Below are 57,671 nucleotides of genomic sequence, written 5' to 3'. Positions count from 1 at the left end.
TGTAATAACCGCTTCCAAGTTCGCCAGCCAATTCATTTACTTCTCCACCTGTTAAAACTTCTGCACCTTCTTCTTTACCTAACTTAATGTACTGAGCTATTTTTTCAAATTGGATCTTCGAGGCCTGGGCACCCATCATTACTGTCCTGTCCAGAGGGCTTCCAACCTTAATCGCTTCTGTTCTTGCAACAACCTTGGCAATGAATTTATCATAGATGTCTTCTTGTACTAACAACCGCGAAGGACAAGTGCAGATTTCTCCCTGGTTCAATGCAAACATTACAGCACCTTCTACTGCTTTATCTAAAAAGGCATCGTCTTCATTCATTACAGAACTAAAGAAAATATTTGGAGATTTTCCACCTAATTCCAATGTAACCGGGATAATATTTTCAGTTGCATACTGCATAACCAATCTTCCGGTAGGTGTAGAGCCTGTAAAAGCGGCTTTCGAAATTTTAGGATTGGTAACTAATGCACGTCCAAGTTCTGCACCAAAACCGTTCACTATGTTTACAACCCCAGGTGGCAATAAATCGCCGATTAATTCCATTAATATCATAATGGAAACAGGTGTGCTTTCAGCGGGCTTTAAAACCACGCAGTTACCCGCTGCCAGGGCAGGAGCCAGTTTCCAAATGCCCATTAATAGTGGAAAATTCCAGGGAATAATTTGTGCGACAACACCAATTGGCTCGTGTACGATCAAGGACACTGTGTTCGAATCCAGTTCAGAAAGCGAACCTTCCTCTGCCCTGATCACGCCCGCAAAATACCTGAAATGGTCAATTCCAAGGGGTAAATCTGCAGCCAGGGTTTCTCTGACAGCTTTTCCGTTATCAATGGTTTCAACAGTTGCAAGATACTCTAAATGATCTTCCATGCGTTGTGCAATCTTGTTTAAAATGACGCTCCTTTCTGTTGATGAAGTTTTACTCCAGGTTTTGAAGGCTTCGTGTGCAGCATCTACAGCGAGTTCTAAATCTTCTTTAGTGGAATGTGCTGCCTTTGTAAATACTTTTCCATCAATTGGTGATATATTATCGAAATAGTTTCCTTTTACGGGCGGTACAAACTTTCCTCCGATATAATTATCATAATGTGGTTTGAATGATGGTTTTTCTATTAAATTTCCCATAATTATTATTGATTTTTAAGGTTTAAAAACATCATGAGCTTTAAGATGGTATCTTGGAATTGCTCATCATGATTTTAAGTAATAAGATTTGGTTACTACAAACCTAATGGCAAAGTTGCTTGAACAGATAGGATAATTGCCTCAAATGGTAGCATTATTGTTTCAGCGTATGTAACCTTATCGAAATACTTTTATATTTGATTATCAGTAATTCTCTCTAACCAAAATCTTTATTGTTATGACACATACATTGGACCAGGTGAGTTTAAGTAAAGCGAAAAACCTGCAAACGCTAGTAGAAAACAGAACTTCGTATACTTTGGAGCGTTGTGAATTAAATGTTTTTGAAACCTATACTGAATCTTATAAAGTTCCACTTACTTTTAATGATTTTGTCATTACCAGTATGTTACGTGGCAAAAAAGTAATGCATCTTTTCGATAAAAAAGGGTTTGATTATTTTCCCGGCCAAAGTGTTATTGTTCCTCCTTCTGTTACCATGAAAATTGATTTCCCCGAGGCTACAAATGTTAACCCAACACAGTGTATTGCATTGGCGATTGATCAGGAACAAATCAAAAAAACAATTGCTTATTTGAATGAATTTTTTCCAAAAGAAGGAAGTAACGAAAAATGGTTGCTTAATTATGATGAATACCATTTTTACAATAATGAAGAAATTGCTTATCTGATCAATAAAGTAATCAGAATTTGTTCAGAAAGATCAAAAGAAAAGGATGTACTGGCAGATTTAACTTTAAAAGAACTTTTGGTTAGAATTATGCAGACGCAAAATCTAAAAACAATTACAGATGATGCTTATAACCTTAATCAAAATCCTCTGGCTTTTGTGTTGAATTATATTAAAACAAATTTAAATGAGAAAATTAACATCAATAGTTTGAGTGATAAAGCCTGCATGAGCAAGGCTACTTTTTACCGGTTGTTTAAACGGGAACTGGGGATCAGCCCTAATGATTTTATCTTAACTGAAAAAATAAACAAAGCTAAAATACTGCTTTCGCAACCAAGCGTCAAAGTTGCGTCAATCAGCTATGAACTGGGCTTTAGTGATGCCAATTATTTCATCAGAACTTTTAAGAAAATTGTTGGCATAACGCCTGGGGCTTATCAAATGCAGGTTTTAAGAAATCTGATTCACTAGTTAATTAATTTTTATAATTTTCGAGGTATCTTTTTGAATAACTGATTCCCATTAAATCATATCGTTTAAATTGTGCTTTCAACCGGTTTTGAAAATCGATATAGTTGCGTTTTTCTTTCTGACTCCATAAAATTTCGCTCAAGGCATCTAATCTTGGAAATAGCATATATTCAACCTTGGCGGGGTTTGTGATATATTCACTCCATAAACAACCTTGTCCACCCCAAATATATTTTGCTTGTTCAGCATTCAATTCTGCAGGAATTGGTTCATAGTTGTATACATCAAGAAGGGTAGATGGTTTGCCCGCAGTCAAGCTGTCTTCTTTAACAAATTGAGCATGATTAAAATAAACTTTATCTTCAGGAGTCATAATGGCCATATGGTTTTGTTTTGCAGCTTCAATGCCTCCTTTTTCTCCCTGCCAACTCATTACAACTGCATTTGGGGCCAAACCTCCTTGTAAAATTTCGTTCCAGCCGATGATGGTTTTGCCTTTGCTGTTTACAAATTTCTCAATCCTTCTGATAAAATAACTTTGCAGTTCACTTTCAGTTTTAATTCCGTTGGCTTTCATGATTTGCTGAGAAACGGGAGATTGTTTCCACCAAACTTTTGCGGCTTCATCGCCTCCAATATGAATATATTTTGATGGAAATAAAGCCATCACTTCGGTTAAAACATCTTCCAGGAATCTGAAAGTAGTATCAGTAGGCTGAAGTACGTTGTTGAATTTATTGAATATTCCCCAACTTTGTGCCACCTGGTATTTTTTGTTAGGTTCGGTTCCAAACTCGGGATAAGCTGCAAGTGCTGCCATGCTGTGTGCTGGCATTTCAATTTCAGGAATGATGGTGATGTAGCGCTGGGCAGCATAATCAACCACTTCTTTAATTTGTTCTTGTGTATAATAGCCGCCGTAGCGAATGCCATCGGTTTTAATCACTGCATCTTTTGGAGTGATCTTTATTTCTGTAGGTAAAACCTGGTAACGGATATTTTCATTGCCTTGGCCAGGAAAAAGGCCAATAATGCTTCCATCACGCCAGGAGCCTATTTCAGTAAGTTTCGGGTATTTTTTGATTTCTATTCTCCATCCATGATCATCGGTTAAATGCCAATGGAAATAATTCATTTTATGAAGTGCCAGATAGTCAATGTATTGCTTTATAAAGGCTACATCAAAAAAATGGCGGCTTACATCCAGGTGCATTCCGCGGTAATTGAAACGAGGGTAATCGATGATATTAACGGCAGGTATTGCTAAGGAACTTGTTTTAGATGAAGGAAATAGTTGAACTAATGTTTGAATGCCGTAAAAGATTCCTGGCCTGGAAGTGCCGATAATTGAAATACCATTCTCTAAAGTTGTCAGGGTATATGCGTTATCAAACTCACTAACTCTTGTGTTTAAAATTAGACTAATAAAATTTTTAGGTTGAGCAATGGTTGTTATGTTGAGCTTTAAATCAAAATACTTCTGAAGGTAATCGTTCAAAAAACTGGCTGAGTTTCTCAGGGAATCGTTTTCAATTACAATCTGTGTGTTAGCATCAATTGTAAATGGTTTTTTGGTGCTTTCCACCTTTAAGTATGCTGGCTGAGGAATGATACTCACTTCCTGTGCAAATAGATTGAGGGTTATGAAAGTTAGAAACAAAAAGATAACATTTCTCATGAAGGGCAGGGTTTTGATTTATTCAAAAGTAGTAAAAAAAACCTCTCCCTATGAAAGTTGGTGCTTAGGCTGATTGCTGCTAATCCCTCTCCTTGAAGAGAGGGAAGTGAAAGAACTGTGGTTTGAAATCAGGGTTTAACTGAACATACCGTCATTTGCGGGTATTTGGGGACTTAAAACAATGGCACTTACGGGTTCAGCTTATGTGGAAATACGGATCACGTAGACTGAGGTGCTCTTAAGTGTCTTCAGGTGGTTTATTTCTTTGGTACGTAGACAATGAAAAGGCAGGGGGATTTATTCAAAAGTAGTAAAAAAAACCTCTCCCTATGAAAGTTGGTGCTTAGGCCAATTGCTGCTAATCCCTCTCCTTGAAGAGAGGGAAGTGAAAGAACTGTGGTTTGAAATCAGGGTTTAACTTGACATGCCGTCATTTGCGGGTGTGTGAGAACTTAAAACAATGGCACTTACGGGTTCAGCTTATGTGGAAATACGGATCACGTAGACTGAGGTGTTCTTAAGTGTCTCAGGTGGTTTATTGCTTTGGTACGTCGGCAATGAAAAGGAGGCAGGGTTTTAATTTATTCAAAAGTAGTAAAAACCTCTCCCTATGAAAGTTGGTGCTTAGGCTGATTGCTGCTAATCCCTCTCCTTGAAGAGAGGGACGTGAAAGAACTGTGGTTTGAAATCAGGGTTTAACTGAACATACCGTCATTTGCGGGTATTTGGGGGCTTAAAACATGGTATTTACCGGTTCAGCGTTGAAGTTTTGCCATGTGGAAATATAGATCAGCTGAAGTGTTCTTAAGTGTCCTTAAAGTAATTATTACTTTTTTGGTTAAGCGTACTTTCTGAATCTCTCTCTTCGAGGAGAGGAATGCACTGAAATGACAAAAACTTCTAACTTTAACAGGGAGAGGTTCCATAAAAAAAGCTCCCGATGAAAATCGGGAGCTTTAAAATTTATCAGTTAAAAAGAACTAGCCTTTTTTAGCTTTGCTTTCTTCGCCTTCTAATTGCGATTTCAATTGAGCCAATACATCTAAGTCTCCTAAAGTAGATTTCTCTACAGAATCTTTAACTTTTTTAACCGCAGTTACAGCAGCTTTAGCTTCTTTTTTCTTAGTTGCTCTTTCTTCAGCAACAGCTTCAGCTTTAACCTCTTCCCAAATGCGGGCGTGAGATACTACGATACGTTTAGCTTCTTTGTTGAATTCAATGATTTTGAAATCATTGGTTTCTTCAGCTTTAAGCGTAGAACCATCTTCTTTAACCATGTGTTTAGTTGGTACGAAACCTTCTACACCGTATGGTAAAGCAATAACAGCACCTTTATCAGTTACTTTAACAACAGTACCTTGGTGAACTGAATCTAAAGTGAAGATCGTTTCAAAAGTATCCCAAGGGTTTTCTTCTAATTGTTTGTGACCTAAGCTTAATTTGCGGTTATCAACATCAAGTTCTAAAACAACTACATCTAATACATCACCAACTTTAGTAAATTCATTAGGGTGGTTGATTTTTTTAGACCATGATAAGTCTGAAATGTGGATTAAACCATCAATACCTTCTTCGATTTCAACAAATACACCGAAATTAGTCATGTTTTTAACCGTTGCTTTATGCTTGCTTCCTACCGGAAATTTAGCAGCAACTTCTTGCCATGGGTCGTTAGATAATTGTTTAATACCTAAGCTCATTTTGCGCTCGTCTCTATCTAAAGTTAAAACTTCAGCCTCGATCTCATCACCAACTTTTAAGAATTCTTGTGGGTTTCTTAAGTTTTGTGACCAGCTCATTTCAGAAACGTGGATTAAACCTTCAACACCTGGAATGATTTCTAAGAAAGCACCATAATCTGCAACAGTTACGATTTTTCCTTTTACTTTAGAACCAACCTGGATGTCAGCACTTAAATTCTCCCAAGGGTGTGGAGTTAATTGTTTTAAACCTAAAGCGATACGTTTTTTCTCATCATCGAAATCTAAAACAACTACGTTGATTTTTTCATCTAATGATAATACTTCTTTTGGATGCTCTATGCGGCCCCAAGAAATATCAGTAATGTGAAGTAAACCATCAACACCACCTAAATCGATGAACACACCGAAATCAGTAATATTTTTAACAGTACCTTCCAATACCTGACCTTTTTCTAATTTAGAAACGATCTCTACTTTTTGGCTTTCTAAATCATCTTCAATTAACACTTTATGAGAAACTACAACGTTTTTAAACTCATGGTTAATTTTAACAACTTTGAATTCCATTGTTTTACCCACGTATACATCGTAATCGCGGATAGGTTTGATATCAATTTGAGATCCTGGTAAGAAAGCTTCAACGCCCATGATATCAACAATTAAACCACCTTTAGTACGGCTCTTAACGAAACCGTTGATGATTCTATCATTTTCAAGAGCCTCGTTAATAGCTTCCCATGATCTTTGGGTTTTAGCTCTTTTGCGAGAAAGGATCAATTGACCGTTAGCATCTTCTGGTGCTTCAACGAAAACGTCAACTGAATCGCCAACTTTAAGATCTGGTGTATCACGGAATTCTGAAGTAGAAACTAAACCGTCTGATTTGAAACCTACGTTTAATACTACATCTTTGTTGTTAATTGAAACAACAGTACCGCTGATAATCTCACCTTTAGTGATCTGGTTAAATGTTCCGGCATACATATCTTCAAACTTTTTACGGTCTGCATCATTGTAATTACCGAAAACTTTTTCATCTGCATCCCAATCGAAATCTTCCGTTGGTGTTGCTAATGATGACTTGATCGATTCGATCGAAACTGAATCAGCTTCTGATTCAATAGTTTCTTTTTCAGTCAGGCGTCCGCCTTCTCCCTGAAGTTCAGCTGTTTTTGCTGCTAATTCTTTTTCTGCTACTTGTTTTTTAGCCATTAATTAATTGTCTCCTTTTTTCCCTATTTAGGGACTGCAAAGGTAAAACTTTTTTTAATTATAGAAAAGATTTTTTTAATAAATGTTGCTGATTTTTAGCTTATTAAGATTTTATCCTTCATCATGCTAAATTTATTTCAACATCTAAATCTTAAATCGAAAATCATTGGAGTAGGTTTTCCTAATGATTTGAAAATGAGCGTTCAGTATTTCTTTGGATAGATCAGTCCCGTTATCCGCTATAGCCCCGATGAAAAATCGGGGGCTGCCGCTGCTCCCGGGTTTAGAATGAATGGGTCTATGCACAAAACCCACCAAACTATTTAACACGATCGACATGCTGACCTGTAGCGAAGCGGAAAGCTACGAAGTAAATGCATTTTACAAGTTTAAACCCATCAAACGTTCCTACGGAACGAAACACAAACGAACGTTTATTTTTCTGCCCATGATCCGTCCCGATGGGACGAAACCGATAAGGAGATTTATAAATTGTTTTGTAGGGTGTGTATAGAACTTATTAAGATTAGCGACTTCTAATGGTCATTTATATGATCGTCCTGTTTAACACGGTCATCATGCTGACCTGTAGCGAAGCGGAAAGCCACCAAGTAAATGCATTTTACAAGTAGGGTTAATGTTTTCAACAGTCTTGTAGCTACTTCGTGGTCAGCATCTTTTTTGTTGGTTTAGAAGATGATTTGTTTAAACCCATCAAACGTTCCTACGGAACGAAACGCAAATGAACGTTTATTTTTCTGCCCATGATCCGTCCCGATGGGACGAAACCGATAAGGAGATTTATAAATTGTTTTGTAGGATGTGTATAGAACTTATTAAGATTAGCGACTTCTAATGGTCATTTATATGATCGTCCTGTTTAACACGGTCATTATGCTGACCTGTAGCGAAGCGGAAAGCCACCAAGTAAATGCATTTTACAAGTAGGGTTAATGTTTTCAACAGTCTTGTAGCTACTTCGTGGTCAGCATCTTTTTTGCTTGGGTTTAATGAATGGTTATTCCGTTTAAACCCATCAAACGTTCCTACGGAACGAAACATAAACGAACGTTTATTTTTCTACCCATGATCCGTCCCGATGGGACGAAACCGATAAGGAGATTTATAAATTGTTTTGTAGGGTGGGTATAGAACTTATTAAGATTAGCGACTTCTAATGGTCATTTATATGATCGTCCTGTTTAACACGGTAATCATGCTGACCTGTAGCGAAGCGGAAAGCCACCAAGTAAATGCATTTTACAAGTAGGGTTAATGTTTTCAACAGTCTTGTAGCTACTTCGTGGTCAGCATCTTTTTTGCTTGGGTTTAATGAACGGTTATTCCGTTTAAACCCATCAAACGTTCTTACGGAACGAAACACAAACGAACGTTTATTTTTCTACCCATGATCCGTCCCGATGGGACGAAACCAATAATAAATTTAAATCGTTCCGTAGGAACGAATCATGGGTAGAAAAAAATGATTGTTATTTCGTTCCGTAGGAACGTTTGGTGTCTGGTTAAGATGTGCCTTTATTTTTTTGTAAAAACACCTCTGGTAAATCCTTCTCCAACCAGCGTATTCTCATCCCTAATTAATAATAAGATCATATTTTGCTGATCATACAGTTTAATCATATCGCCTTCGATAACATATTTGGCAGTAAAAGTAGAATCGGTATAAGTGTCTTTTACAATAACTGAGTCGTTGGTGCCAAAATCAAAAGTTTGATATTGCGTTTCACTATCACTTACAAAAGTTCCAGAAACCGTTTTTTTCTGAATAAAAGTAATGAAGCAAAAATAAATCACAATCAATACGATGATGGCTGAAATGCCAATTAAAATCTTGTTTTGATTAGAATATTTAAAAATGAAATAAAGAATGGTACCCATTACCAAAGCAACTACTGCAAAAAAGATAATATTTGAATAATCTTTTGAAATTTTTGGAACCTCTACCGAAACAGCAGACTTTTGTTGAACAGGTTTTGTGACCGAAGCAATTTTAACAAGGAAATCCTTACTTACCCATCCTTCGCCATTGGTAACCTTAACTTTGAAGTATTTTGCATTTGTAGAATCAAGAACTGCAACATTTTCATTCTGTGGAATAAAACCAATAATCTTACTCTTTGGGTCGCTGGTTTCTCTTACTCTTAATTTATCGGCAGTTACACGATATAAGTCTTGTGCACTCAAATGTTTAGAGAAAATAAAAAGAGCAATTAGTAAGAAGAAAATTCTAGCCATAATTTTGGGATTCTGCAAGTGATTTAATATAGGGTTGCAACAACGCTAGGAGCAAACATCGTGCTAAGAGCTCCAAAATTATAAAATACTTTTAAATACAATTGAGCAAGATTGAAAAAAGAGCCCCGATGTGATTCAATGCATTCTCAAATCTGGCTCAACAATATTGGTATAAGGATACAGCTCCCAAATGTAAAAGAATCCATTTTTTGTATTGATATTGTTTTTTCAATGTGTTCTTAAACAAAATTTCTTATTTCCGTTTCAATTCTGTTTTAGTGTCATCTGTATCAACTTTCTCAACATTTAACCAGAAGCTACTACTACCAAAATAAGTAACTTAATGAAGAGTAAAATGATAAATGATATTAATTTATAATTGCGTTTACATCATCTATAGTAAAAGGGGTTGAGATTATTCTTTAAGGATTTTATCTAATACCTTATTCAGCTTTGTCTGGTCTTTTGTGTAAGGCGCTAAATCGAAAAGTTTAACGGTTTTAAATTCAATCGGATGGCTTTCACTTTGTAAAGAAATATAGCCGGATTTCAGGGGGGTGCCATCAATCTTAACCTTTGGGTCGTAATTGGATACACTTCCACCGCCAATTTGTGGTTTAGTATATTCTAAAACCACTTCTCCGGCAATAATGTGTTTAATCACAGAATCGCCAAGCACTAAAAACTCTGCTGTTACCCATTGATCGCCAGCATAAGTTTTCGATTTCGAATCCAAGCAGTGCGGTGTAAATAGTTTTCCATTATAGTTAATCAACGTTCCAGGTGTGCAAACGTTGCTGGTGTGACGTTCATGTTCACCATCTCCACCGAGAATTTGTGCCTCTACAGAAATTGGAAAATCCTGGTTTTTCAACATCGTAGCAGGATCCTGACAATGTAACATTGCTCCACTATTTCTGGTTGCCCAACCTTCGCCACCTTTTGCCTGCTCGCCAACAAAACGATAGGTAACTTTTAATAAATAAGAAGAGAAGGGCTTTTTGTAAAAGATGTGGCCATATTGTTGATCAAATTCCTGGTAGCCATCATAACTTACCTTCATTACACCGTTTTCTACTCTAAAAGTATTGGCATAATTATCTTTATAATCGTGTTTGGATATTTTTACATTCCAATCTTTTAAATCTTTTCCATTGAAAAGGTTAATCCAGCCTTTTTGAGCGCAGGCATTAAAGGAAACAAACGCAGTGAATAAAAGCAGTAGGGCAATAGGTTTTAATTTCATAATCGCTTAATGGTTAGCAGCTAAAAATATGAAATTAAAATCAACTGAATAAATTAAATATTATTGAGGAAGCAATGGTTCCACTTTTTCCATTGCAAAATCCAATTGCTCTTTCTGGGTTAAATCGGTATTATCTAAAATAATGGCATCTTCGGCTCTAATCAGCGGACTTTCTTTTCTCGTGGTGTCAGCATAGTCACGGTGCGCCAGATTTTCGAAAACCTCTTCTAACGTAATTTCATTATTGCCTTTAGATTCCAATTCCTTAAATCTACGTTCAGCCCTAATTTTAGGATCTGCGGTCATAAAAAATTTTAAAGGAGCATCAGGAAAAACTGTTGTGCCAATATCACGACCATCCATTACAATGTTTTTCGATTTACCCATGCGTTGCTGTTGTTTAACCATTTCGTGGCGCACAATTTTATGGGCAGAAACCTCACTTACATTTTCAGAAACTGGCATCAGGCGAATTTCATCTGATACTTCTTCGCCGTTTAATGTGATGTGAGATTCATAATCGCGGGAATGAAAATTTAATTCGATATCCTGTAATGCATTAGTAACTTTTTCATCATTGGAAATGTCAACGTGATTTCTTAAAAAATAAAGTGTAACGGCCCGGTACATTGCCCCGCTATCAACGTAAATAAAACCTAATTTTTTAGCTAATGCTTTTGCTAAAGTGCTTTTTCCGCAGGATGAATAGCCATCAATAGCTATAACCAAGTTCTTTCTCATTCTGCTACAAAGGTAAAAAAAGCGAATCGACTTGCTAACTTTTTTTAAACTACTATTCTTTATACTTTTGTGACATGTTACCCACCAGAGAAGAAATTTTAAAATCAGTTACTTTCAAAACTTCCAGAAGTGGAGGGAAGGGTGGACAGAATGTAAATAAGGTTTCAAGCAAAGTGGAGTTGATTTTTGATTTGGAAAATGCTTTGTTTTTTAAGGATGATGAGAAAAGCCTGTTAAGATCAAAACTCGAGAACCGCTTAGACTCAGAAGGATTACTACATATTGTATCTCAGGAGGACCGTAGCCAAATTTTAAATAAAGAAAAGACCATTGCTAAACTTATTGATTTATTAAAACGATCTCTTCATGTTCAAAAAAAACGGAAGCCAACTAAAGTGCCAAAAGCGGTTATCGAGAAGAGGTTAAAAAATAAATCGGTTCTTTCAGAACGGAAAGAATTCCGTAGGAAACCAAGTTTGGAATAAGAACCAGCGTTCGTTTTTAAAATTGACAAACCCCCAAAAGCCCATTAGAAATAAATCAATGATAAATTGTAAAGCTTGCAGCACAGAAGTAACTTCAAAATATTGTCCTAACTGTGGACAACCATCTTTACTTAAAAGAATCGACGGACATTACATCGCTCACGAAATTGAACACGTATTGCATTTTGATAAGGGCATTCTGTACACCATCAGAGAGCTATTAATCAGGCCTGGGAGCAATATCAGGCGTTTTATTTTAGAAGATAGAAGTAGGTTAGTTAAACCTGTGATTTTTATTATTGTAACCTCATTGATTTATACAATTGTATCTCATTTTTTCCATATAGATAGCATAGTAACTTACGATTTGCCTCATCAATCAACATCTGGCAAAATTTATAAATGGACAGAAGACCATCTTGGTTATTCAAATATGATCATGGGCGCTTTTATAGCATTATGGATCAAACTATTCTTTCGGAAAAATAAGTATAACTATTTTGAAATTATAATATTATTATGTTTCGTTATGGGAATGGGAATGCTGATATTTACGCTATTTGCAATTCTTGAGGGTGTTACACATTTTGACTTTAAGAAAATTTCAGCAATAGTTTCAATAGGGTATTGTGTTTGGGGTATCGGTCAATTTTTCGATAGCAAAAAATTCATGAGTTATGTAAAAGCATTTTTTTCTTACATTATTGGAATGACAACATACTCTGTTTTGGCTCTTGCAATCGGAAGTTTAATCGATTTAATATTTAGAAACTGAAAATAAGGTAATCATGATTGCAATAAGTGTTCATCTATTTGCCTGTAATCATCTTAGCAATTAGACAATTTACTTTACAAACCGATAGTACAAACTCAAACCGCCATAATTCTGTGGTTTTGCTACGCTTTTAATCTCTTTAGTTTTGAAAATGATGTTAAAATCTATCGTAAACCTTTTTGAACTATAATTAACCCCAAATTGCTGTTCGAAAACAATTGGTTTTACTCCGAATGTGACCGGACTTTCATCATTAAACAAGCTCCCCTGTATTGTCGCATCATAGGCAACAATGTTTAATTGTGGTTTTGCATAAAAGAAAAATTCTGAATTATTTAAAACAGCCGTTTTAGAATCGCCAATAACTGCGTTATGATAAGCAGTATTAAACAATTGATTTAATCTACCTGCCCTAAATAAAACCGATGTACCCAAACCTGAAAATGTTGTACCCAGATTAGCATAGCCCTGGCCAGAGAAATCAACAACATGATCATCTGTCCGATATAAAAGTTTGCTATAATTTGCGGCTAAATTTACGGTCAGTTCATTTTTAATCTGGTAATCCCATCCAGCTGGAGGATAAAAACCCACTGTTTTATGAAGAAAACGCTGTGCATCCTTAGCTAAAGAATTTGGTCCGACAGTACCAATTTCTGCACTGGTTTTTAAAACACTTTCGTTTTTATAAAAAATGGAATAAGCACCGCCAGCATATAAATAACCTGCAAAAGGCCTGTCCTGATCTTCTTTTTTAGCTACCTGACCCCAGTAAGATGTGTAAATTTTCTGTCCGACCGAAATCTCGTAGGTTTTCTTTTCTATTTTATCAGAAAATTTAGCCGGATCTATCGCCCTACGGAAATAAATAAACAATCCATTGGTATAATACCTGTCATTCAATGTAGCTAAATAAGCGTCGTTTTCAGTTTTGAAACCAAATTCGTTTTTGAAAGACTGGCTAAAACCTGCGGTGCAGACTAAACAAAGCAGTAGCGTTATTAAGGAAAATCTCATAAAAAAGCCCAGACAATTTATCTGGGCTATAAAAGTATTTATTGTTATTGGATTTTTGATTAATCATCCAAAAGATTACAATTTAGTTAACAATTGGAGCAATTTTAATACTCAAATCCAAAGGTTTTTTAACCTTGTTTTTGGTTAAAGCCAATTCAATAACTTCGCTCATTTCATTTACATAATGAAATTTCAAATCTTTAATGTAGCTTTCTTTAATCTCTAAAATATCTTTGCGGTTGCTTTTACAAAGGATGATTTCTTTGATGTTTGCTCTTTTTGCAGCAAGTATTTTTTCTTTAATCCCCCCAACCGGAAGCACTTTACCCCGCAAGGTGATTTCGCCTGTCATGGCTAGGTGTTGTTTCACTTTACGTTGCGTAAATGCTGATGTTAAGGCTGTTAACATCGTTACTCCTGCTGATGGACCATCTTTTGGAGTAGCACCTGCCGGAACGTGAACATGAACATCCCAATTATCGAATAATGTATAATCGATTCCAAACTCTCCGGCATGTGCACGCAGATAAGCTAATGCAATAACAGCCGATTCTTTCATTACATCACCTAAGTTACCGGTTAAAGTTAATTTACCTTTTCCTGGGCTCAGGCTTGATTCGATAAATAAAATATCTCCACCTACGCTTGTCCAGGCTAATCCTGTAACCACACCTGCAACTTCGTTTCCTTCATAAAGGTCTTTATCGTAAATAGGAGCACCTAAAATACGTTCTACATCGTTATCGGTTAACGTTACGGAATATTCTTCCTCCATTGCAATTTTTGTCGCCACACCCCGAACCAATGAACCTATTTTTTTCTCCAATCCACGAACGCCAGATTCACGGGTATAATCCTCAATCACTTTCTCAATTAAAGCAGGTTTAAGGTTGATGTCCTTATTTTGCAAACCATGATTTTCTTTTTGCTTAGGCAACAAGTATTTTTTTGCAATTTCAATTTTCTCTTCGATGGTATAGCCATTCACTTCGATAATTTCCATACGATCGAGCAAAGCAGGCTGTATGGTACTTAGTGAATTTGCTGTTGCTATGAACAAAATGTTCGATAAATCATAATCCATCTCTACATAATGATCATAAAATGCATTGTTTTGTTCTGGATCTAAAACCTCCAGCAAAGCAGATGATGGATCTCCCCGGTGATCTGTTCCAACTTTATCAATTTCATCCAAAACAAATACAGGGTTATCTGCCCCGGCTTTTTTAATTGATGAAATGATACGGCCGGGCATTGCACCAATATAAGTTTTACGATGACCGCGAATTTCAGCTTCATCACGAATACCACCCAAAGCCATACGTACGTATTTACGACCTAATGCCTTTGCAATTGATTTTCCCAACGAGGTTTTTCCAACTCCCGGAGGGCCTACCAGGCAAAGGATGGGCGCTTTCATATTGCGTTTTAGTTTAAGTACAGCAAGATATTCAATGATACGTTGCTTTACCTTTTCCAAACCAAAATGATCTTTATCTAAAATGCGTTGCGCACGTTTTAAATCGAAATTATCTTTGGTAAATTCACTCCATGGTAAATCTAAAAGTAATTCCAGATAATTAAGTTGAATAGAATAATCTGGTGCAGCAGGGTTCATTCTGCCTAATTTATCCAGTTCCTTATCAAAATGATCTGCAACGGGTTTAGCCCATTTTTTCTTTTTGGCTCTTTCCTGAAGTGCATCAAACTCCAGATCGGCAGAATTTCCGCCCAATTCTTCCTGAATGGTTTTGAGTTGTTGATTTAAAAAATAATCACGTTGTTGTTTATCCAGATCGGTACGAACTTTAGATTGGATCTGATTTCTCAGTTCCAACATCTGTAATTCTACCATTAAAAGTTCCATAACCTTCTGTGCCCTGTCTTGCAATTTATCCATTTCAAGGATTTTCTGCTTATCGGCCATTTCGGCATTCATATTTGATGAAATGAAATTGATCAAAAATGAATTGCTTTCAATGTTTTTAAGTGCTATACTGGCCTCACTTGGAATACTTGGAGAAAGCTGTATAATTTGAGCAGACATTTCGCGTATAGAAGCAATTAAGGTTTTAAAATCCTTATCTGCCTTATGCTTTTGTTCCTCAAATTTTTTAACAACAGCCTTGATATAAGGTTCATTTTGTACTTCTTCAATTAAGCTGAACCGTTGTTTACCCTGTATGATAACCGTTGTATTTCCATCAGGCATTTGCAACAGTTTAATAATATTTGCAACAGTACCAACAGTGTTAAGTTGCTCAAAGGTAGGGTCTTCAATAGAAACATCTTTTTGTGCAACTACTCCAATTATCTTATTTCCTTTATAAGCTTCCTTAATTAATTTTATTGATTTATCCCTGCCAACAGTAATGGGAATTACCACTCCAGGAAATAAAACCGTATTTCTCAATGGCAAAATTGCCAACGTATCAGGTGTTTCCTCGTTATTCATTTCTTCCTCGTCTTGTTGAGACATTAAAGGGAAAAATTCGGTATCCTCATTTATGATTGGCATAGCAGAATGGAAATCAAATATATCTTGTTTACTCATTATCACATTTTCCTCTAACGACAAACTGGCAGTTTGATCGCCTTCACTTTGTTTATTTATGTTATTAAGATAATAATTTCAACTCTTGTGCCAAAATGAAAATAATATAAATCTTATGTTAAAAAGGCAGAGCAATTTAATATTTCCGCCAATATCATATATTTTGTTTTTTAGCGTTTAAGCTAATGTTACAGGTGTTGTGGTTTCAGGAGATAGAAATTAAAACTTTTAAATTATAAGAATAGGATTATATTGCAAAAAATTTTGCCTCTTTTGGCGTTAGATTTATAAAAACATATTATTCATTACATGAACTATTTTAAACAAGCAATTTTAGGATTAATCATTTTTTCATCCACCAATGGTTTTGCGCAGAATAACTACGAAAAAAGTATGCAGGCTATGATCAAAGGTGATTATAAAACTGCCGTTACACAATTGGAAAAAGCTGATACGAAAACGCCTGACAATGCTAAAATTTTGCAAATGTTGGGTTATTCCTATTTTCAAAATGCACAATATGAAAAATGTATCGAAACGTATAGCCGTTTAATTAACATAAAACCCTCAGAAGTATCTGCATATTATTACCGTGGAAAGGCCAGATTAAATATAGCAAATGATCCAAGGGAATCACTGAACACCATGCGTGAAAATTTTTATACAGCCGCGATTAAAGATTTCACAAAAGCTATTGAAATTAATGGAGACGAAGACACTCAAATGTTTCAAAACCGTGCTTTAGCTTATAAAGATTATGCCATATTCAGATCTTATAAAGCTAAGAAAAAAGACGAAAAAGCTGCATGTGTAGCACTATTTAACAGTTCTATTGCCGATTTTCAAAAAGTACTTACCATGCAACCTTTAAGAAAAGATATTATAGACTGGGTTGCTTATGATAAAGCTCAGATTGCAACCTTGAAATAAGAATATTAATCGATGAAAGAGACAAAAAAAATCTCCTTCTTCCTCATCCTCAATTTTGAGTTTGTTGTCAATCCTTAGCTCAATATTTACAAAATATTTTCATTCTCCTTAACTTATGAACATTTAGTCCCCGGTTTAAGTACCAGTGGACATAAGTTCATAGGTTGTGTATCATTCCCGCTTCAAACCGATCGTGTGGACATAAATATTAAAGTCATGCGGTCATTCCCACGCAGGTGGGAATCTTAAAGCATTCGTTATTGAAACGCATTAGGATACTCAATCAAATTGGGTATGACGGCATAAGAGAAATAGTACAAAAGCTGCATCTGCACAATTAGGTTTTCACGAGAATAACAGATCACTTTTTGGAGGCCTCTTTTTTATTTAAAATTTTCCAATAACCTTATATTTCTTTTCACTGAGCAATTTGATTTTTTGTTGCTTTTTGATTTCATATAAACTATCCGGATAATAACTTAATGTGTCGTGCGATTGGAAAAGAATATTTGTATTGGCGATTAAGATTTCGATTTTACTCACTTTTAATCCCTGCTTTTCTATATGTACTTTTTTAACAGGAATTTTCTTGTTATTAGAAACATAAATGTCAGCATTATTTTCTTTATTGATTTTAAAACTTCCTCTCCAGGATGCTTTATTGATATCTGCATTTACGAAAATTGCCAGTTCTTTCTTCCAATCGGTTATTTTAACATTTTTGTTTTCTGGAGTTTCATTAACACTCACTGCTTTGTTAACAGTTGGATTCAATTTTTCTAAACGGACAATTTCTTGCTCAAAAAAGCCCTTCAAGTCAAAATATAATAAATCAGTATTTGCCTCGGATTCATTTTTCTGATTACAGGAAAACAATGCCAGGGCAAATAGCATGATATAAATTTTTTTAGTCATTATACTAAAACGTTTCCTGTCATTTCTTCTGGAATGGCAATCCCCAGTATTTTTAAAATAGTAGGAGCAATATCACCCAATTTGCCATCAGCAATGGTTTTATAATCATTATCAATCAAAATGCAAGGAACAAGATTTGTGGTGTGTGCAGTGTTTACTGAGCCATCGCCATTAACCATGTATTCAGAATTGCCATGATCTGCTAAAAGGATAAATGAATAACCATTTTCTAAACCTTTATTTACTACTATTTCGGCACATTTATCTGCTGTTTCTACTGCTTTAACAACTGCATCAAAAACACCGGTATGGCCAACCATATCAGGATTTGCAAAGTTTAAACAAATAAAATCGGCCCATTTGGTTTCCATTTCTGCAGTAATGGCCTCCGTAATTCCTGCTGCACTCATTTCGGGTTGTAAATCGTATGTTGCCACTTTTGGCGATGGAATTAAAATCCGTTTTTCATTGGCAAATTCGGTTTCCCTGCCACCAGAAAAAAAGAAAGTAACATGCGGATATTTTTCGGTTTCAGCAATCCTGATTTGGTTTTTATTGTTTTCAGCTAAAACTTCGCCGATGGTTTTTGTTAAATCATCTTTGGTGAAAACAACATTGACTTTTTCAAAACTTTCATCGTAAGTAGTCATGGTAACATAATACAATGGTAATTTGTGCATTTGTTGTTCAGGAAAATCCTTTTGCGTTAATGCAGTTGTAATTTCTCTTCCTCTATCTGTACGGAAATTGAAACAGATAACCACATCATCATTTTGAATGGTGGCAATTGGGGCACCGTTTTCCTGAGTTAAAACAATTGGTTTTAAAAACTCATCAGTTACACCATCTTCATAAGATTTTTTTATGGCAGCCAATGCATCCTGCGTTTTTTCGCCAGTGCCGTTAACCATTACATCATAGGCCTGTTTTACACGCTCCCAACGATTATCACGATCCATTGCATAATAACGACCTATCATGGTGGCTAATTTAGACGAGGTATTTTGAATATGATTTTGAAGGTCGGTAATAAAGCCTAAGCCTGAGTTTGGATCGGTGTCGCGACCATCAAGAAAGGCATGTATGAAAGCCTTTTCAACTTGTGCTTCATTAGCAGCATCGCATAATGCCTTTAAATGCTCGATATGTGCATGGACGCCGCCATTTGAAACCAGGCCAATGAAATGAACAGCCTTGTTATTTTGTTTGGCATAATCAAAAGCAGCAACTAAAACAGGGTTGCTGTGTAATTCTCTATCGGTAATGGCTTTATTAATTCTTCCGAGTTCCTGATAAACAACTCTTCCGGCACCAAGGTTCATGTGTCCAACCTCTGAATTTCCCATTTGCCCTGCAGGTAAACCTACTGCCTCTCCCGATGCTTCAAGTTTTGAATTTGGATATTTTTGTAACAACGAATCGAAGAAAGGAGTATTTGCAGCATAAGCAGCATCAGAATTATCTTGTTTTCCGTAGCCCCAGCCATCTAAAATTATAAGTGCGAGTTTTTTATCGTTCATCATCTTTATTTGAAAAATTAATTGATCACAGTTAAAACATTTTCTTCTAAAACATGTTTTAGTGTTTTATTCTTTGGGCAAATATAACTTTATTGAAGCTTATACAAATTAAGAAATCCTTTTTTTGATAAGCTAATGGCATAATTTTAGCTATACGGTTCAGTATAAAATACAGAAATGATCCGAAGCTTAATTTTACTAATTATCAGTTTGTCATCATTATATAGTTCTAAGGCCATTCAGGCTGATGTTATTGATGATTTATCCTCGTATTTTAAAACTAGCAACGCCAAAGAAATTGCTAAAAATTTTGCTTCAACAATTGAACTGATCATCATTGATGAAGAAGATGTATACTCTAAAGCACAGGGTGAACAGATTTTAAGAGATTTTTTTGTCAAACACCCTCCGGTAAAAACAAGTATTTTTCATAAAATTAATACCAATCCAAACTACCGTTTCGGTGTAATTCTTTTAAGTACCTCAAGAGAAACTTTCAGGGTTTCTGTTACCATGAAAAAGTTTAACAATAACTTTTTAATTACTGAACTGAGGATTGAACCAGCAAAGGATTAAGCACAACCCGCGAAGTTTTAAAAAGGAGTAGAGCGAAGAAGAATTTAGAAACTTAACAGGCACTGGTCCGGGTTTTAAGGGAATCAGGAAACATCAGCTCAACCTTGTATAAAAATAAATAAATGAAATACTAGAATTGGCTCTTTATTTTTTAGCTATTATAAATCAAACCACTGCTAGCGGTAGCCTTTAGTAAGCCAATTTTTCATTATTGATCTCTACATTAAAATTCACTTTTGCTCCTAATGCATCAAACACTTTTAGAATGGTTTCAAACCTTGCGTTTTTTACGCTATTCTCAATTTTAGATATTTGAGCTTTCTGCACACCGACAAGTTCGCCTAATTGTTCCTGCGTCAAATTGAGTTCTTGTCTTGCTTGTTTAATTGCATGCCCCAATAAGTCAATTCTAAGCTCGTTTTCAAAAGCTTCCCGTTTTTCTGTCCCAAGTTTGCCAATATGCTTGTCAATCATTGTATCAAGCGAAACTGTTTTGAATTTATTTGTCATTTCTTTTTTGTTTTGTTTTCTAAATATTGCTTCCTTATTTCATCGGCTTTTTTAATTTCCTTTGGCGATGTTTTTTGTGTTTTTTTCAAAATCCCATGTGTCGCCACCACTAAAGTTTCTTTTCCATCTATCCTGTCCCAAAATGAAAAAAGCCGGTAAGCTTTATTATTGTACAAGGTTCGAAACTCCCAAATGAAGTTGTTAAGTTTTTTGAAAAGTTCATTGTCGGTTACATATTGAGATTTTCTGATGTTGTAATAAATCTTCTCTCTTGTCTTTTCGTCAAGAGTCTCTAAAAAAACAATGGCTTCTGGCAATAATTCTATGTCAAAGTTTGGCCTCATTCGCAATTTTGTTAAAGATAATTGTTTCCTAAATAGGAAACAAATGTTTTTCTGAAATTTATGCTTTGCCTGGGTAAGGTGCTTACACACTGACGAAGTTACCAGCTACAGGTTCAATTAAATTTTGTAAGTAGAGAACTCACGAAATTTGGAAGGGGCAAAGCAACCTAAAAGTTTAAACTATTTAAATTTAGCTTAACCTAAACTGGCAGTTTTAATCTGTCAGTAAATTGTCTGCTAACAAATAATTCTTATTTTTGCGGCATAAAATCTATACTTTGGATATTCAACTTATACATCAATTCATAAAAAATGCGCTTGCCGAAGATGTTGGTGATGGCGATCATACCTCTTTATCAACCATTCCAGCCGGCACTCAGGGAAAAGCTAAACTGATTATTAAAGAAGCGGGGATTTTAGCCGGAATGGATTTGGCTGTGGAAATTTTTAAAGAGGTTGATGCTGATTTAAAAATTGAAGTATTATTGCAAGATGGGGCAGAAGTTAAGGTTGGCGATATTGGTTTAACCGTTTCGGGAAGTACGCATTCTATTTTAATAGCAGAACGTTTGGTGTTAAATTGCATGCAACGTATGAGTGGAATCGCAACCAAAACTCATCGCATTGTTTCTCTTTTAAAAGATACCAAAACCAAAATTTTAGATACCCGTAAAACCACACCAGGTTTGCGTTATTTGGAAAAATGGGCCGTGAGAATTGGAGGTGGTGTAAATCATCGCATTGGTTTATATGATATGATCCTGATTAAAGACAATCATGTAGACTATGCAGGAGGTATTGCCAATGCCATTAAAGCTGCTCAAAAATATATTGTTGATCAGCAAAAAAAGCTACAGATTGAAATTGAAGTGAGGAATATTGAGGAATTATCTCAAGTATTAGCTGTTGGTGGAGTAGACCGGATTATGCTGGATAATTTTAGTTTTGAAAATTTAAGAGCCGCTGTAAAACTTATTGATGGAAAATTCATTACGGAAGCATCAGGAGGCATTACCGAAGAAAATGTTACTGAATATGCAGCATGTGGAGTAGATTTTATTTCGATGGGCGCATTAACACATTCTGTTAAAAGCTTGGATATTAGTTTAAAAGCATACTAAAGATGATTCGCTATAAAATTAAAAGCTTATTTTTTGTATCATTGTAGGCTATGGTTACGGTTTATTCTCTCAGCGCTTTATTAGTTGCTTATCTTTTTGGATCAATACCTACTGCTGTATGGCTTGGTCAGGCCTTTTATGGCGTAGACGTGAGAGAGTACGGAAGTGGCAACGCCGGGGCGACGAATACTTTTCGTGTTTTGGGCAAAAAAGCGGGAATAGCGGTAATGATCATCGATATTGCCAAAGGTTATACCGCAACCAATCTGGCCTATTTGATTGGTATGTCTGTAACCGGACCGCAAAATTCAGTTATTTTTGTTAATTACCAGCTTGCACTCGGAGTAACCGCAGTTATGGGACATTTGTTTCCTGTTTTTGCAGGTTTTAGAGGGGGCAAAGGAGTGGCTACACTTTTTGGAATGATTTTGGCAGTTAACTTTGAAGCATCTATGCTTTGTGTTCTGGTTTTTGTGGTGGTATTGTTAATAACCAAGTACGTTTCATTAAGTTCGATATGCGCTGGATTCACTTTCCCGCTAAGTGTTGTCTTTTTATTTCAGGTTTCAATAAAATCTGAAGTGCTTTACGGAATGGTTGTATGTATTTTGATTTTAGTTACCCACCAGAAAAATCTGGAAAGATTGCTGAAAGGCAAAGAATCCAAAGTGTATTTGTTTAAGAAGAAAACTAATTAATTAACAAAAACACATTCACTAAAACTTATTTGGAAGCCCACTGTTTATATTTCGGTTTGCTTTACAAGTATTACTAATCATTTAAAATCGCATTATGAAAAAATTATTTTTAGCAGCAAGTGTTGCTGGTATACTATTATTTAACTCATGTTCCACGGTTCCTTTAACAGGGCGGAGTCGGTTTGATTTAGTTAGTAATGATCAGGTTCTGCCAATGGCATTTCAGGCTTATAGCACATTCTTAACAGAAAATAAAGCAACTGTTTTACCAGCATCAAATGCTGAAGCGTTAAGGGTTAAAACAATAGGCAATAAATTAATTACTGCCGTTAAATCATATATGAACAGCAACAACTATGGTAACCTGATTGCCGATTACCAGTGGGAGGTTAACGTAGTTCAAAATAATGAGAAAAATGCATGGTGCATGCCAGGTGGTAAGATTGTTGTTTATACAGGTATTTTGCCGGTAACTCAGGATGATGCTGGTTTGGCGACCGTTATGGGACATGAAATCGCTCATGCTATTGCTGGCCACTCGGCAGAACGGATGTCGCAGGAAATGGTTGCGCAAGGAGTGGGCGCAGCGGCCGGTGTGGCTTTATCTAAAAATCCAAAAACCCAATCTATTTTTAATACACTTTATGGAGTGGGTACACCAGTTGCGATGTTAAAATTTAGTCGCAATCAGGAGTTGGAAGCCGATCGTTTAGGTTTGATTTTTATGGCCATGGCGGGTTATAACCCACAAAGCGCAACAAGTTTCTGGAATAGAATGGCATCTGCATCACAAAGCAACCAAAAACCACCTGAGTTTTTAAGCACTCACCCAAGTGATGCTACACGTATTGCTCAAATTCAAAAATATTTGCCTGAAGCACAACAGTATTATAAAAAGTAAGGCTTTAGAGGTAGAAGGCTTAAGGTTTAAAGGTGGAAGGTTTTGCATGACGCAAAGCTTTCCACTTTTTTATGGATGGCTTTATACATGAACTGTCGTCATCCTGAATTTATTTCAAGATTTGTAATACTAGATTTCGTAGTTATAATGATGCAATGAATTTAACATGATGGTATGGGAAACATCATAATCAATTTTTATAAATCAACCATTAGGGAATGTTGTTTGTACTAATGACTAATGACTAATGACTAATGACTAATGAACTAATCCCAACACCTTCAATATCGCACTTGCTTTAAGCAAACATTCCTCATATTCTTTCCCAGCATCAGATTGGTAAGTAATTGCACCACCTACCTGAAAGGATAAATATTTGTTATCGGTGTTATAAAGGATACTTCTGATGACCACATTAAAATCAAAATCTCCATCAGGGTTTATGCAACCAAAAGAACCAGAGTAAATGCCTCTTTTGGATTCTTCATACTGTTCGATTAATTTCATGGCTTTAATCTTTGGGGCGCCAGTCATTGAACCCATTGGAAATGCATTTTTAATCGCATCAATAAAATGAATATCGGGGTTTAGGTCACAACTGATGGTTGAAATCATTTGATGCACTTGCGGAAAGCTATAAATGCCAAACAACTCTTCTACCTTTACTGAACCTTTCACGGCCGATTTTGTAAGGTCGTGACGTACTAAATCAACAATCATTACATTTTCTGCCTGTTCTTTAATGTCGTTTTTAAGCTGGATTTTGATTTGCTCATCTTCTGCCAAATCAAGACTCCTTCTTGCCGTTCCTTTAATTGGCTGGGAAATGAGTTTCGAGCCACGTTTGCATAAAAAACGTTCAGGTGTTGCCGATAAGATATAATGATCGTAAATCTTAAAATAGCCCGCAAAAGGAGTAGGGGAAACCTCATTCAATAACTCGAAAGTTTGAACAGGATTAATCGATGCGTTTTCTGCAAAAAACTCCTGACAAAAATTTACCTCATAGATATCGCCCCGGATAATATGATTTTTTAAGGTTTCTACCTTTTCTATGTATTGCGTTTTTGACAGTTTTTGATTGATTTTTAAAGAAACAGGTGTGGTGTTTTCCCCCACTTTAAAATCATTTATTTCATCTAAAATTGAATCATTCCCGATTAATACTTCAGCTTTCCCATCTTTATAGGCCACTAAATATCTTGGAATAAAAAAATATAGGTCTGGAAAGTTTAAATAATCAGGATTATCTGAATGAAGATCTTCTGTTTCGTTTTTAAGATCATAGCTAAAGAAACCAAATACCCATTTTCGATGATTTTCATAAAATGTTTTCAATTGATTGAAGGCCATTCCACTTAAACATTTTAATTCTGCCTCAACATCAGCCGCGATGATAAAATCATAGGCAGAATAAGCATCTTTATATTGATTGGAATCCAGAAAGCAGCAAACATTGAACTGATTTGCCCAATGCATTGCTTTGTGTTTAAAATCTAATATGTTTTGTGGGTTTTTCAAGCTGCGGCAAAGGTAACTAAACCCAGCATAAGTGGAAAGATACGCGTGACAGAATCTTTCAAATTAATCCATTTGTTTATATTTTTTATATATGTTCATTCGTTTTGCCAATAGGATTAATGAGAATAGCGATTAATCGCTTAATTATTTAATCACATGTAACGATTTTCCCATTCATTATAAGCAAGGATGATTTCAGGTTGATAAATCAGTAAACAAAAAAGCAACCCAGTTATGGATTGCTTTAGCTTATTCGACATTTCACTTGGCAGAGATTTCTGCATTGTGGTCGAGATGATGAATTGTATATTCTAGTGCAACTCTAAAGTTTGTGCTCTGTCTGGTCCTACTGAAAGGAATTTGATTGGCACTTCTAATTCCTTTTCCAGAAACGCGATGTATTCAGTTAATTTAGCTGGAATTTCATCAACAGAGGTAATTTTAGTTACATCAGTAGCCCAGCCATCAATCGCTTTCAATACAGGCTTTGGTTCAATAGAAATGATGTCATATGGCATGTAATTGATGGTTTCGCCATTGTATTCGTAATGAGTACAAGCATAAATGGTATCAAAAGTATCCAAAACATCGGCTTTCATCATGATTAATTCGGTAACACCATTTAACATGATGGCATATTTTAATGCAGGAAGATCAATCCAGCCACAACGGCGGGCACGGCCAGTAGTTGCACCAAATTCATGACCTAAAGCCCTTAGGTTCTCTCCAACTTCGTTATCTAACTCAGTTGGAAAAGGACCGCCACCAACACGGGTACAATATGCTTTGAAGATGCCATAAACCGCACCAACCTTGTTTGGAGCGATACCTAAACCAGTACAAGCACCGGCAGTTGTGGTGTTGCTTGAAGTTACAAATGGATAGGAGCCAAAATCAACATCTAATAATGTTCCCTGGGCACCTTCAGCTAAAACAGCTTTTCCTTCTTTTAAATAACCATTAACAAAATGTTCGCTATCTACGTGAGGAATGGTTTTTAAGAATTCGATTGCTTCGAAAAATGCAGCTTCTTTTTCAGCTAATTCATATTCAAAACCTTCGTAGTGAGAAAGAATTTCGGTGTGTTTTTCTACTAATTTAGCGTAACGCTCTTTAAAATCTGGTAGGGTAGTGTCGCCAACGCGTAAACCGTTACGACCAGTTTTATCCATATAAGTCGGGCCAATTCCTTTAAGAGTTGAACCAATTTTATTTTTACCCATGCGCGCTTCGTTGGCAGCATCCAATAATTGGTGGGTTGGTAAAATTAAGTGTGCTTTACGGGCAATAACCAATTTGCCTTCGGCAACCGGATCATGACCGGCTTTTTTTAAATTATCAAGCTCTCTTTTTAAAATGATAGGATCGATAACTACCCCGTTACCAATTAAGTTCATGGTTTTTTCGTTGAAAATTCCTGATGGAATAGTGTTTAAAACGAATTTTTTGCCATCGAACTCTAAAGTATGTCCGGCATTTGGACCACCCTGAAAACGGGCGATAAGATCATATTTCGGACTTAGTACATCAACGATTTTTCCCTTTCCTTCATCGCCCCATTGCAGGCCGAGAAGTACATCTACTTGCGTCATTATTAAAAATTTAAGCTGGTTTTATTTTGTGGATTGATTTAATTTGCTTGAAGTTTTGCCGCCGTAGCCGCATTTTCACTTACTTTTCTTGCTACACTGCAATCTGAGCAGAAACCATAAAGGTTCAAGGAATGGTGTTTAATGTCAAATTTTAAAAGATCACCCACCATCGTTTGAATCTGGTGAATACGAGGATCGCAGAATTCTACCACCTTACCACATTCAATACAAATCACGTGGTCGTGTTGACGATAACCGTAAGATTTTTCGAATTGCGCCATGTTTTTGCCAAACTGGTGTTTGGTAACCAAATCGCATGACACCAATAACTCCAAAGTATTGTAAACCGTAGCACGACTTACACGATACTTTTGGTTTTTCATGTGGATATAAAGGGTTTCAACATCAAAGTGATCGTTTCTAGAATATATTTCTTCCAATATTGCGAAACGCTCTGGTGTTTTGCGTAGATTTTTGTTTTCTAAATAAGCCTCAAAAATCTTGCGAACGAGCTCATTTGTTTTTTGTTCAGACATAGTTTTTAAACTCCATTCAAAGGTAGGTAAATTGTTTGATTGTTTCAGTGTCAGATTGTTGAAATGTTGTAAGATTAGTCTGAAGTCGAAAGGCCTGAGTCCAAAGTCTATAACGTTAATAACATACAACTTCATGACTTCTGACTACTTTAGGCATCAAATCCGGTATGCTCATTTGACTTCCGACTTCTGACTAAAGACTTCTGACTACTTTAGGCATCAAATCCGGTATGCTCATTTGATTTCCGACTTCTGACTAAAGACTTCCGACTACTTTAGGCATCAAATCCGGTATGCTCATTTGACTTCCGACTTCTGACTAAAGACTTCCGACTACTTTAGGCATCAAATCCGGTATGCTCATTTGACTTCCGACTTCTGACTAAAGACTTCCGACTACTTTAGGCATCAAATCTGGTATGCTCATTTGACTTCCGACTTCTGACTAAAGACTTCCGACTACTTTAGGCATCAAATCTGGTATGCTCATTTGACTTCCGACTTCTGACTAAAGACTTCTGACTACTTTAGGCATCAAATCCGGTATGCTCATTTGACTTCCGACTCCGGACTAAAGACTTCCGACTACTTAGGCATCAAACCTGGTAACCCCTGTAACACCTCTAACTTTCAATAAATTTTTAATCAGGTTTTCCAAATGTTCGGTATCATTCACAAAAATCATAATTGAACCTTCAAAAATCCCCTCATTTGTATCAACGGTAATGGAGCGCATATTCACTTTAAAATCGGTAGAAATTACTCTTGTTATATTATTAATCAAGCCAACATCATCAATACCAACAATGCGTAAACCGGTTAAGAAAGTGAGTTCCTGCTGTTTATTCCACTTTGCCTTAACCACACGATATCCGTAATTTGCCATTAGTTGGGCCGCATTCGGGCAATTTGTCCTGTGGATTTTAATGCCATCACTAACGGTAATAAATCCAAACACATCATCTCCGGGAATGGGGTTACAGCAAGCCGCAAGCGTATAATCAATACGTTGCATATCTTCCCCGATCAATAAGATATCAGAATCGCCACCTTTAATTTTATTCTTTATTCCATCCACTGAAAGATTTTCAGGACGTTCTGGCCCGCGGTGTTCAATCTCTTTTTCGCTTGATAAATATTCTTTGATATCTTTCAATTCGATTTTACCTAAAGCAACATTCACAAATAGCTCCTGGGTTGATGGCAACTTAAAGAAATAGCTCAGTTTTTGTAAATTATCAGTGTTATAAGTGATTTTTAACGATTTCAGTTTACGTTCTAAAATCTCTTTACCATTATCTGCTATTTTACGTTTTTCTTCTTTTAAAGATGATTTAATTTTCGATTTGGCTTTCGCTGTAACTACAATGTTCAGCCAATCTTCTTTAGGTGTTTGTTTATTTGAGGTAATGATTTCTACCTGATCTCCATTTTGGAGCTTGTAAGAAATGGGTACCAATTTGTGGTTAACTTTTGCGCCAATACAGGTGGCACCCACGCCGGTATGGATCTCGAAAGCAAAATCCAAAGCTGTAGCACCCAATGGCAATTGAATCAAAGCACCTTTAGGGGTAAAAATAAAAATCTCATCAGAGAAAAGGTTCATTTTGAAATCATCCAGAAAGTCTAAAGCATTCGCCTCCGGGTTGCTTAACATCTCTCTTACCTTCTGAATCCACTGATCCAAACCATTATCGTTACTCGATTCTTTATATTTCCAGTGTGCAGCGAAACCTTTCTCCGCAATTTCGTTCATACGTTGTGTACGAATTTGTACCTCAACCCATTGTCCGCGAGGCCCCATTACAGTGGTATGCAAACTTTCATAACCATTTCCTTTGGGTGATGAAACCCAATCACGCAAACGATCTGGATTTGGACGGTACAAATCAGTCACGATAGAATAAGCTTTCCAGCAATCGGCTTTTTCATTTTCGTAAGCACTATCCAAAATAATTCTGATGGCAAAAAGATCATAAACCTCTTCAAAAGGAATATTTTTCTTTTTCATTTTGTTCCAGATTGAATGAATTGATTTTGGACGGCCATAAACATCGGCAACTAAGCCCTGTTCATGAACAATTTCATCAATTGGCTCAACGAATTTTTTAATGAATAAAGCACGTTCAGCTTTCTTTTCATTCAGTTTTTTGGCAATAAATTTATAAGTGTCAGGATCGAGATATTTCATGGAAAGATCTTCCAACTCTGATTTTATGGCATACAAACCCAAACGGTGGGCAAGCGGAGCATAAAGGTAAATTGTTTCTGATGCAATTTTAAGCTGCTTATGGCGAGGCATAAAATCCATTGTACGCATGTTGTGCAACCGATCGGCAAGCTTGATTAAAATTACCCTGACGTCATCAGCCAACGTGAGCAGCATTTTACGGAAGTTTTCTGCCTGTAAAGAACTGTTAGTGTCAAAAACACCAGATATCTTGGTCAGTCCATCAATAATTTTAGCCGTTTTTTTACCAAATTCACGCTCAATATCCTCAAGAGTGATATCTGTATCTTCCACAACATCATGTAATAATGCACATACTATAGAAGTTGTTCCTAAGCCGATCTCTTCTGCTGCAATTTGTGCCACCGCTATTGGATGGTAGATATAGGGTTCGCCAGATTTTCGACGCATGTCTTTATGGCTTTCCAGTGCCATATCGAAAGCTTTTCTAATTTCCTTCTTATCACCCTTTTGTAATGTAGATTTGCTTGCCCGTAATAATGCTCTATATCTTTTTAGAATTTCTTGCTTTTCCGCCTCTAAATCAATCACTAACTCTGTTTTCATTTGTTTTTTTTGCGTAAAAATTTGCGTCTTATTTATGAATAAAACTTATATTAGTTCTGTTGAACGACTAATATATGAAATAACACCTAACTTTGTGAAAGTATAAATTTATGAAATTTAAAGGGCTAATCATTCTGTTTATTGTCATGATTTTTGGCGTAAAGCTAAAAGCTCAAGACCCTGATGCTCCTGTTTTTCCAAAATTGGGCAAAGCAGATACCATTCGGGTAGCCTCAACAAACGATAATGGCATTATGATTCCATGGATGCAATTACAGGATGTGAGCATTTTTGCCAATAGAATATGGAAATCTCCGGCAGAACAGGCGGCTTATAACAGATTGCGTTATAATGTTTTAAAGGTAATGCCCTATGCATTATATGCCAAACGCCGGTATGAGCAATTGGAACAGGATATAGCCCAAACACCTGAAAAAAAAGAACAAAGAAAATTGGTTAAACAATGTGATAAGGAAATCAAAGACATGTTTAACCGCGAAATCAAAGAATTAACCATTACCCAGGGACAAATTTTAACTAAACTAATCGACCGGGAGGTTGGAAGAACAACTTATGATATTGTAAAGCAAACGAAGGGTGGTTTCGCTGCTTTCTCTTATCAGATTGTTGCCCGTGTGGTTGGTCACAATTTAAAAAGTACTTACAATCCTAATGAGGATAGAGATATTGAATCAATTATCCGCACTTCAGGGTTTTATCAATAATATATAATGCAGGAAAGCATTCCTAATATTTATTCTTTTAAAGTAAAGAAAATTAATGGTGAAGAACAACCATTATCTGCTTACCGAAACAAAGTTGTTTTAATCGTGAACACTGCATCTGAGTGTGGTTTTACTCCGCAACTAAAAGAATTACAACAATTAAAAGACGAAATTAATCATCCGGATTTTGAGATTTTAGGTTTCCCTACCAATGATTTTGGAAAACAGGAACCTTTAAACGGATCTGAAATCGCTTCTTTTTGCGAGATTAATCATGGCGTTAAATTCCCGGTGTTTGATAAAATAATGGTACGCGGGCAATATGCGCACCCGCTCTATCAATTCTTAAGTGATAAGAAACAGAATTCAAAAATGAGTTCGAAACCCAGATGGAATTTCCATAAGTATATTGTGAATAAAAGAGGCGAACTGGAAGATTATTTTCTGCCATTTACCAAGCCTCTGAGTTCAAAAATCAAAAAGAAAATTCAACGCCTGTTGAATGAAAATGCTCAATAAGAATAATCAATGAAATTAGATATTTTAGTTATTGCCGTTCATCCTGATGATGCAGAACTTTGTTGTTCAGGTACTATTTTAAAGCATATTGCACTGGGAAAAAAAGTTGGTATTGTCGATTTGACCCGTGGCGAACTGGGTACCCGTGGTACTGCCGAAACCCGTGATGAGGAAGCTGCTGATTCAGCGAAAATATTAGGATTGCATGTTCGTGAAAACCTAAGGATGAGAGATGGCTTTTTTCAAAATGATGAAGCCCATCGTATAGCAGTAATAAAAGCAATTCGAAAATATCAACCAGAAATTATTCTGAGCAATGCACTTGAAGATCGCCATCCGGATCATGGCAGGGCAGGAGATTTGGTTTACGATGCTGTTTTCTTATCAGGATTACCTAAAATAGAAACTGAAGTTGATGGTAAAAAACAAGCTGCTCATCGCCCCCGGTTATTATTGCAGTTTATTCAGGATCGTTATATTAAACCAGATATTATTGTTGATATTTCTGATCATATGGACACTAAGCTTAAGTCAATAAAGGCATTTAAAACGCAGTTCTATAATCCGGATGTTGATGGATTAGAGACTTATATTTCTTCACCAGAGTTTTTCGAGACTGTAATTGGCCGTGCCAGGGAATTCGGTAAGAGTATTGGTGCCACTTTTGGCGAGGGCTTTACGTCCAGAAAATTATTGGGCGTTGATAATTTATTTGATTTGAAGTAACTCTTTTTTTAACCGCAAAGCAAAGAAGTATTTCGCAAAGAACACAGAGTCGCAAAATTAGCGTTAAACTAATTGGTTCTCATTCTTCTTTCCCTTAGCGAGAAACTTTGCGCTCTTTGCGCTTAAACTTGAAAGTCCAACAAAATTGCCACTCGTTTGTTATTCTCAAAACGAATAATAATGGCGAATATATTTTCTTCACTCAAAAATGCGTATAATCTTTTTAAGCATGTAGACTTTGATAAATTAGAAGCTTTATCCAAAAAAGTTGATTTACCTAAAATGGTTGAAACCATATCCGGTCTTGATGATAAACAGATTCAAGGGATGATGAAAATGATGGGCGGATCTGGTAAAAAGAAAGAATTACCCCCTATTGAAGGCGATTTTTATCGTCTCGGCGATGAGGCACTTAAAGATGAAGATCGTGAGCTACAATTAAAAGTCAGGGCATTTTTAGAGAAAGAAGTAAAACCAATCGTTAATCATTACTGGAATAAAGCTGAATTTCCTTTTGAGATTATACCAAAATTAGCTGAACTTAATATTTGTGGATTAACTTACCAAGGCTATGGCTGTCCGGGAAAGTCTAATTTAATGGAGGGGATTTTAGCCATGGAAATGGCAAGAATTGATACCTCTATTTCTACATTTTTTGGCGTTCAAAGCGGCCTTGCAATGGGTTCCATTTATTTATGTGGATCGGAAGAACAAAAACAGCAATGGTTACCATTAATGCAACAGTTTAAAATTATTGGTGCTTTTGGTTTAACAGAACCAGAAGTTGGATCTGCAGCGGCCGGTGGTTTAACCACTACCTGCAAAAAGATAAATGATAAATGGGTTTTGAATGGCCAGAAGAAATGGATTGGTAATGCCACATTTGCCGATATTTTGATCATTTGGGCCCGCGATGAAGAAAGCAATGAGGTAAAGGGTTTCATTGTAAAGAAAGATAATCCGGGATTTGCTGTTGAAAAGATGCAGGATAAAATGGCATTGAGAATTGTTCAGAACGGAATTATCACACTTACCAATTGTGAGGTAGATGAAGCAGACCGGTTACAAAATGCCAACTCATTTAAAGATACTGCCAAAGTGCTGCAAATGACCAGAGCAGGCGTTGCCTGGCAAGCGGTAGGCTGTGCCCGCGGTGCTTATGAAAATGCTTTGGAATACACCAGAACACGAAAACAATTCGGTAAACCAATTGCTTCATTCCAGTTAATTCAAAACCATTTGGTAGAAATGTTATCGAATTTAACGGCCATGCAAACCCTATGTTTCAGGCTTTCTCAATTGCAGGATCAGGGTTTGCTGAAAGATGAACATGCATCACTTGCTAAGGTGTTTTGCTCACTGCGTACCCGTGATGTAGTAAGTAAAGCCCGCGAAGTAATGGGAGGAAATGGAATTTTGCTTGAATACAACGTGGCCCGTTTTGTGGCTGATGCTGAAGCGATTTATTCTTACGAGGGGACGAAAGAAATTAATACCTTGATTGTGGGTAGGGCAATTACCGGATTTTCAGCATTTGTATAAATCAACTTACGAAGTTTCAAGAAGACAAAGCTTCGGAGAAATTACTTTAGCGAAAGCTCTATTTTGTAAAAATCAATATAAATGATATGGAGATTCTTCAGGTATTTACCGCAGATAGACAGATAAAATAAAGTCTGCGTGATTTTCATAAATCTGCGGGATGTTCTTTATTTAAACTTAAGTTAACATGAGTTTTGGGCTTAATCCGCCATTGCAATGACGACCGTTTTATATGAAAACAGGATGCTTCGTACCTCAGCATGAACTGTGTTTAAATCCAAAAAATAATTAACCGACAGTATTTTAAGTTGCAGCAAACAAAAAGCATTTCCGCTACTGTTCATTGAATAGCAGTTTGTTCCCAAACCCGATCTCATGGTCTTTATTTTCACAGACTATCAAGTTTATTTTTCTACATTACTTAAGCGGATGTTTATTAAACACAACCTGGCTCATGGCGCTTTTTTCATAAAGTGCAATGCAAGATTTGTTGAATTGCGGATCAAAATTTACTTCTCCGGGATGCAATATTTTTGGAATATGATCACTTTCCATGAAGAAGTAAACTTTGGTACTCCCATATTTGGTATGCGGCATTAAATTACCGTAATCTTCCATTTCTTTCCAAATAGAATCTTTAACCGTAACCACATAAACCCGTTGTACAGGACCAGTATTGTTAGCGTTTCTATACTTAACAATTTCTTTAAAACCAGCTTTCATGTTTTCAATTCCTGGTTGGTTAAAAATATCTTTAACCATAAAGAAAACAATAATCAAAACAATTGCCGTTAAGAGATAAATTAGAAATTTTCTGCTCATGCCTACAATAAAGGCAATATTTTTTCCATCACTGTCAACCCTTCGTCAATATGTTTTTGTTCAATACATAGCGCCGGACGAAAGCGTATTGTTCTTTCGCCACAACCCAGAAACATTACATTGTTTTCCAGTCCCTTATTAATGAATGTATTTCTCATTTCCTTTGTGGGGAAGTCAAATGAACACAGTAAGCCTTTGCCACGAACGTTACTCATTTGATCGAATTTCTGTGAAAGATTAGCCAGGTTGTTTTTTAAATATTCTCCCAGCTGAGCGGCATTATTGCATAAATCGTCTTCTTCTACAATTTGCAGGATTTGGGTTGAACGAACCATATCGACCAGGTTGCCACCCCATGTAGAATTGATTCGGCTTGGAACTTTAAAAACATTAGTTTCTACTTCATCTACCTTACTTCCTGCTAAAATTCCACAAACCTGCATTTTTTTACCAAAGGCAACAATATCTGGTCTGGCTTTTTCGCTAAAATGCTGATGGCACCAAAACTTTCCTGTTAAACCAACACCGGTTTGTACTTCATCGTAAATTAAAAAGGCCTCATTTTCATCAGCTAAAGCTTTCAGCTGAATCAAAAACTCTTCTCTTAAATGATTGTCGCCGCCTTCAGATTGAATAGGTTCTATTATAATAGCGCAGATATCATCTTTATGATCAGTAAAAGCGTGTTTAATTTGTGAAATAGAGATGGCTTCCGTTTGAATGGCGTGATCTAAATTGCTGCCCGAAAGCGGGTATTTAACTTCCGGTACAGCCACTCTTGGCCAATCGAATTTTGCAAACCATTTCGTTTTATCTGGCAAAGTATCGGTTAAGCTGAGGGTATAACCAGATCTTCCATGAAAAGCTCTTTCAAAATGCAATATTTTAAAGCCCTTCTCTTCCTTATAACCTTTAGCGAAATTCTTTTGCACTTTCCAATCCATAGCTACCTTAATGGCATTTTCCACAGCCAATGCACCACCGGCAATAAAAAAAGCATGTGGTAAATAATCAGGTATGCCTACTTTCGAAAAGGTTTCAACAAATTGCGCATATTGTTGGGTGTAAACATCAGAATTGGATGGATTGGCAATCGCAGCTTGCAGAAGATTTTTTTTAAATGCTTCATCATTGACCATTTTCGGATGATTGTAACCTAATGGAACAGATGCAAAACAGGTAAAGAAATCAAGTAATGTTCTGTTGTATTTCGAATCATAAATGTAGGCGCCATGGCTTCTTTCCATGTCATAGGTAAGGTCGAAACCATCGGCCAAAATATGTTTGCTTAAAGATTCGTTAACGCGATCGGCAGGTACTGTTAATTGGTACATAAATTTGGTTTTGGTAATATCCAAATTTAGTGAAATGTGCCTAAAATCAAAATTTAAGCACTTTTTGTACTGCTTAGTCAAAAAATAGGTTTAAATAGTTTATTGTATTTATTTTTAAAAATACTTATATTTGAGACAATTGGTTATGTTTTTAAAAGTGCGGGGATAGCCGCGGGTATAATGTCATGATTAAAAATAATGTTATTGCAAGGTGTGAGGAAACTGAGTTTAAACTCTCTATTCCCACAAAAATTGATCGTAACAATAAAATTGTTGTTTATTTTAATTATTTCGATCCGAACACACAAAAATTTGTTCAAATCAAGCAGTCTACTGGCATTGACCGGTATGCTACACCAAAAATTTATACCCGTCAAGCTAAAGATCTCACAGATGCATTAATAGAGATGCTGAAAGATGGATACAATTTCGTTACGAAATCCTTTCCCGATTATAGAAAGCTTAATTCCACCTCGACCCTTAGTGAGTGTATCAAAGTATGGTTCCAAGTTAGAGACGCGGACTATCAGGCAGGAAAAATGCGTAAAGAAGAACTGGATTCGACGTTAATTGTTTTTACATATTTTTCGGACTTTTTAAAGAAACAGAATATACTTTTTGAAAAACCGGTCATTATTACCAAAACAGACATTGATATGTTCATGAGGAACATTGAAAAAGAGAGGAAGGTAAAATCTAAAAACGGCAGATATCGCACCAACAAAAAAACATTGAGTAAAGCTACATATAATGCCTATGTATTCAAATTGAGCTATTTTTTCAAATGGTTGGTATCTGAAAGGGTGATAAACTATAATGTATGCTTAGATTCTTTTCGTTATCAAACCCGAAATTTAGAAACAAGGTACAGGATATATAGTGAGGAAGAATTGGCAAAAGTAAAAAAACTATTAAAGAATGATCCTAAATATCGTGAGCTTTATATAGCTTCAACGCTGTTGTACACTTTCCGATTGAGAGCGGCGGAACAACTTAGACTCAAAATTGGTTGGTTTTCTTTTACAAAAGGAGTTTTAAACTTACCTGCTCAAACACTTGACGCTAATGGAAAATCAATAAACATTACTAAGAATGGAAATCAAGCAAGTTTTAAGCTTAATGAAAATCTAATAGACCTGATTTTGGATTATATTGGTGAGGAGGGGATGGAACGAAAAGATTGGTTTTTGTTCGGCGGTCATGGGAAAGTTGGTCCAAGACAATTAGATAGACAGTTTTTCACGAATAAGTGGACCTTATTCAAAAAAGAGTACAGGCTTCCAGATCATCTAAAATTTTATGCCTTGAAGCATACGTCGAATTACAATTCATACCAGATACTTGGGGCAGAAGGATTGATGCAAGTGAATCGGCATTCATCTCCTTCACAGTCATTTGATTATATAAAATCAAAACAGAAACTCAAAGTTATTCAAGTAGATGAGTCAATGCACTTTTGATAGGTTTAATTTTTTTTAGCACCTGCTCAAACAGATCTATTTACCTTGAAAGATTAATGTAAATCTAGTATTTGCATTAAAAAGTTTCTCGGCTATTAAATAATTTCAAAGAACAAAGTCAATAAATCATTACTCGTTTAAGTTATGTAGTTTAGTAAACTTTTTTCCGGATGCTATCAATCTGTGTTTGATTTTAGCTATACGTTCGCTTTTATTCACTCTTTTGTTTTTTTTATGTGTAGGTGCCGTGTAAATTTCCATAATATAATTGACATCACTTTTTAGGACTTCAGTAATTCCCCATATTTTGTAGAGTAACTTTACGAAAGTTTCCATATCATTTGATGTTTTTCTATCAGCATAGTCATTCGACTGGTTATTATCATGTGTTTCTGAATCTGCTATCATATTTGTATTTTCTGATTTTATAGACGTATTAATATACCAAAGAAGAGAACCAAATCATTTGTGGAGTGGATTGACATACGGAACAAGCCAGCGTGCGCATTACCCATTCTTCACTGTATAGGATGGCATCCTGGTGCTGAGCGGTCAAAATTGCATCAATAGCGCATTCGCCTCGCTTTTTCATTCATATTTAAGCGAGCGGAAGCCGTAACTTCAAGACAATTCTCGGGTATCCAGCTGATGATCTTTTCGATTCTAGCAATTCCCGCCTGAATCTTTTCGGGCGTAGTGAACTTTCGCTCGATACCAGAAGGGGTTCTATTGATGTTCAACCTGCCAGAGATTTTGATTCCATCCTGATCCTTTATAAAATGGCTGAACTGCTCCAGGGTAGTGCGGACTACTATCTTCTCATTAGGTAACTTTCCTATAAGATTTTCTAATGCTAATTCAAAAATGGTCAATAACGCAAATACATCGAGTACCATTTTTTTTCTGGACGAAGGCTGGTTAAGCCTATTCCCAGCTTACCTGGATCAGCAGTTGTAAAAAGTCCTTTTGTTGGATCAGTGGTATAATTTTTCCAAACCTCGACTGGATTACTTTTGCTGAAAAAGCACTCCTCTGAAGTCAAGGGTATGATATAGTTCCTTGAGGGCAACATTATATTTAGTATATTCTCACGCTCAATGAATTCGGTAAGTCTTTCATAGGCTAAAAATAATGTAATTTCTATTATCTGTAATAAGGTTTTAAGAAACTAAAGAAATGTTAAAATGGTCTGGCAGATTTATTTTGCAAAGAATGGCAGATTCAACGTCATCTTAAGCAAAGCAAAATTTTGATGTCAACTGTAATTATCTTATTGGAATTTTTAATTGAAGACTAAAATAGTTTTTATTGTCTTTGCCGTAGTAGATTTCTGCGTTATTTCCGTAAGCAAACTCAATTCTGCTAACTAAATTACTAAGTCCTGAACTTAGGCTGTCATGATTATAGATTGGTTCCTTTGACATATTGCCTGAGGTAATTATCAGTTGCGCGGATTCGTTTTTGATTCTAATGAACGGCGGGTAATCACTGTGTGTTAAATGAGCATGCTTAAAAATATTTTCTGCTATGGTTATTAGAACAAGAGGTATTATTCTAATTTCTTTAACATCAGGAGTGTATTGGAATTTGAAATTTATCAACCCATTTAGTCTCAGGTTATTAAGGTATAGAAGATTTTCTATGTGTTCAATCTCGGTACCGAGTTTAACTGACTCTTTTGTGTTTTCTGTATCAGCGGTATATCTCATAATCTTGGATAGGGCCATAATAGCTTCTGCACCTTTAGGAGACGCTTTGTAGGTACTGAAATAGATGTAATTTAATGTGTTGAACAAAAAGTGTGGATTAACCTGAGCCAGCAAAAACGCATTTTTTGCCTCTGCTAGCTGCTTATCTATTTGTTCCTGCCTGATCAGCATATCAAACTGTTGCTTTTTTACATTATCATTTTCGTTCCTTTCCCTGATGTACTCAATAAAAAAAAAGTAACCTGTACTTACAAAGATGAAATAGAGCGATCTCCAAAGATATCCATACACTAGAGACTCACTAAATGTGATAACCTTGACAGACAAGTAGTTTGTGTGGCGGGCGAGAAAGGAATCAATATAGAACACCAAAAATATATATAAAGCTATTTCAAGCCCTAATAGTAATACGGTTTTTATTATTCTACTATGGCGTGACCCCAAACCTTTTTTTAGGATAAAATGAGCATGAAAATAGAATAGCGCAATATTTAAAGCGTAGTGAATAACATAATTTGGCATAGCCCCAAATCTACCTGCAGCCATTCCGCCAATCAAGCTATCATAAATAATAAAGACAGCCCAGCACAAAAGGTGAAATTGTAAGCTCTTGGATTTAGTTGCCAATGTGTTTAGGTGATGAATCACCGGTTTAAGGCTTCGCATATGCATTTATGGGAAATAAACTTTCGATAATAAAATAACTGGGTTAGTTTTCAAGAAAAAGTAATGATACAGAGACACTTGAAAATCCAGAAGAAGACAGTTTTTATCTTCAAATCATTGGTAAAACCTATTGCAAAGCTCGAAACCGACCCGACCGTCAGCACGGCTACTGTGACAACCATTAAAACATTTTTTTAAGTTGTTGAATCCCGGTTTGCAGAACCGGGATTCAACAACTTTTCCTTTACAAATTCCATCACGATTTTTTTATAGTTTTCTCCAATTGGAACCTCCCACTTGTAATCCAGATAAATTGTGTTGCCCTCAATCTTCAATATCTTATCGACATTGATAATATTGGATTGGTGAACCCTTAGGAATCGTTTATCGGAAGGCAACAATTTAGACTCCACATTTCTTATTGTATCATTTGTTTTAAACTGTCCCTTGGTTGTTTCAATAAATACCATATGAGATCGTGTATATATCAAGACTATTTCCTCCGGCATCAACTTAATATATTTTCCTTTAAGGTCGCCTTTAATAAATATGAAATCATCTTTTTTATTGGCAGTTGAGACTGAATCGTTCGCTAAAGTTATGAGCCTGCCGATAGATTCAATAAACTTGAGATTATCTATAGGTTTAAGTAAATAATCATATGCTTTGACCCCAAATGCTTCCAAGGCAAACTGAGGGTATGCAGTTGTAAAAATGATATATTTCACTTTGTGACGTACTTTTTCAGCTAAATTCAGTCCTGAGAGATCTGGCATATCAATATCAATAAATAAAATGTCGATTTCTGTAGCCGAGCCGATCTCTGCAAGTGCCTCTAGTGGGTTTGTGAAGGTTTTAACGATCTTGAGATTTTTGAAAGATGATATCCGGTCTGAAAGCAACTCTATTGAAAAAGCTTCGTCATCAACAATGATGCAGCTGAGGGTTTTGATATTCATAATGATTTACTATTTCTTAAACCAGAAACCTATTTAGTAAACAAATGCAAGCATACAATTGACCGATAGAGGATATCAATTGACCGTTTGCAGCAAAATAGTTTTTCAGATAAATTTCTAATTCTAATTTAAAGGTATAAAAAAACAGATATGAAAGAATTTTTAATCCCTAAAAAAATGACAATGTCAAGATTCTCATCATAGGTGGCATGATTTGTAACTCGAAATTTTTTTAATATTAATCGTGAAAGATCAAATAATTATATGAAAAAGGCAGCTTCGCTTATCATTTTTGTTTTAACTATTTTCGTTATTACTCTTTCCTGCAAAATATCATATCCAGTGAAATTTTTGGATCTTAATGAAAAAATAATCAAAGAAAGGACACGATGGGTTCTCAGACTAGAAGACAAATCCGGATTTCTAATAAAAGGGGAAAACTTGTCGCAAGATACTCTAATCATCAATCACGGTAATAAAACATCTATCGTTCCACCTCGGGATCTATTTAATATCAGTATTGAACAAGCGTCCCAAGCTGAAATTTTAAACAGGACCTATCATGACATTACGATACGCATCAAGATAAATTATTATAAAACTAATCTTATTCAAGAAGTATATGAAACAACTAATTAGCAGGGCATTTGCGATTGTAATGTTAACCTTATTATTGTCTTGCTCAATCTCGGAAGATACTGGCCTGGGGATATTAACAGGTAAGGTTTTCCATAGTGAAAAAGCCTTAGCGTTACTGAAAAAATTCTCGCGATTGCAATTTCATTTAGATACTAATCTTACAGTCGTTCAAGATTATCCAGTTATTTCTGAAGAGTTGCTGTCTAGGAATATTGCCCTGTCTTACCAAAAAGCAAGTACATTTATCAACAGAGATTTGATGTCGGAATTCAGTTTCGTGAATTATGTACTTCCCTATAAACTTAATAGTAGCATGCCTAGCGATTGGCGGACTAAAGCACTTTCCCTTTATACTGTTCCTTTCGAAAGAATGAAATACTGCACCAGTTCGGATTCAATGCTCAACATATGTAATGATGTAGATAGATACACGAAAACACTAGTCAAATATAAACTGGACAACACCAATGAGAACATTTTGACATTTGATGAAATAGTCAAAAAGGGATCGGGTTCCTGTCTTTCTATCTGTAACCTGAATTCTTATATCTCACGTGCAAATGGATTGCCGATGACTTTCGATTATGTGCCTGCATGGGGTAATCAGGATGGAGGACATGCCTGGAATGTATTAGTTCCTAATGAAAAGGAATTTTATCCGATTTCTGGAGATGACTCCGGTACCAATGAAAAATATAATCCATTATCGTTTATCATTTCTTCGAACAAGGATTTTTATTCCTATAGAATTCCGCCAAAGGTATACAGAAAAGGATTTATTCCCGATACCACTTCGGTTTATCTAAAGTTTTATAAACAGTTGTCCAACATTGGAACTACTTTCACGGACCTTGATGTCACCTCAAAATATGTGAAGACCGGGGAACTAAATACGCAGTACTATTTTAAAAAAACATCTGAAATCTTAGTAATTAGTGTGCTTAATTCAGGTACTTGGAAACCTGTGTCTGCTATAAGCCCTAAACTTAAAGAATTCAAATTTAGAGATCTTGGAGTGGAAAACCTCTACCTGATATCGACCCTGGATTTTCGAGGGGAGAGCTTTTTGTTTTACCTTGATAAATCAGCAAACATCCGTGACTTCAGATCCACAAAAAGACACAAGATGATATTGTCAAGCGATAAGTCAGTTCTCCAGCAACAAGTAGCATACATCGACAAACATGGCTGGAAACTTCCTGATTCTATTAAAAACCTATCATTTTTGCAAAAGCCCTCTCTTTCGGACAATATGCAATATGAGTTATATGGAATGAAGAAAGGAAAATGGGAGTTGTTAGAAAGAAAATTTGCAAATCATCAAAAATTTACTACTACTGGCGAATATGCAGATGGCTTATACATTCTTATTGAAAAGGGGAGCGTCATCAATGCAAAAACCAGGCCTTTCATTCTATTGAATACCGAGACTATTTTTATTTAAGTGATTCGAGTTAGTCGATTGTGTCTAAATGTATATATCCCCTTGTAACAAATAAAGCGACAACAACGCTAGCTCACAGTACTCCATGAACTATAGTTAAATTATATAAATAATCAATTCTTAAATTAAAAAAAAATGAAAAATTATCAAAAAATCCTATTCCCTTGCGCAGCAGCGTTCGTAATTTCTTTATCGGCCTTCGTATCAGGCGAGGAAGACACCACTATCCCTAAAACTAAGGTGACATCGGCTACTGAAGCTAACCTTCTTGAAGTAGATGGAACCGATGTTGCCTCTAGCAGTGTAACCTTCAATACCACTAAGACCAAGTGGAGCGCTAGCAGCAACGAGGAGTCTCAGAGCGTTTCTACTGTAGAAGCAAGTATTGCTACTTCAACATTATACAGTGCATCTGTTAACGTGGATACCATTATTGCATCTTACCAATAACAATTACTAAAAGTGGCTCAGATGTTTTCTGAGCCCTTTTTAATTTCTCAATTTACATTCATGTCATTAAAAAAATAAGTATGAAAACCAATTATTATTTTATCACAGCTATACTCATCTTTGCAACTCTATTGGCACCTGCATATCTATGGGCGTCTTCCGAGAAATCTGAATCAGAAAAATATCAGAATTTGCAGCAGGTCGATTATGCTTCGGATTATTATACAGAAGAAGCTGGATTTATCGCAGAAAGTCATCTAACGAGGACATCCCACCTAGATGAAGGAGAGTTTACTGAAAAAACTTTTTTCCAGACTAAATTTCTAAGCACCCCTGAGGATTTGCAAAACAACGATTTCTCCCGTATTATCAACGATTATAAATAGACTCATGGTCACCCATATTCGATTCTTTTATTTTGCTATCATCCATTTCCTCTTTCTTGCGACGATTGCTGTCATAAGCACAATATCTTCTTATGAGAAATCTTCTTCCTTTGTGGAGAATGATTTTACAACAGGTTTAACTGCTACCAAAGAGGGATTACAGCATTCAATTTCGATTCCATTGGTCAAGCAATATCTTTCTCTTTCAGGGATTGATGCAGGGTATGGTTTTTTTGCGCCAAATGTTGCCAGCTCATATGTCCTTAAAATTACCATACTAGACCGGAAAACAAGGCAAGAGATGGTTGAACATTTCTCTCCTCCATTTAGAACTAAAGAAGGGAAAAACAAATATCATACTCTGTTAGGGTCATTTCAGGATAGGTTAACCATTATCGAAAATGAGCGACTCAAGAAAAAAAGTGTTTCGTTCAAGGAATCAAAAAAATATGGAGAATATCTTGATATTTATTTGAAGAGTATTGGCAGGTTTTATTATAATCAATATAAACCGGATAAATTCCTAGTTCACTGCACTCTTTTCCTTTATCATTACCCATCACTTAATGCTTCAGTACTGGAAAAAAAAGCTCCTCTTTTAATTAAACTACTTGAATTAGATGCAAAACACATTACTCTCGGTAAAAACTAGTTTTCTTTGGTCACGGGATAAATTTCTTGCTTTTCAAAAGGAGGACGGATTATTCTTTCCATTTTTTCGAATTGCAATTGGACTTTTCTGTTGCACACACCTGCTAGCAATAAGCAGGGATTTTGAGTTATTGTATACTGATAGTGGACTAATTCCTTTGAAAATACTCAGTATACAAAAAGTGCAGTATATGCCCTCCTATAGTTATGTGCAGAGTATTTTGACCTATTTAGGTATTACATCGAGTTCCTTTGCCTTGGGCTACATGATACTTTACGGTATACTGTGCATTACGCTTGTATTTGGCTTTTTGACCCGCTTTTCATCTTTAACACTGCTGTTTCTTCACATATTAATATTTCAATCCTCAACACCTTACATGTATGGTGTAGAATTCTTTAAGTCAATTGCATTGTTCTATTGTTTCATTTTTCCTGTTGGAAATAAAATATCTGTTGATAGCCTAATATTTAAGCGTTCGGAAATCAATCCAACCCCTTACCGCAACCTTTTAAAAATCCACATGTCGATCGTTTATTTTACATCTGGAATAGACAAAAGCTTTGGTATAAACTGGTGGAATGGAGAGTCGGTCTGGAAAGCCATACATCTTCCTGGTTTCAAATCAAATATAATTGATAATTATAATTTATTTGCTCAGTATCCTAGTCTTCCCTTGTTGTTTGGTATTGGAACGATAATAATTGAGGTATTTTATCCATTAGCAATGGCGTTCCGAAAAACGAGAATGTTATGGCTTCTATTGACAATTAGCCTTCATGTAGGTATCATCCTTTCGTTGAACCTATACTTTTTTGGGTTGTTAATGATTTTGTTGAATCTTGCCGCATTTCTCACGCTTAAGGACGATAAACATGATGTATGATCCGCTATTCATAAATGATTATTACTTTCCTTGCTTTATCGTAATATTTTTGATTACATTATTATGTGGTTTAAAAAACGAAAAATTGGGTTTTTCGCTCAGTCAAGCTGATATTTTCGTCATTTTGTTTGCGACCTATTACCTATTAAGAAGCCTTATCGATTCACCTTCTAGGCTAAACGTTTATGATTTTTATTTTTTGTTGTGTTATGTATTGACTTATGGTTGCATTAAGGTAATTGCCACTAGTGACAAAAAGTTCCTGAATATTCTGATCATAGCTATATTGATAATCTTCACTTATGAGGCTATCCTTACCATGACTCAGTTCTTCGGATTCTCAAAGGGTAAAAATAGTTTTTTCGATGTTTCAGGAAGTTTCATCAGTCCAGCGTTACTGACAAATTTCATGTGTCTGGCCTTCCCCTTGTTAGATGCCTATCTAATGGAAAAACAGCAGCCAAAGTTAGCAGTTTTATTATTTGTTTCACTTTCATTAGTTTGCTTCATGACCGACTCAAAATTGAGTTGGCTTGTTCTTGCAGTGCTGCTTGTGTTTAGATTAGTAAAATCTTCAAAAAGACAGTTGCCATCATTTTACTTTATTGCAGCATTCGCAGCACTTGCGTTTATTATAATGGCCATTTTTTTGCAAGATTCCACGAGCGGCCGCTTTTTGATTTTGAAAGGAACCTTTTCCCTATGGCATGAAAATTGGTTCAGTGGTATCGGTATAAATCAGTTTGACCGCCACTATAATGACTTTCAGGCAGCGCATTTAATGGCTAATCCTCTTTCACCGTACCGCTACCTGGCATCATATGTTCAGGTAGCATATAATGATTTCCTTCAAATTGCCCTTGAATTGGGTGTCATTGGACTGGTATTCCTCACTTACGGTATCATCCTAACTTTGAGTAATTGGAGACGTTATCCGCAATATCTTCAAGAGGCCATGCTTATGATCATTATATTCGCAATGTTTTCCTTTCCCTTGCAGACTAGTTCTACCCTCATTTTATGCATCATATATTTTGGGCTAATCAGTACTTTTCATACTCCAGTGAGTTCTACAAATATCAAAACCAATCTCATCAAAGCCTCATTTGGTGCCGCAGGTATAATTTTAGTTTTCCTGTCCCTCAAAATACAAAATGCAGTGATGATTTGGAAGCTTGCTAGTCGTAGCCCGATAGTAGCAGACCATATAAGATTCAAAGAATCTGTGAAGGTATTTGAGAATAATAAGGACTTCCAATTGGCCTTCGCCAATATTTTATATTTAAAAAAACGGTATTCTGCATCTATAGCCCAGTTAAATAAGGCAGCACTCCGTAGCAGCAGCATTGATATATACCTACTCTTAGCCCAGAACTATGAAGCATTAGGAGACATCGCCCTTGCGGAGTCCAACTATGTAAAAAGTATGACACTCGTACCCGCATTTCTAAAGCCTAAGTTTTTGTTAATGATGCTCTATTTAAAAAACCGAAGACTAAAGGATGCAAAAGGAATTGCTGGAGTTATTTTAAGTTCTAAAATAAAAATCAAGAATAAGGAATCGGACTATATTTTGACAGCGGCAAAAAAAATATCTCATTTACAAGCAAACTTTTAAAGGACTACAACCACTATTTTGAAAAATAAACTTCCCCTATCATTTATTCTTGCTTTATTCTTTTCCAATATATTCGGACAAGAGACTACATTAATCATTAAAGATTCAAAAGAAGACTTCGGCCTACCAGGGGTAACTCTTGTTCTCATGTGCGATAGTACCTCCAAAAAATTCATAAGCGACCAAAATGGAAGGATTATATTTTCTAACTTAAAATCGGGGGACTACAGACTGAAAACATCTTATGTCGGCTATATCCCAATTGATACATCTTTGAGACTGTTAGCGGGAAATTCGGTAGAGCTGTTATTAACCGAGGAAACTATTGCACTCAAAGGGGTTAATATATCAGCACAAAAAAAGTTTGTCGAAATTAAAAATGGAAATTTTATTCTAAATGTTCAGCAAAACACGCTGGCCAAAACATCTAATGCCTGGGATGCCCTGAAATATGGACCGTTAGTGGAAACACGTATGGATGGAACTTTAAAGGTTGAAAATAAAACAGCAACGGTGTTTATTGATGGTCGTCAGGTTTTTATGTCGGGCGAGGAATTGATGAATTATCTAGCAAATATCCCTGCAGCAAATATCGAAAAAGTTGAAATTTCGTCTCACCCTGGTGCCAAATTTGACTCTAATATTGGTTCGGTAATTTTGATTACTACTGTCAATATGAGATATCAGGGAGTCAAAGGCACTTTAAACCTCAGCAATGGTTATGGTGTTTTTCCAAGGTACAACGCTGGTTTGACCTTAAATGGCAAAAAAGGGAAATTTGTTTCGCAGCTAGGTTACAATTATAGCCAATCCAAAACAATGGGGGTTACGAATATTACCACATCGGTTAATACAAAGAACCTTCCATGGGTAGTGAGTCAGAACAATATTAATGAGAGCAATTCACACCGCATATACGGCAGCGTTGGAGTAGATTTTAATAAGAACAATCTTTTGACTGTATATGCAGAATATGCACCAGGCGCCACAAATAATTTGGTAATGGGAAATAATGGTGGTCTCACTTCGACTCGGCAACTACAGCAAGATTCTGTATGGCAAAGTCTTAACCACATCAAACGTAATTCCAATACCTTTGCCTCCCAGGCCATATACGAAAGTAAATGGGATAGCACCAGGCAGAGTCTCAAATTTACTCTGGCCTATTCTAGAAATCAAGGTGATAATAGAATAGATAATAATCTCTCCTATTTCAACTCTGCTGGATTGCTAATCAAAAAAATGCCATTCTACAGAGCATTTCTTCCTAATCAAACAGATTTTGCCACCATTTCTGGACAATATGTGCGTGGATTATGGGGAGGGGAGTGGATTTCGGGAGTCCGCTACTACAATACAAAGTTATCCAATGAAAATTCCGGTTACACTTACTTCGATATGGATAGAACTGCCGGAGAAACATTAACCAATATGGTATCGTTTAGGTATAACGAATTCAATTATGGCGCTTTTACTTCTTGGGAAGCACAAGTAAAATCATGGTATTTTCAGTTTGGACTAAGAGTAGAGCAAAATGAGGTCTTTTCTCAGACCGCATCAGGAGCCAAAGATAGGTTATATCGGAAATTATCACTTTTTCCAACGTTATTCCTGCAAAAAAAGATCAATGCTAAAAATGTTATTGCTTTCAATTATAGTAAACAAATCTCACGCCCTGATTATAGTCTTTTAAATCCATTTGCCAGATTTACTGATAATACAGTGGCCAATTTTGTTGGAAATAGTCAGATACGTCCAGCACGAACACACAATCTAAATTTTAGCTGGACATATAAGAGCAAGTTGATATTTAGTGCAGGCTTAGTTATTCTGAACGATTTGATTTCATCTATTCTGCAAAAAAATGGTGATGGTTCACTTTCCCAGCAATACGATAACTTTAATGGCGTTTATTATTATGTTGGGGCATATTATGCGATGCAGCCAACCAAATTTTGGCAGGTGAGCTTTAATGGCAGATTAAGTACAATTGACATACAGCCCTATCGCAATCTTCCACTTGGGAAAGCCAATTTGAATATCTATGGGAATATCAGTAACGACCTTTTATTGCCGAAGAACTTTAAGATAGGGATTGGCCTGGACTTCTCAAATTTATCTAGCGATCAATTCTATCACCACCGGGGCTATAGCAACCTCAGTGCCTCCCTTAGCAAAGAACTCAAAAAACCCAAACTGAACATATTCCTTCGGGGAAATGATATTTTAAAGACATCATTTACTGGAAATACTGCACTCTTTTTGCCATATAGTTCACAATCCTATAATGACAAGAGAATTACAACCTTGGGCGTCATTTACAGGTTTGGGAAACAAACGGTTAAAGCTAAGGAGATTTTTAAAGACGACAATTTAGAGGAATCCAATAAACGGTTATAACATATTAGTATTCGAAGTATTGTCGAAACGCTATGCCCTCATAATTAAAAATGGTTTCTTGCTGTTGAAATATGCGCAAGATATCTAAAGACAAAACATACAAACATGAAACGTGAAAAACGTGACTATGATGCAGTAGTTGTTGGCTCTGGGCCAAATGGCTTAGCCGCCGCAATTTTAATGCAACAACAAGGATTGTCTGTCCTCATTATAGAGGGTAGGGAAAGTGTAGGAGGTGGGCTGGCGTCAAGGGAACTTACTTTGCCCGGCTTCATCCACGATGTCTGCTCTGCTATTCATCCAATGTCACTTGCATCACCATTTTTTAGAACGCTTCCACTCATCGATTTCGGACTGAATTTCGTCAATCCACCAATTTCCGCAGCCCATCCCTTTGATGATGGAGACGTGGCTGTACTCAGTCTGTCGGTTGAGAAAACGGCGAACTATATGGGAGAAGATGCCCGAACCTACAATGACTTGATGCAATCCCTTTGCCATGCCTGGCCGTTGATTGAAAAGGATGCTATGGGGCCTCTTCGCTTTCCTGAGCACCCTATAGAAATGGCTAAATTTGGATTGAAGGCCTTAACCAGTGCCACTCAGTTTGTGAAAAGGTTTAAAGGTAAAAATGCCCGAGGGCTATTTGCTGGAATGGCCGCGCACGCAATACAACCTTTGAGCAACTTAAGCACCTCAGCAATTGCTCTTGTGTTATTGACAGCTGGACATTTGAAAGGCTGGTCAATTCCTAGAGGTGGATCGCTCTCAATAGCGAAAGCACTGGCGGGTTACTTTCAAAGCATAGGAGGCAGGATAGAGACGGGGACATATATTTCTTCCCTTTCACAGATGCCCTCAGCCCATGCTGTTCTGTTCGATATTACTCCACGACAGCTAATGAAGATTGCCGGGCAAAAATTCTCTTCAACCTATAAGTGGCAGTTAAATCGGTACAGATATGGAATGGGCGTATTTAAGATTGATTGGGCACTAAATGAACCAATTCCTTTTAAAACTGCAGAATGTCGTATGGCTGGAACATTGCATTTGGGCAATACTTTTGAAGAAATAGCGCAGGGAGAACTTCAAACCAGCCTAGGAATACATACCGAAAGACCCTTTGTTCTTCTTGCCCAACAAAGCCTTTTCGACGATTCGCGTGCTCCGGCCGGAAAAGAAACAGGCTGGGCATATTGTCATGTTCCAAATGGCTCTACCAAAGATATGACAGACGCAATAGAGAAACAAGTAGAGCGCTTTGCTCCTGGATTTAGAGATACGATTATAGGTCGGCATACTTTAAACACAAGTCAATTGGAACTTTATAATCCAAATTATATCGGCGGGGACATTAATGGTGGAGTTTTAGATATTGGACAGCTATTTACTCGACCCGCACTCCGCTTATCGCCTTACAAAACCTCCAAAAAAGGTATATATATCTGTTCATCTTCCACGCCGCCAGGTGGTGGTGTTCATGGAATGTGTGGTTATAATGCCGCAAAAGCAGCTTTAAAGGATGTATTTAGTATTAAGCTATAATACAGGAAAGCTCGTAATTTTTTGCCTACGCTTTAAATTATTGGCAAATGAAGGATTGGTATGCAAATTTTGTCTGGGTGGGTAAAAATTATAGAGTTCTAGTCTCTACCTGACAAAAATTATAATTTTAGATGGTTATTAATAATTTGCTACTAAATGATTAGATAAATTGTTAAATCTATTATTTATGTAATCAATTTTTTTTTTTAAAAAAATATTAGTAAAAAGCAAAAATAAGCAAAACGGATAAAACCGTTTATATATAATGCTTTATAAAATAGTAGTCTTAGGTTGGAACTCACGGTAAGATAAGTTTTGGGCTTAAAAACACAACTTTAGGTTACTAATTCGTTACCGTTTGACAAAGCCAAACAAGTATAGTAACTGATTATATTTCTGTGTTTTGCATCATTTTCTACATTCCCTTGTAACTCAGAGTAATTTAATTTTAAACATTAAACATTTGAGTTATGGAACAGGCAAAAAAATCGACGTTCAAGCTGCTTTTCTACCTGAAAAAGAACGAACTGAAGAAGAACGGTAATGCACCGATTATGGCACGTATTACCATTGACGGAACAGCTAAAACTTTGGGGACAAAGTTAGAAATTAACCCAAAAAATTGGGATTTAAAATACGGAAGAGTTGAGGGAAAGAGTGCCACCGCTTTGAGTGTTAACCAAAAGCTGGATAATATACGGGGTCGTATCGACAAGATTTACGAGGATATGCTGAAACACGAGGGCTTCGCAACCGCCCAAAAAGTAAAGCTCTCGTTTTTGGGTGTTGGTGTAATGGAAGATGCCATACTAAAAGTCTTTAAAGAGCAAAATGAAGACTTTGAAAAAATGGTCGCTAAGGGAAAACGCTCTCAAAGCACATATAGCAAGTACAACACTGTTTATAACCACCTTAGCGAATTTATAAGGGAGCGTTACCATCGAGACGATATGGCTTTCCGAGAACTCACTTCTGATTTTATCCGTGAGTTTGATTTCTTTCTTCGCATTGATAAGGAATGTACCCATAATACGGTTTGGGTTTACACAATGCCGGTTATTGCTTTGGCAGAATTGGCTATCAAAAAAGGCTTGATACGGAATAATCCTTTTGAGGATTATGAAATCAGTATGGAGGAAACAGACCGCAGCTACCTTTTGAAAGAGGATGTAGAAACCTTAATGTTCCTGAAACCATCTAAGCCCCGATATGAACTTGTAAAAGACCTTTTTATTTTCAGTTGTTTTACAGGGCTTTCTTATATTGACATTAAGAAGCTGAAATGGAGCAATATCCAATCGTTCTTTGACGGACACCAATGGATAATAAGCAGGAGGAAGAAATCAGATGTTGCCTCCAACGTCCGTCTTTTGGAAATACCTAAACGCATTATTGAGAAATACCGTGGAGTTACAAGAAATGAGTTTGTATTCCCAATGCCATCCAATGCGACTTGCAATACGCATATAGGTAAACTTATTGAGAAAGCGGGCATTGTTACAGAACAGAAAGTTACATTCCATACTGCCCGTCATACATTCGCTACAATGTTTTTGACCGAGGGTGTTCCGCTTGAAAGCCTTAGCAAAATGATGGGTCATAAGAATATTTCCACTACACAGATTTACGCCAAGATTACCAGCCAGAAAATCAGTAAGGATATGGATTTGGTAGCCCCCAAATTTCAAGCTATGGAAGAAGCATTTCTTATTCAAATGGAACGTGAAGAAATAGTGTTATTGAATGATGAAGAAATTGAATTTTACGATACCGAAGAAATTATGGTTTAAAAATCAATGTATTCTTTACTTGTCAGATCGAAGCAGAACTTAATGGTTCTGCTTTTTTTATGCCCTTACTTTTCGATTATTCCCACCACTATTTCAGGCTCTCATAGCCTGGTCATTATTCCATAAAAATTAGGAGAAAATATTTCCATAATCAACCGGTAAAAAGGCAGCCAAAGTACGGCGGTCACCCACGCTCAATCCCAGCCAAAAGACTACGGCATAAACGGTTTCCTCCCTAAAGGTACCCTCCAATTATTCCGTTTCCTTTTGGCTTTTCCTCTTGACCGCCTTGATAGTCTGCTTTCTTTTTTCCGGTTTTTCTTTTGGAAAAAATTATGCGAAGCGAAGCGGAGCAAACCACAACAGGGAGCAGGAAACAAGAAAAGCGAACGTAACAAAATGTAAAATTTTAAAACAGGAACGATTATGAACATCATCGGAAGACTGACAAGAGATGCGGAAGTACGCACAACATCACAGGACAAACAAGTAGTAAACTTTTCAGTAGCAACCAACGACAGCTACAAAAACAAGCAAGGCGAACGCATAGAGCAAACCACCTATTTCGACTGCTCTTATTGGATTTCTGCTAAGGTAGCCACATTACTCACAAAAGGCACTTTGGTAGAACTCACAGGACGAGTAAGTACAAGAGCGTGGACAGGCAATGACGGAGAGCCAAGAGCAGGACTAAATTTCCATACCTCAAACATCAAACTGCACGGAGGTAGCAGGAGAACAGAAAGCGTACAGGCTACTGCACAAACAGGAAACAACAGTACAGCAGGGCAAGGTACAGAAGACGACCTCCCATTTTAACAACGGGCATTCAATCATTTTTTAACATCAAAATTTTATCAAAATGGCACATAACATTCATTTCAACGAAAGAACAGGAAAGCACAGTTTCTTTTCAGTACAGCAAAAAGCGTGGCATAATTTGGGGCAAATCGTGGAGCAATACCCAACAAGCGAAGAAGCTATCAAATACGCAGGGTTAGATTACGAGGTGGTTAAATCCCCACTATTTACCAAAGGTTCGGGCATAATCGAAACGGCTAACGGCATAGAGATAGGCAGTAGTGAATTGGAAGTACCTAACTATTTTGCCAACATACGAACCGATAACAATGCCGTATTGGGTGTAGTAGGTAAAGATTACCATATCGTACAGAACAAAGAAGCCTTTAATTTCTTCGACGCCATTGTAGATGGTGGCGAAGGTATTCTATACGAAACCGCAGGGGCATTGGGCAACGGAGAACGCATATTTATTACAGCCAAATTGCCCGACTACATTCGTGTAGGTAATGGCGATGACGTAACAGAAAAATATATCTTCCTCACAACTTCGCACGATGGTAGCGGAAGTATTACCGCAGCATTTACACCGATTAGGATTGTCTGCCAAAATACGCTTAACGCTTCGTTACGTAGTATGACCAATGTAGTCCGCATCAAACACACTTCGGGGGCAAAACAGCGTATCGAGAACGCTCACAAGATTATGGGACTTGCCAATACGTTGAGCAACCAATTGGAAGGAATTTTCAACGAGTGGGCAAAGGTTAAAGTATCTGACCGAGAAGTAAGAAAGCTAATCCAATTGGCACTTTGCCCGAACAAGGAAACGCTTGACCTAATCAAGAAAGGTGCAGAAGATGAAATTTCCACCGTGTTCAAAAACGTGGTTGATGATGCTTTCAGCTATGCAATGATAAGCGACACCCAACAAATGGACACCACCAAAGGCACTTTGTTCGGAGCGTACAATGCTGTGACAGGCTACTATCAGAACGTAAGAAATTACAAGAATGACGAAGCCAAGCTACAGAGTATTGTATTGGGTGGTACTGCCCAACTCAAATCACAGAAAGCATTTGAATTGTGTACCTCATTTGCTTTGGACGGTGCGGAAATCCTTAACCTCAATTAGATAACTATAGGCTACCGCCTTAAACGGTGGTAGCCTACTATATACAACGGCTATGACAATACAGACCTATAAAGCAACCCTAAAACACGGCAAAGGCAAAGCAACGCTGACAGTAGTATCACTAAGCGGAGAACAGGGAGCGATACAGCACATAACAGCCGTAGAGGGTTGTCCCGAAAGTGCCATAGTAAAACTAAAAATGATTAACAGTAAAAAAGTTCAATGATATGAAAGCATTAAGCAAAATGGACAATTTAGATAAAGGCGAATTGCTATGCAGACTGTTTCCCGAAGAATTGGAGAAACTACAAAACGCCATAAAAGAACAATGCGAATATTTTCTTCAGAATGAAACCGCATTCCGTGAGGGTTGGTATCAAAAAGGATTTTTTACAGCAGAGTTTTGGTACAGGCTTGTGCAGAATGCAAACAAGGAGATTGAGAAAAACCAAGAAAAATTGTGGAAACGCCCACGTTGGTTTGCTGACCATTTTTTTGACGGGCACAACTCACTCTTTGCCCTTTACTGCCTTATCGAGTATTCAGAGAGTGAACAATGTAACCCTGCCCTTAAACAGGCAATACACCTGCTTTTCGGGAGTGATAAAATTCTTTCAATAACCCTAAACGATAAATAATTATGGCTAATTGGTGCAGTAACACGGTTGTTTTCGAGGGCAAACCCGAAGCAATCCAACAGATACAACAGCTTTTTCAGACAATGAAATTGAAAGAGGAAAAAGAGGAACAGGGACAATTACCCGACTTCGTTCCCGACACCAACGGAGGTTATTTCTTTAATCTCTATTGGAATGACGGTGACGAGGGCATATACCAATACGAAACAAAATGGTCGCCCAATATCGATGTAATGCAAGCGATAGCAGGACACTATAACGTGAACTTCACACAGGACTATGAGGAATTAGGCAACTGTGTATGTGGCAGGGTAACATTTGCTGACAAGCTACTCATAGATATTTATTTAGAGGACGAAGATTTTGAGCAATACGAGTTCGATGAAGAAACCGATACCTATCATTTCGAGGGTGAAGAATACGAAAGCGATTACGAGATATTGGAAACCCTATTGGAGCGAAAAATAGCCAGTCATCAACCTTAAAAACAGATGCAATGGAAAAAACAGTAATAGCCACAAAGTTTGTCCGCCACGATGTTCCCGAATTGAAAACCCTTGAAAATGCAAAGGTCTATCTATTGAGGGAAAAACTGAACAAGGGCGAAAAGATGAACCGAGCCGAAAAGAATTGGCTTGCCGAAGCCGTAAACCGTAATGCCTTTTTCAAAAGAGCCGTTCCCTTGCAGGGGTATCGGTTCGGGTTTGAAGATGTATTGAAAACCTATGTGGTAAAACAGTACGGCAATTGGGCTGAATACAACGCCCCCGACAAAACCAGCCTTAGAAGCATTGTTTACGGCAGGATTGACCAAATAGCGGAAATCAGTAAATAACAATTAAAGCAATCAAAGATGAAAATAACAGATAAAGCGACAGCACATATTTTGGTAAAAGCCACTACCAACAGCGAATGGGACAATTGCGAGTTCGCTATTGTACACCTTTCCGAAGAATGGAAAAAGGAACAGGCACAAAGGCTTGAATTGGTAAAGCCTTTTGCAGAGGACTACAATTTCCAATCCCTAAATTACTATGATACCGCAGTAGAATTTTACAGGGTAGACGAAAACGACAATCCCGATATTGAAGAAATGCTTGCAGGTAAGGAATGGGTATTTGTAGAGCTGAACGAAGAAGAACAGGAAGCCTTTACCGTTCCCGAAAATCGGTTAGACTGTTACAGGCTTGTAATGTATCGTAATGGCAATGCCATTTATAAAGCATACGGCAAACATACGAGCGAGGAATTTTGGACGGAAGAATTTTCATTAACCTCATTAATTCAACCTTTATGACACGTTCAAACCTCCATATCAAATTGAGCAACGGCAAATCAATTATATGCGTTGCTGATAGCAGTTCCGCACCCGAACAGGGTTATATCGTAGAGCATCTGTTATTACCACTTCTTTCGCTTGACAACAGCGAACAGGAAATGGCTTTACTATCGGAGCATTGCACAATGGATGAAAGACGTTGCAACGCAACCTACCGCTACACCATTGACCTAACTACAAAAGAAGTAAAGTTTTTCGAGGAGCATTACAGCTATGCAAAAGACAATTTCAGAAAGGGTAAGGATATAACGAAACGGTATAACGAGTATGTAGAAACAATTAGATAACAATTAAAATTTCAGAACGATGAATACCAATTTTTTCAATAAGATAGCACAGTTGGACTTTACAGGAGTATTGCAACTGAACATTTCCAAAGGAGCAGAAAGCAACCTAATCGTATCGGTATTGCTCAATAACGAACAATGCGGAGATAACGCTAAAAACCTTATTCCCCCATTGACATTTAACGCCACGCCCCAGGAATTTGACGAGGGATTTTTTGAGCAGATAAAAGCACCTATCAAAACCGTTTCGGGCGTAATGGTAGATATGGAAAAATTCCTCAAACAAATGGAGGAAGTCAAAAAGCAATCGGCAATGGAGAAAGAAAAGACCGAGAAAGCCAAAAAGGATAAGGAAGCCAAAGACAAGAAATTTAAAGATGCAATGGCAAAGGCTGACGAACTCGAAAAAGAGGGCAAATTCCGGGATGCGTGGATGAAAGTACCCGATATAACAGAGTTTCCCGAAAAAGCGGACGAGATACGCAAACGCAAAACAGCATTGTCCGACAAGTTTGGAACACCGAGCCTTTTCGGAGCAATGGAAGAAACAACGCCCGAACCGCCACAAGCGGAAGAATTGACAACCGATTATCCCATTGATGAAACGGACGAAGAAGAATAAAAATGTTAATCCCAAAATCGAAAAATTATGTTATTAGCAACGCAATTAGAAAGAGTTTTTATACTCAAAGATAAAGGACAGGATATAAGGCTGACCGACCCCGAACCACGTTGGAGCGTGGAAGCCGTAATGAATTTTTACGCCAATATGTACCCGATACTCACAACGGCAAAAGCATCTGCACCGCAGATAAAAGATGATGCGGTAGAGTACAAATTTGAGAGCGTAATGGGTACAAAAGGTTAACCAAATACTTAAAGCGATGAACTATGCACAAATATATCCTATCGGGAACTATCACAATACCCGAACAGCAACGACAACGGCAATTGCACCGCCAGTTGAACGAGTTCTCCAATTGGATGCAAAAGCCAAAGGATGCAAACGAAGTGCGGAAAGACAAACGCAAATCAGTACCGACAGCAATGTTGCCAATGGTTTTCTAAAGTGTACGTTTCTGCCCAAACTGAAAGAAACGAAAACCGTACAGGCTTGCAGGAAATCGGATAAAACGGAAAGGGATTTTTTTCAGTCCCTTTCCAAACTTGCCGAGCATTACCAAATTGAACCTATGCAGAGCAAACAATTTCCCTATCCTTACAATATGGCATTGGCTGTATCGGATATGGAAGAAAAACTAAAGCAA

General features: G+C 36.7%; 56 protein-coding genes (2 of these 56 running past the window's edge). 34 read left to right on the top strand and 22 right to left on the bottom strand.

The annotated features are described in order from the left end of the window. Nucleotides 1–1,138, bottom strand: the 5' portion of a protein-coding gene (locus DU508_RS17735) for an aldehyde dehydrogenase family protein (RefSeq protein WP_115404102.1). Its footprint begins 368 nt before the window's first position; 1,138 of the gene's 1,506 nt are visible here — the first part of the coding sequence; it begins with the start codon at nucleotides 1,136–1,138; its stop codon lies beyond the left edge, outside the window. 238 nt (nucleotides 1,139–1,376) lie between these two features. On the opposite strand from DU508_RS17735, the gene DU508_RS17730 reads away from it, so the two are divergent. Next, nucleotides 1,377–2,303: an AraC family transcriptional regulator gene (locus DU508_RS17730; RefSeq protein ID WP_115404101.1), complete on the top strand. Its 927-nt coding sequence runs from the start codon at nucleotides 1,377–1,379 to the stop codon at nucleotides 2,301–2,303. 4 nt (nucleotides 2,304–2,307) lie between these two features. On the opposite strand, the gene DU508_RS17725 is transcribed toward DU508_RS17730, so the two are convergent. The 5 genes from DU508_RS17725 to cmk all read right to left on the bottom strand — a co-directional run bounded on the left by DU508_RS17725 (nucleotide 2,308) and on the right by cmk (nucleotide 11,139). Beyond that, nucleotides 2,308–3,981: a beta-N-acetylhexosaminidase gene (locus DU508_RS17725; protein ID WP_115404100.1), complete on the bottom strand. Its 1,674-nt coding sequence runs from the start codon at nucleotides 3,979–3,981 to the stop codon at nucleotides 2,308–2,310. A 980-nt stretch (nucleotides 3,982–4,961) separates the two neighbouring features. Beyond that, nucleotides 4,962–6,896 carry a 30S ribosomal protein S1 gene (gene rpsA / locus DU508_RS17720; protein ID WP_115404099.1) on the bottom strand — a complete coding sequence of 645 codons (1,935 nt, stop codon included), beginning with the start codon at nucleotides 6,894–6,896 and terminating at the stop codon, nucleotides 4,962–4,964. Between the two features lie 1,536 nt (nucleotides 6,897–8,432). Then, on the bottom strand, nucleotides 8,433–9,152 hold the full coding sequence (locus tag DU508_RS17710) for an SH3 domain-containing protein (protein WP_147273658.1): 720 nt from the start codon (nucleotides 9,150–9,152) through the stop codon (nucleotides 8,433–8,435). 415 nt (nucleotides 9,153–9,567) lie between these two features. Continuing rightward, nucleotides 9,568–10,398: a 3-keto-disaccharide hydrolase gene (locus tag DU508_RS17705; RefSeq protein WP_115404096.1), complete on the bottom strand. Its 831-nt coding sequence runs from the start codon at nucleotides 10,396–10,398 to the stop codon at nucleotides 9,568–9,570. Between the two features lie 60 nt (nucleotides 10,399–10,458). After that, nucleotides 10,459–11,139 (bottom strand): (d)CMP kinase, encoded by a 681-nt coding sequence (gene cmk / locus DU508_RS17700; RefSeq protein WP_115404095.1) that lies wholly within the window; start codon nucleotides 11,137–11,139, stop codon nucleotides 10,459–10,461. Between the two features lie 74 nt (nucleotides 11,140–11,213). Here cmk and arfB point away from each other — a divergent pair, with 74 nt between their 5' ends. Both arfB and DU508_RS17690 read left to right on the top strand, forming a co-directional pair. Next, nucleotides 11,214–11,624 (top strand): alternative ribosome rescue aminoacyl-tRNA hydrolase ArfB, encoded by a 411-nt coding sequence (arfB, locus tag DU508_RS17695; protein WP_115404094.1) that lies wholly within the window; start codon nucleotides 11,214–11,216, stop codon nucleotides 11,622–11,624. Nucleotides 11,625–11,682: 58 nt separating this feature from the next. After that, nucleotides 11,683–12,399, top strand: a complete 717-nt coding sequence (locus DU508_RS17690; RefSeq protein WP_233509664.1) for a DUF3667 domain-containing protein — start codon at nucleotides 11,683–11,685, stop codon at nucleotides 12,397–12,399. A 69-nt stretch (nucleotides 12,400–12,468) separates the two neighbouring features. Here the strand turns inward: DU508_RS17690 and DU508_RS17685 are convergent, their stop codons facing one another. Both DU508_RS17685 and lon read right to left on the bottom strand, forming a co-directional pair. Continuing rightward, nucleotides 12,469–13,416 carry a lipid A deacylase LpxR family protein gene (locus DU508_RS17685; protein WP_115404093.1) on the bottom strand — a complete coding sequence of 316 codons (948 nt, stop codon included), beginning with the start codon at nucleotides 13,414–13,416 and terminating at the stop codon, nucleotides 12,469–12,471. A gap of 82 nt (nucleotides 13,417–13,498) precedes the next feature. Continuing rightward, nucleotides 13,499–15,970 carry an endopeptidase La gene (lon, locus tag DU508_RS17680; protein ID WP_115404092.1) on the bottom strand — a complete coding sequence of 824 codons (2,472 nt, stop codon included), beginning with the start codon at nucleotides 15,968–15,970 and terminating at the stop codon, nucleotides 13,499–13,501. 309 nt (nucleotides 15,971–16,279) lie between these two features. On the opposite strand from lon, the gene DU508_RS17675 reads away from it, so the two are divergent. Beyond that, the gene (locus tag DU508_RS17675; RefSeq protein ID WP_115404091.1) at nucleotides 16,280–16,900 is read left to right on the top strand and encodes a tetratricopeptide repeat protein; all 621 of its coding nucleotides are present in this window, start codon (nucleotides 16,280–16,282) and stop codon (nucleotides 16,898–16,900) included. A gap of 387 nt (nucleotides 16,901–17,287) precedes the next feature. On the opposite strand, the gene DU508_RS17670 is transcribed toward DU508_RS17675, so the two are convergent. Together DU508_RS17670 and gpmI are read right to left on the bottom strand one after the other, a co-directional pair. Further along, nucleotides 17,288–17,815 carry a hypothetical protein gene (locus tag DU508_RS17670; protein WP_115404090.1) on the bottom strand — a complete coding sequence of 176 codons (528 nt, stop codon included), beginning with the start codon at nucleotides 17,813–17,815 and terminating at the stop codon, nucleotides 17,288–17,290. Further along, the gene (gene gpmI, locus DU508_RS17665; RefSeq protein ID WP_115404089.1) at nucleotides 17,815–19,335 is read right to left on the bottom strand and encodes a 2,3-bisphosphoglycerate-independent phosphoglycerate mutase; all 1,521 of its coding nucleotides are present in this window, start codon (nucleotides 19,333–19,335) and stop codon (nucleotides 17,815–17,817) included. The genes DU508_RS17670 and gpmI overlap by 1 nt, the downstream gene beginning before the upstream one ends. 177 nt (nucleotides 19,336–19,512) lie before the next feature. Between gpmI and DU508_RS17660 the strand changes: the two genes are divergently transcribed. Next, a complete protein-coding gene (locus DU508_RS17660) occupies nucleotides 19,513–19,911 on the top strand; it encodes a DUF4783 domain-containing protein (RefSeq protein WP_115404088.1) in 399 nt (132 codons plus the stop codon). Nucleotides 19,912–20,100: 189 nt separating this feature from the next. Here the strand turns inward: DU508_RS17660 and DU508_RS17655 are convergent, their stop codons facing one another. Both DU508_RS17655 and DU508_RS17650 read right to left on the bottom strand, forming a co-directional pair. Further along, on the bottom strand, nucleotides 20,101–20,421 hold the full coding sequence (locus DU508_RS17655; RefSeq protein ID WP_115404087.1) for a helix-turn-helix domain-containing protein: 321 nt from the start codon (nucleotides 20,419–20,421) through the stop codon (nucleotides 20,101–20,103). After that, a complete protein-coding gene (locus DU508_RS17650; RefSeq protein ID WP_115404086.1) occupies nucleotides 20,418–20,765 on the bottom strand; it encodes a type II toxin-antitoxin system RelE/ParE family toxin in 348 nt (115 codons plus the stop codon). The genes DU508_RS17655 and DU508_RS17650 overlap by 4 nt, the downstream gene beginning before the upstream one ends. Nucleotides 20,766–21,043: 278 nt before the next feature. Between DU508_RS17650 and nadC the strand changes: the two genes are divergently transcribed. From nadC to DU508_RS17635, 3 genes are all read left to right on the top strand, one after another. Continuing rightward, complete coding sequence (gene nadC, locus DU508_RS17645; RefSeq protein ID WP_199562736.1) at nucleotides 21,044–21,886, top strand: carboxylating nicotinate-nucleotide diphosphorylase; 843 nt, start codon at nucleotides 21,044–21,046, stop codon at nucleotides 21,884–21,886. 50 nt (nucleotides 21,887–21,936) lie between these two features. Then, nucleotides 21,937–22,584 (top strand): glycerol-3-phosphate 1-O-acyltransferase PlsY, encoded by a 648-nt coding sequence (gene plsY / locus DU508_RS17640; RefSeq protein ID WP_115404084.1) that lies wholly within the window; start codon nucleotides 21,937–21,939, stop codon nucleotides 22,582–22,584. Nucleotides 22,585–22,678: 94 nt separating this feature from the next. Then, on the top strand, nucleotides 22,679–23,485 hold the full coding sequence (locus tag DU508_RS17635) for a M48 family metallopeptidase (RefSeq protein ID WP_115404083.1): 807 nt from the start codon (nucleotides 22,679–22,681) through the stop codon (nucleotides 23,483–23,485). Between the two features lie 258 nt (nucleotides 23,486–23,743). Here DU508_RS17635 and DU508_RS17630 read toward each other — a convergent pair whose 3' ends face one another. From DU508_RS17630 to DU508_RS17615, 4 genes are all read right to left on the bottom strand, one after another. Further along, entirely contained in the window at nucleotides 23,744–24,964 is a 1,221-nt protein-coding gene (locus DU508_RS17630; RefSeq protein ID WP_115404127.1) for an anthranilate synthase component I family protein, read from the bottom strand. Between the two features lie 353 nt (nucleotides 24,965–25,317). After that, a complete protein-coding gene (locus DU508_RS17625) occupies nucleotides 25,318–26,598 on the bottom strand; it encodes an adenylosuccinate synthase (protein WP_115404082.1) in 1,281 nt (426 codons plus the stop codon). Between the two features lie 38 nt (nucleotides 26,599–26,636). After that, entirely contained in the window at nucleotides 26,637–27,134 is a 498-nt protein-coding gene (locus DU508_RS17620) for a Fur family transcriptional regulator (protein ID WP_115404081.1), read from the bottom strand. A 589-nt stretch (nucleotides 27,135–27,723) separates the two neighbouring features. Continuing rightward, on the bottom strand, nucleotides 27,724–29,931 hold the full coding sequence (locus DU508_RS17615; protein ID WP_115404080.1) for a RelA/SpoT family protein: 2,208 nt from the start codon (nucleotides 29,929–29,931) through the stop codon (nucleotides 27,724–27,726). Between the two features lie 110 nt (nucleotides 29,932–30,041). Here DU508_RS17615 and DU508_RS17610 point away from each other — a divergent pair, with 110 nt between their 5' ends. The 4 genes from DU508_RS17610 (at nucleotide 30,042) to DU508_RS17595 (ending at nucleotide 33,443) form a co-directional block, all read left to right on the top strand. Next, nucleotides 30,042–30,656, top strand: coding sequence for a DUF4294 domain-containing protein (locus DU508_RS17610; RefSeq protein ID WP_115404079.1), 615 nt, complete (start codon nucleotides 30,042–30,044; stop codon nucleotides 30,654–30,656). 6 nt (nucleotides 30,657–30,662) lie between these two features. Beyond that, on the top strand, nucleotides 30,663–31,175 hold the full coding sequence (locus tag DU508_RS17605; RefSeq protein WP_115404078.1) for a glutathione peroxidase: 513 nt from the start codon (nucleotides 30,663–30,665) through the stop codon (nucleotides 31,173–31,175). A gap of 9 nt (nucleotides 31,176–31,184) precedes the next feature. Continuing rightward, a complete protein-coding gene (bshB1, locus tag DU508_RS17600) occupies nucleotides 31,185–31,901 on the top strand; it encodes a bacillithiol biosynthesis deacetylase BshB1 (RefSeq protein WP_115404077.1) in 717 nt (238 codons plus the stop codon). A 180-nt stretch (nucleotides 31,902–32,081) separates the two neighbouring features. Then, nucleotides 32,082–33,443, top strand: a complete 1,362-nt coding sequence (locus tag DU508_RS17595; RefSeq protein ID WP_115404076.1) for an acyl-CoA dehydrogenase family protein — start codon at nucleotides 32,082–32,084, stop codon at nucleotides 33,441–33,443. 417 nt (nucleotides 33,444–33,860) lie between these two features. Here DU508_RS17595 and DU508_RS17590 read toward each other — a convergent pair whose 3' ends face one another. Together DU508_RS17590 and lat are read right to left on the bottom strand one after the other, a co-directional pair. Beyond that, entirely contained in the window at nucleotides 33,861–34,265 is a 405-nt protein-coding gene (locus DU508_RS17590) for a hypothetical protein (protein WP_115404075.1), read from the bottom strand. A gap of 2 nt (nucleotides 34,266–34,267) precedes the next feature. After that, nucleotides 34,268–35,599, bottom strand: a complete 1,332-nt coding sequence (gene lat / locus DU508_RS17585; protein ID WP_115404126.1) for an L-lysine 6-transaminase — start codon at nucleotides 35,597–35,599, stop codon at nucleotides 34,268–34,270. Nucleotides 35,600–35,784: 185 nt separating this feature from the next. Between lat and DU508_RS17580 the strand changes: the two genes are divergently transcribed. Continuing rightward, nucleotides 35,785–37,059: a site-specific integrase gene (locus DU508_RS17580; protein WP_115404074.1), complete on the top strand. Its 1,275-nt coding sequence runs from the start codon at nucleotides 35,785–35,787 to the stop codon at nucleotides 37,057–37,059. Between the two features lie 129 nt (nucleotides 37,060–37,188). Here the strand turns inward: DU508_RS17580 and DU508_RS17575 are convergent, their stop codons facing one another. The 4 genes from DU508_RS17575 to DU508_RS17555 form a co-directional block, all read right to left on the bottom strand. After that, nucleotides 37,189–37,467: a hypothetical protein gene (locus DU508_RS17575; RefSeq protein WP_115404073.1), complete on the bottom strand. Its 279-nt coding sequence runs from the start codon at nucleotides 37,465–37,467 to the stop codon at nucleotides 37,189–37,191. A gap of 155 nt (nucleotides 37,468–37,622) precedes the next feature. After that, complete coding sequence (locus tag DU508_RS17570) at nucleotides 37,623–37,955, bottom strand: hypothetical protein (RefSeq protein ID WP_147273657.1); 333 nt, start codon at nucleotides 37,953–37,955, stop codon at nucleotides 37,623–37,625. 369 nt (nucleotides 37,956–38,324) lie between these two features. After that, complete coding sequence (locus tag DU508_RS17560) at nucleotides 38,325–39,395, bottom strand: sensor histidine kinase (RefSeq protein ID WP_158542204.1); 1,071 nt, start codon at nucleotides 39,393–39,395, stop codon at nucleotides 38,325–38,327. A 233-nt stretch (nucleotides 39,396–39,628) separates the two neighbouring features. Further along, nucleotides 39,629–40,393 carry a LytR/AlgR family response regulator transcription factor gene (locus DU508_RS17555; protein WP_115404069.1) on the bottom strand — a complete coding sequence of 255 codons (765 nt, stop codon included), beginning with the start codon at nucleotides 40,391–40,393 and terminating at the stop codon, nucleotides 39,629–39,631. Nucleotides 40,394–40,657: 264 nt separating this feature from the next. On the opposite strand from DU508_RS17555, the gene DU508_RS23905 reads away from it, so the two are divergent. The 21 genes from DU508_RS23905 to DU508_RS17455 all read left to right on the top strand — a co-directional run. Next, nucleotides 40,658–41,032, top strand: coding sequence for a hypothetical protein (locus DU508_RS23905; RefSeq protein ID WP_115404068.1), 375 nt, complete (start codon nucleotides 40,658–40,660; stop codon nucleotides 41,030–41,032). Continuing rightward, nucleotides 41,016–42,476, top strand: a complete 1,461-nt coding sequence (locus tag DU508_RS17545; protein ID WP_115404067.1) for a hypothetical protein — start codon at nucleotides 41,016–41,018, stop codon at nucleotides 42,474–42,476. The genes DU508_RS23905 and DU508_RS17545 overlap by 17 nt, the downstream gene beginning before the upstream one ends. Nucleotides 42,477–42,716: 240 nt before the next feature. Further along, the gene (locus DU508_RS17540; protein ID WP_147273656.1) at nucleotides 42,717–42,926 is read left to right on the top strand and encodes a hypothetical protein; all 210 of its coding nucleotides are present in this window, start codon (nucleotides 42,717–42,719) and stop codon (nucleotides 42,924–42,926) included. Between the two features lie 80 nt (nucleotides 42,927–43,006). Beyond that, nucleotides 43,007–43,312 carry a hypothetical protein gene (locus DU508_RS17535; protein WP_115404065.1) on the top strand — a complete coding sequence of 102 codons (306 nt, stop codon included), beginning with the start codon at nucleotides 43,007–43,009 and terminating at the stop codon, nucleotides 43,310–43,312. A gap of 4 nt (nucleotides 43,313–43,316) precedes the next feature. Continuing rightward, on the top strand, nucleotides 43,317–43,964 hold the full coding sequence (locus tag DU508_RS17530) for a hypothetical protein (RefSeq protein ID WP_115404064.1): 648 nt from the start codon (nucleotides 43,317–43,319) through the stop codon (nucleotides 43,962–43,964). Next, nucleotides 43,933–44,850, top strand: coding sequence for an HTTM domain-containing protein (locus DU508_RS17525; RefSeq protein WP_115404063.1), 918 nt, complete (start codon nucleotides 43,933–43,935; stop codon nucleotides 44,848–44,850). Before DU508_RS17530 ends, DU508_RS17525 begins: the two co-directional genes overlap by 32 nt. 49 nt (nucleotides 44,851–44,899) lie before the next feature. Next, nucleotides 44,900–46,468 carry an O-antigen ligase family protein gene (locus tag DU508_RS17520; RefSeq protein ID WP_158542203.1) on the top strand — a complete coding sequence of 523 codons (1,569 nt, stop codon included), beginning with the start codon at nucleotides 44,900–44,902 and terminating at the stop codon, nucleotides 46,466–46,468. A gap of 18 nt (nucleotides 46,469–46,486) precedes the next feature. Next, nucleotides 46,487–48,868, top strand: a complete 2,382-nt coding sequence (locus DU508_RS17515) for an outer membrane beta-barrel family protein (RefSeq protein ID WP_115404061.1) — start codon at nucleotides 46,487–46,489, stop codon at nucleotides 48,866–48,868. Between the two features lie 105 nt (nucleotides 48,869–48,973). After that, entirely contained in the window at nucleotides 48,974–50,413 is a 1,440-nt protein-coding gene (locus DU508_RS17510) for a phytoene desaturase family protein (RefSeq protein ID WP_115404060.1), read from the top strand. Nucleotides 50,414–50,883: 470 nt separating this feature from the next. Next, entirely contained in the window at nucleotides 50,884–52,203 is a 1,320-nt protein-coding gene (locus DU508_RS17505; RefSeq protein ID WP_115404059.1) for a site-specific integrase, read from the top strand. 426 nt (nucleotides 52,204–52,629) lie between these two features. Continuing rightward, nucleotides 52,630–53,022: a single-stranded DNA-binding protein gene (locus DU508_RS17500; RefSeq protein WP_115404058.1), complete on the top strand. Its 393-nt coding sequence runs from the start codon at nucleotides 52,630–52,632 to the stop codon at nucleotides 53,020–53,022. A 43-nt stretch (nucleotides 53,023–53,065) separates the two neighbouring features. Then, the gene (locus DU508_RS17495) at nucleotides 53,066–54,139 is read left to right on the top strand and encodes a DUF932 domain-containing protein (RefSeq protein WP_115404057.1); all 1,074 of its coding nucleotides are present in this window, start codon (nucleotides 53,066–53,068) and stop codon (nucleotides 54,137–54,139) included. 52 nt (nucleotides 54,140–54,191) lie between these two features. Continuing rightward, nucleotides 54,192–54,365, top strand: coding sequence for a hypothetical protein (locus DU508_RS23900; RefSeq protein WP_158542202.1), 174 nt, complete (start codon nucleotides 54,192–54,194; stop codon nucleotides 54,363–54,365). Nucleotide 54,366: 1 nt separating this feature from the next. Further along, nucleotides 54,367–54,777: a hypothetical protein gene (locus DU508_RS17490; protein WP_115404056.1), complete on the top strand. Its 411-nt coding sequence runs from the start codon at nucleotides 54,367–54,369 to the stop codon at nucleotides 54,775–54,777. Nucleotides 54,778–54,779: 2 nt separating this feature from the next. After that, nucleotides 54,780–55,262 (top strand): DUF1281 family ferredoxin-like fold protein, encoded by a 483-nt coding sequence (locus DU508_RS17485; protein ID WP_115404055.1) that lies wholly within the window; start codon nucleotides 54,780–54,782, stop codon nucleotides 55,260–55,262. 11 nt (nucleotides 55,263–55,273) lie between these two features. Next, nucleotides 55,274–55,612: a molybdenum ABC transporter ATP-binding protein gene (locus tag DU508_RS17480; RefSeq protein WP_115404054.1), complete on the top strand. Its 339-nt coding sequence runs from the start codon at nucleotides 55,274–55,276 to the stop codon at nucleotides 55,610–55,612. Nucleotides 55,613–55,630: 18 nt separating this feature from the next. Then, nucleotides 55,631–56,074, top strand: a complete 444-nt coding sequence (locus tag DU508_RS17475) for a hypothetical protein (RefSeq protein ID WP_115404053.1) — start codon at nucleotides 55,631–55,633, stop codon at nucleotides 56,072–56,074. Beyond that, entirely contained in the window at nucleotides 56,071–56,403 is a 333-nt protein-coding gene (locus tag DU508_RS17470; RefSeq protein WP_115404052.1) for a penicillin-binding protein, read from the top strand. The genes DU508_RS17475 and DU508_RS17470 overlap by 4 nt, the downstream gene beginning before the upstream one ends. Before the next feature lie 19 nt (nucleotides 56,404–56,422). Further along, nucleotides 56,423–57,025, top strand: a complete 603-nt coding sequence (locus tag DU508_RS17465; RefSeq protein ID WP_115404051.1) for a PRTRC system protein E — start codon at nucleotides 56,423–56,425, stop codon at nucleotides 57,023–57,025. Between the two features lie 27 nt (nucleotides 57,026–57,052). Beyond that, complete coding sequence (locus tag DU508_RS17460) at nucleotides 57,053–57,271, top strand: PRTRC system protein C (protein WP_002978317.1); 219 nt, start codon at nucleotides 57,053–57,055, stop codon at nucleotides 57,269–57,271. 16 nt (nucleotides 57,272–57,287) lie between these two features. Further along, nucleotides 57,288–57,671: the start of a hypothetical protein gene (locus DU508_RS17455; protein WP_115404050.1), read on the top strand. It continues 771 nt past the right edge of the window; the window shows 384 of its 1,155 coding nt (coding positions 1–384); its start codon is at nucleotides 57,288–57,290; its stop codon lies off the right edge, out of view.

The sequence above is a fragment of the Pedobacter chinensis genome (assembly GCF_003339865.1).
Taxonomy (GTDB): domain Bacteria; phylum Bacteroidota; class Bacteroidia; order Sphingobacteriales; family Sphingobacteriaceae; genus Pedobacter; species Pedobacter chinensis.
This window is presented reverse-complemented; position numbering and strand designations above follow the sequence as displayed.

Excerpts from the sequence above, each read along its gene's own strand:
- DU508_RS17725 (WP_115404100.1), bottom strand. The coding sequence starts at position 3,981 with ATGAGAAATGTTATCTTTTTGTTTCTAACTTTCATAACCCTCAATCTA.
- DU508_RS17470 (WP_115404052.1), top strand. The coding sequence starts at position 56,071 with ATGACACGTTCAAACCTCCATATCAAATTGAGCAACGGCAAATCAATT.
- DU508_RS17555 (WP_115404069.1), bottom strand. The coding sequence starts at position 40,393 with ATGAATATCAAAACCCTCAGCTGCATCATTGTTGATGACGAAGCTTTT.
- DU508_RS17590 (WP_115404075.1), bottom strand. The coding sequence starts at position 34,265 with ATGAGCAGAAAATTTCTAATTTATCTCTTAACGGCAATTGTTTTGATT.
- DU508_RS23900 (WP_158542202.1), top strand. The coding sequence starts at position 54,192 with ATGACAATACAGACCTATAAAGCAACCCTAAAACACGGCAAAGGCAAA.
- DU508_RS17500 (WP_115404058.1), top strand. The coding sequence starts at position 52,630 with ATGAACATCATCGGAAGACTGACAAGAGATGCGGAAGTACGCACAACA.
- DU508_RS23905 (WP_115404068.1), top strand. The coding sequence starts at position 40,658 with ATGAAAAAGGCAGCTTCGCTTATCATTTTTGTTTTAACTATTTTCGTT.
- DU508_RS17580 (WP_115404074.1), top strand. The coding sequence starts at position 35,785 with ATGATTAAAAATAATGTTATTGCAAGGTGTGAGGAAACTGAGTTTAAA.
- rpsA (WP_115404099.1), bottom strand. The coding sequence starts at position 6,896 with ATGGCTAAAAAACAAGTAGCAGAAAAAGAATTAGCAGCAAAAACAGCT.
- DU508_RS17635 (WP_115404083.1), top strand. The coding sequence starts at position 22,679 with ATGAAAAAATTATTTTTAGCAGCAAGTGTTGCTGGTATACTATTATTT.
- DU508_RS17655 (WP_115404087.1), bottom strand. The coding sequence starts at position 20,421 with ATGACAAATAAATTCAAAACAGTTTCGCTTGATACAATGATTGACAAG.
- DU508_RS17685 (WP_115404093.1), bottom strand. The coding sequence starts at position 13,416 with ATGAGATTTTCCTTAATAACGCTACTGCTTTGTTTAGTCTGCACCGCA.
- DU508_RS17545 (WP_115404067.1), top strand. The coding sequence starts at position 41,016 with ATGAAACAACTAATTAGCAGGGCATTTGCGATTGTAATGTTAACCTTA.
- DU508_RS17605 (WP_115404078.1), top strand. The coding sequence starts at position 30,663 with ATGCAGGAAAGCATTCCTAATATTTATTCTTTTAAAGTAAAGAAAATT.
- DU508_RS17510 (WP_115404060.1), top strand. The coding sequence starts at position 48,974 with ATGAAACGTGAAAAACGTGACTATGATGCAGTAGTTGTTGGCTCTGGG.
- DU508_RS17595 (WP_115404076.1), top strand. The coding sequence starts at position 32,082 with ATGGCGAATATATTTTCTTCACTCAAAAATGCGTATAATCTTTTTAAG.
- DU508_RS17620 (WP_115404081.1), bottom strand. The coding sequence starts at position 27,134 with ATGTCTGAACAAAAAACAAATGAGCTCGTTCGCAAGATTTTTGAGGCT.
- gpmI (WP_115404089.1), bottom strand. The coding sequence starts at position 19,335 with ATGAACGATAAAAAACTCGCACTTATAATTTTAGATGGCTGGGGCTAC.
- DU508_RS17505 (WP_115404059.1), top strand. The coding sequence starts at position 50,884 with ATGGAACAGGCAAAAAAATCGACGTTCAAGCTGCTTTTCTACCTGAAA.
- DU508_RS17530 (WP_115404064.1), top strand. The coding sequence starts at position 43,317 with ATGGTCACCCATATTCGATTCTTTTATTTTGCTATCATCCATTTCCTC.
- DU508_RS17705 (WP_115404096.1), bottom strand. The coding sequence starts at position 10,398 with ATGAAATTAAAACCTATTGCCCTACTGCTTTTATTCACTGCGTTTGTT.
- lon (WP_115404092.1), bottom strand. The coding sequence starts at position 15,970 with ATGAGTAAACAAGATATATTTGATTTCCATTCTGCTATGCCAATCATA.
- DU508_RS17535 (WP_115404065.1), top strand. The coding sequence starts at position 43,007 with ATGAAAACCAATTATTATTTTATCACAGCTATACTCATCTTTGCAACT.
- DU508_RS17690 (WP_233509664.1), top strand. The coding sequence starts at position 11,683 with ATGATAAATTGTAAAGCTTGCAGCACAGAAGTAACTTCAAAATATTGT.
- DU508_RS17465 (WP_115404051.1), top strand. The coding sequence starts at position 56,423 with ATGAATACCAATTTTTTCAATAAGATAGCACAGTTGGACTTTACAGGA.
- DU508_RS17490 (WP_115404056.1), top strand. The coding sequence starts at position 54,367 with ATGAAAGCATTAAGCAAAATGGACAATTTAGATAAAGGCGAATTGCTA.
- DU508_RS17570 (WP_147273657.1), bottom strand. The coding sequence starts at position 37,955 with ATGGTACTCGATGTATTTGCGTTATTGACCATTTTTGAATTAGCATTA.
- DU508_RS17475 (WP_115404053.1), top strand. The coding sequence starts at position 55,631 with ATGAAAATAACAGATAAAGCGACAGCACATATTTTGGTAAAAGCCACT.
- DU508_RS17675 (WP_115404091.1), top strand. The coding sequence starts at position 16,280 with ATGAACTATTTTAAACAAGCAATTTTAGGATTAATCATTTTTTCATCC.
- DU508_RS17660 (WP_115404088.1), top strand. The coding sequence starts at position 19,513 with ATGATCCGAAGCTTAATTTTACTAATTATCAGTTTGTCATCATTATAT.
- arfB (WP_115404094.1), top strand. The coding sequence starts at position 11,214 with ATGTTACCCACCAGAGAAGAAATTTTAAAATCAGTTACTTTCAAAACT.
- DU508_RS17495 (WP_115404057.1), top strand. The coding sequence starts at position 53,066 with ATGGCACATAACATTCATTTCAACGAAAGAACAGGAAAGCACAGTTTC.
- DU508_RS17650 (WP_115404086.1), bottom strand. The coding sequence starts at position 20,765 with ATGAGGCCAAACTTTGACATAGAATTATTGCCAGAAGCCATTGTTTTT.
- DU508_RS17730 (WP_115404101.1), top strand. The coding sequence starts at position 1,377 with ATGACACATACATTGGACCAGGTGAGTTTAAGTAAAGCGAAAAACCTG.
- DU508_RS17625 (WP_115404082.1), bottom strand. The coding sequence starts at position 26,598 with ATGACGCAAGTAGATGTACTTCTCGGCCTGCAATGGGGCGATGAAGGA.
- DU508_RS17670 (WP_115404090.1), bottom strand. The coding sequence starts at position 17,815 with ATGACTAAAAAAATTTATATCATGCTATTTGCCCTGGCATTGTTTTCC.
- DU508_RS17710 (WP_147273658.1), bottom strand. The coding sequence starts at position 9,152 with ATGGCTAGAATTTTCTTCTTACTAATTGCTCTTTTTATTTTCTCTAAA.
- DU508_RS17460 (WP_002978317.1), top strand. The coding sequence starts at position 57,053 with ATGTTATTAGCAACGCAATTAGAAAGAGTTTTTATACTCAAAGATAAA.
- DU508_RS17480 (WP_115404054.1), top strand. The coding sequence starts at position 55,274 with ATGGAAAAAACAGTAATAGCCACAAAGTTTGTCCGCCACGATGTTCCC.
- cmk (WP_115404095.1), bottom strand. The coding sequence starts at position 11,139 with ATGAGAAAGAACTTGGTTATAGCTATTGATGGCTATTCATCCTGCGGA.
- plsY (WP_115404084.1), top strand. The coding sequence starts at position 21,937 with ATGGTTACGGTTTATTCTCTCAGCGCTTTATTAGTTGCTTATCTTTTT.
- lat (WP_115404126.1), bottom strand. The coding sequence starts at position 35,599 with ATGTACCAATTAACAGTACCTGCCGATCGCGTTAACGAATCTTTAAGC.
- DU508_RS17525 (WP_115404063.1), top strand. The coding sequence starts at position 43,933 with ATGCAAAACACATTACTCTCGGTAAAAACTAGTTTTCTTTGGTCACGG.
- DU508_RS17615 (WP_115404080.1), bottom strand. The coding sequence starts at position 29,931 with ATGAAAACAGAGTTAGTGATTGATTTAGAGGCGGAAAAGCAAGAAATT.
- DU508_RS17575 (WP_115404073.1), bottom strand. The coding sequence starts at position 37,467 with ATGATAGCAGATTCAGAAACACATGATAATAACCAGTCGAATGACTAT.
- bshB1 (WP_115404077.1), top strand. The coding sequence starts at position 31,185 with ATGAAATTAGATATTTTAGTTATTGCCGTTCATCCTGATGATGCAGAA.
- DU508_RS17485 (WP_115404055.1), top strand. The coding sequence starts at position 54,780 with ATGGCTAATTGGTGCAGTAACACGGTTGTTTTCGAGGGCAAACCCGAA.
- DU508_RS17610 (WP_115404079.1), top strand. The coding sequence starts at position 30,042 with ATGAAATTTAAAGGGCTAATCATTCTGTTTATTGTCATGATTTTTGGC.
- DU508_RS17630 (WP_115404127.1), bottom strand. The coding sequence starts at position 24,964 with ATGCATTGGGCAAATCAGTTCAATGTTTGCTGCTTTCTGGATTCCAAT.